The 45,536-nt window shown below is 62.0% G+C and carries 32 protein-coding genes and 1 tRNA gene (1 of these 33 running past the window's edge); 8 read left to right on the forward strand and 25 right to left on the reverse strand.

What is annotated here, in order from left to right; all coding sequences use genetic code 11:
• The 3 genes from BM346_RS04825 to BM346_RS04835 all read left to right on the forward strand — a co-directional run.
• Positions 1–525 carry the 3' portion of an amidase gene (locus BM346_RS04825; protein ID WP_092009365.1) on the forward strand. Its footprint begins 951 nt before the window's first position, so the window shows 525 of its 1,476 coding nt (coding positions 952–1,476); the start codon falls outside the window, past its left edge; the stop codon is at positions 523–525.
• Positions 526–548: 23 nt separating this feature from the next.
• Positions 549–1,283 (forward strand): metallophosphoesterase, encoded by a 735-nt coding sequence (locus BM346_RS04830; RefSeq protein WP_167812640.1) that lies wholly within the window; start codon positions 549–551, stop codon positions 1,281–1,283.
• 130 nt (positions 1,284–1,413) lie between these two features.
• Positions 1,414–2,445, forward strand: a complete 1,032-nt coding sequence (locus BM346_RS04835; protein WP_092009368.1) for a hypothetical protein — start codon at positions 1,414–1,416, stop codon at positions 2,443–2,445.
• A gap of 15 nt (positions 2,446–2,460) precedes the next feature.
• On the opposite strand, the gene BM346_RS04840 is transcribed toward BM346_RS04835, so the two are convergent.
• The 9 genes from BM346_RS04840 to BM346_RS04880 all read right to left on the reverse strand — a co-directional run bounded on the left by BM346_RS04840 (position 2,461) and on the right by BM346_RS04880 (position 23,079).
• Complete coding sequence (locus BM346_RS04840; protein ID WP_092009370.1) at positions 2,461–3,435, reverse strand: ribose-phosphate diphosphokinase; 975 nt, start codon at positions 3,433–3,435, stop codon at positions 2,461–2,463.
• A gap of 95 nt (positions 3,436–3,530) precedes the next feature.
• A complete protein-coding gene (locus BM346_RS04845) occupies positions 3,531–3,974 on the reverse strand; it encodes a PAS domain-containing protein (RefSeq protein WP_092009372.1) in 444 nt (147 codons plus the stop codon).
• 131 nt (positions 3,975–4,105) lie between these two features.
• Positions 4,106–8,305 (reverse strand): HEAT repeat domain-containing protein, encoded by a 4,200-nt coding sequence (locus BM346_RS04850; RefSeq protein ID WP_092009374.1) that lies wholly within the window; start codon positions 8,303–8,305, stop codon positions 4,106–4,108.
• On the reverse strand, positions 8,302–13,539 hold the full coding sequence (locus BM346_RS04855) for a hypothetical protein (protein ID WP_092009376.1): 5,238 nt from the start codon (positions 13,537–13,539) through the stop codon (positions 8,302–8,304). Before BM346_RS04855 ends, BM346_RS04850 begins: the two co-directional genes overlap by 4 nt.
• Positions 13,536–14,432: a hypothetical protein gene (locus tag BM346_RS04860; protein ID WP_139229903.1), complete on the reverse strand. Its 897-nt coding sequence runs from the start codon at positions 14,430–14,432 to the stop codon at positions 13,536–13,538. The genes BM346_RS04855 and BM346_RS04860 overlap by 4 nt, the downstream gene beginning before the upstream one ends.
• A complete protein-coding gene (locus BM346_RS04865; protein ID WP_092009380.1) occupies positions 14,429–16,846 on the reverse strand; it encodes a hypothetical protein in 2,418 nt (805 codons plus the stop codon). The genes BM346_RS04860 and BM346_RS04865 overlap by 4 nt, the downstream gene beginning before the upstream one ends.
• On the reverse strand, positions 16,843–20,055 hold the full coding sequence (locus BM346_RS04870; RefSeq protein ID WP_092009382.1) for a poly-gamma-glutamate biosynthesis protein PgsC/CapC: 3,213 nt from the start codon (positions 20,053–20,055) through the stop codon (positions 16,843–16,845). Before BM346_RS04870 ends, BM346_RS04865 begins: the two co-directional genes overlap by 4 nt.
• Positions 20,055–20,438: a response regulator gene (locus tag BM346_RS04875; protein WP_092009384.1), complete on the reverse strand. Its 384-nt coding sequence runs from the start codon at positions 20,436–20,438 to the stop codon at positions 20,055–20,057. Before BM346_RS04875 ends, BM346_RS04870 begins: the two co-directional genes overlap by 1 nt.
• The gene (locus BM346_RS04880; RefSeq protein ID WP_092009386.1) at positions 20,413–23,079 is read right to left on the reverse strand and encodes a sensor histidine kinase; all 2,667 of its coding nucleotides are present in this window, start codon (positions 23,077–23,079) and stop codon (positions 20,413–20,415) included. The genes BM346_RS04875 and BM346_RS04880 overlap by 26 nt, the downstream gene beginning before the upstream one ends.
• 242 nt (positions 23,080–23,321) lie before the next feature.
• Here BM346_RS04880 and BM346_RS04885 point away from each other — a divergent pair, with 242 nt between their 5' ends.
• A complete protein-coding gene (locus BM346_RS04885; RefSeq protein ID WP_092009388.1) occupies positions 23,322–24,872 on the forward strand; it encodes a GAF domain-containing sensor histidine kinase in 1,551 nt (516 codons plus the stop codon).
• A gap of 147 nt (positions 24,873–25,019) precedes the next feature.
• On the opposite strand, the gene BM346_RS04890 is transcribed toward BM346_RS04885, so the two are convergent.
• The 16 genes from BM346_RS04890 to rpsB all read right to left on the reverse strand — a co-directional run bounded on the left by BM346_RS04890 (position 25,020) and on the right by rpsB (position 40,016).
• Positions 25,020–25,096 (reverse strand) — tRNA-Met (locus BM346_RS04890).
• Positions 25,097–25,208: 112 nt separating this feature from the next.
• A complete protein-coding gene (rnhB, locus tag BM346_RS04895; RefSeq protein WP_092009390.1) occupies positions 25,209–25,910 on the reverse strand; it encodes a ribonuclease HII in 702 nt (233 codons plus the stop codon).
• A 2-nt stretch (positions 25,911–25,912) separates the two neighbouring features.
• Positions 25,913–27,070 carry a lipid-A-disaccharide synthase gene (lpxB, locus tag BM346_RS04900; protein ID WP_265013564.1) on the reverse strand — a complete coding sequence of 386 codons (1,158 nt, stop codon included), beginning with the start codon at positions 27,068–27,070 and terminating at the stop codon, positions 25,913–25,915.
• A gap of 59 nt (positions 27,071–27,129) precedes the next feature.
• Positions 27,130–27,921: an acyl-ACP--UDP-N-acetylglucosamine O-acyltransferase gene (gene lpxA / locus BM346_RS04905; protein WP_092009392.1), complete on the reverse strand. Its 792-nt coding sequence runs from the start codon at positions 27,919–27,921 to the stop codon at positions 27,130–27,132.
• Positions 27,921–28,358, reverse strand: a complete 438-nt coding sequence (fabZ, locus tag BM346_RS04910; protein ID WP_092009394.1) for a 3-hydroxyacyl-ACP dehydratase FabZ — start codon at positions 28,356–28,358, stop codon at positions 27,921–27,923. Before fabZ ends, lpxA begins: the two co-directional genes overlap by 1 nt.
• A gap of 12 nt (positions 28,359–28,370) precedes the next feature.
• Positions 28,371–29,396, reverse strand: a complete 1,026-nt coding sequence (lpxD, locus tag BM346_RS04915; protein ID WP_092009396.1) for a UDP-3-O-(3-hydroxymyristoyl)glucosamine N-acyltransferase — start codon at positions 29,394–29,396, stop codon at positions 28,371–28,373.
• Position 29,397: 1 nt separating this feature from the next.
• The gene (locus BM346_RS04920) at positions 29,398–29,925 is read right to left on the reverse strand and encodes an OmpH/Skp family outer membrane protein (protein WP_092009398.1); all 528 of its coding nucleotides are present in this window, start codon (positions 29,923–29,925) and stop codon (positions 29,398–29,400) included.
• Positions 29,926–30,019: 94 nt separating this feature from the next.
• A complete protein-coding gene (gene bamA / locus BM346_RS04925; protein ID WP_092009400.1) occupies positions 30,020–32,338 on the reverse strand; it encodes an outer membrane protein assembly factor BamA in 2,319 nt (772 codons plus the stop codon).
• A 43-nt stretch (positions 32,339–32,381) separates the two neighbouring features.
• Positions 32,382–33,731 carry an RIP metalloprotease RseP gene (gene rseP, locus BM346_RS04930; RefSeq protein ID WP_092009402.1) on the reverse strand — a complete coding sequence of 450 codons (1,350 nt, stop codon included), beginning with the start codon at positions 33,729–33,731 and terminating at the stop codon, positions 32,382–32,384.
• A gap of 32 nt (positions 33,732–33,763) precedes the next feature.
• Entirely contained in the window at positions 33,764–34,975 is a 1,212-nt protein-coding gene (ispC, locus tag BM346_RS04935; protein ID WP_092009404.1) for a 1-deoxy-D-xylulose-5-phosphate reductoisomerase, read from the reverse strand.
• A complete protein-coding gene (locus BM346_RS04940; protein WP_092009406.1) occupies positions 34,972–35,814 on the reverse strand; it encodes a phosphatidate cytidylyltransferase in 843 nt (280 codons plus the stop codon). Before BM346_RS04940 ends, ispC begins: the two co-directional genes overlap by 4 nt.
• Positions 35,815–35,863: 49 nt before the next feature.
• Positions 35,864–36,637 (reverse strand): polyprenyl diphosphate synthase, encoded by a 774-nt coding sequence (gene uppS / locus BM346_RS04945; protein ID WP_092013323.1) that lies wholly within the window; start codon positions 36,635–36,637, stop codon positions 35,864–35,866.
• A gap of 41 nt (positions 36,638–36,678) precedes the next feature.
• Positions 36,679–37,236: a ribosome recycling factor gene (gene frr, locus BM346_RS04950; RefSeq protein ID WP_092009408.1), complete on the reverse strand. Its 558-nt coding sequence runs from the start codon at positions 37,234–37,236 to the stop codon at positions 36,679–36,681.
• Positions 37,237–37,344: 108 nt separating this feature from the next.
• Entirely contained in the window at positions 37,345–38,073 is a 729-nt protein-coding gene (pyrH, locus tag BM346_RS04955) for a UMP kinase (protein WP_092009410.1), read from the reverse strand.
• A 195-nt stretch (positions 38,074–38,268) separates the two neighbouring features.
• Positions 38,269–39,138, reverse strand: coding sequence for a translation elongation factor Ts (gene tsf / locus BM346_RS04960; protein ID WP_092009412.1), 870 nt, complete (start codon positions 39,136–39,138; stop codon positions 38,269–38,271).
• Between the two features lie 131 nt (positions 39,139–39,269).
• Positions 39,270–40,016: a 30S ribosomal protein S2 gene (gene rpsB / locus BM346_RS04965; RefSeq protein ID WP_092009414.1), complete on the reverse strand. Its 747-nt coding sequence runs from the start codon at positions 40,014–40,016 to the stop codon at positions 39,270–39,272.
• A 284-nt stretch (positions 40,017–40,300) separates the two neighbouring features.
• On the opposite strand from rpsB, the gene map reads away from it, so the two are divergent.
• The 4 genes from map to BM346_RS04985 all read left to right on the forward strand — a co-directional run bounded on the left by map (position 40,301) and on the right by BM346_RS04985 (position 45,507).
• Entirely contained in the window at positions 40,301–41,071 is a 771-nt protein-coding gene (gene map / locus BM346_RS04970; protein ID WP_092009416.1) for a type I methionyl aminopeptidase, read from the forward strand.
• Entirely contained in the window at positions 41,072–43,720 is a 2,649-nt protein-coding gene (locus BM346_RS04975; protein WP_092009418.1) for a [protein-PII] uridylyltransferase, read from the forward strand.
• Positions 43,717–44,913 (forward strand): succinyldiaminopimelate transaminase, encoded by a 1,197-nt coding sequence (gene dapC, locus BM346_RS04980; protein WP_092009420.1) that lies wholly within the window; start codon positions 43,717–43,719, stop codon positions 44,911–44,913. Before BM346_RS04975 ends, dapC begins: the two co-directional genes overlap by 4 nt.
• Positions 44,914–45,162: 249 nt before the next feature.
• Positions 45,163–45,507 carry an ArsC family reductase gene (locus BM346_RS04985; protein ID WP_092009422.1) on the forward strand — a complete coding sequence of 115 codons (345 nt, stop codon included), beginning with the start codon at positions 45,163–45,165 and terminating at the stop codon, positions 45,505–45,507.
• The last annotated feature ends 29 nt before the right edge of the window (positions 45,508–45,536 follow it).

Here is a 45,536-nt window from a genome sequence, read left to right on the forward strand (position 1 = left end):
AACCTGCTGGGCAGCCTGCTGGGGCCGGGGCTTACCGCGCGCCAGAAGCGCAGCCTCAAGCTGTTCGCTCTTGCCGAGAAGCCCCTGCGGCGCATTACCCCCATGACCTTCGGTATGGCGGAATACGCCCGGGGAACGAATCAGAGCGTGGCCCAGTGGATGCGCTGGAACGAAACCAGGGAGAAGATGCGCACCCAGATCGAAGAGTTGTTCGAGGAGTTTGATGTCCTGCTGGCGCCGGTCAACCCGGTCACCGCCATCCGTCACAACCACCACGCCCCCCAGTACCGTCGCCAGATAGACGTCAACGGCGAACCACGGCCCTACCACGACCAGTTCGCCTGGATCGCCCTGGCCTCGCTGCTGGGACTGCCGGCCACCTCCGTGCCCATTGGCGTAACCCGGGAGGGGCTGCCCTATAATATCCAGGTAATCGGAGCCCCGGGTACCGATCTGACCACCCTGGCATTCGCGAGGCTGCTGGAAGAAAAGGGGCTGGCGGGATTCCGTCAGCCGCCTGAGTGATGAAGTCTGAGGAGACAACCTGCATGGCGATTCAGGCACTGGCGGTACTACCGGAAAATTCCAGCGGGAGGGATTTCGTTGTTGGCGACCTTCACGGCTGTTACGACGCCTTCATCCGGCAGCTGGAGCAGAATGATTTCGACCCGGACACGGACCGCGTGATGTGCGTGGGCGACCTGGTAGACCGGGGCCCGGACTCCTACCGCTGCCTGGGGCTGAGCCGTGAGCACTGGTTCCACACCACCTGGGGGAATCACGAGGATCTCATGCTCCGGGGCCTGTCGGCGGGCCAGGCCTCTTCCGCATTCCGTCTGTGGATGTACAATGGCGGCGACTGGGCCCTGCGCCATGACCTGGACGAGCTTCATGAACAGGTAAAGACCCTGGCCGCAAGCACCTCCCTCGCCATAGAGGTGCCCGTCGGCGACCAGAGAATTGGCCTGGTGCACGCCGAAGTGCCGGGTGACCAATGGGCATGCTGGTCATCCAAATTGACCGGGAAGGACCGGGAGGAAGCCATCTGGGGCCGGCATACGGTTAAAAAGGCATTGCAAGGGCGGGACGCGCCGCCGGTCGGTGACATTGACCAGGTGATTTTTGGCCACACCCCCCTCCGCTCGCCCGCCCGTGTCGCAAACCGTCTGTACCTGGATACTGGTGGTGGTTACCCTGGAGGCGAGCCCACGCTGCTGGACGCACAGGACGCCCTTACAATACCTTTCGATTCCTCGCCACACCCGTTCCGTCCCGGAGCCTGAGAGTCACAGCCCACGCTGAAAGTCCCCGAGGGGAGAAGGGACTGTCTGGCAAAGGGAACCTCACTGCTTCATTATCCCGGTATCGACCGCCTTTGCACGACACACGCTCGCAGCAGGAGACCGACGGCCAATGGCTGGAAACAACCCACAACAGGAATCCTCCGGAAACCCTGAAAGGAACAGGGACCCGGACGATCTGGCAGCGGCGACGGAGTTCCTGAGCCGGCCGGAGAGCTATCCGGAAGGCACCGACACGGTGGAGGTCAAGGAAACCCATCTTTCCCGCCTGTTCCTGACCGACAACTACGTCTACAAGCTCAAGAAACCGCTGCGTTATGAATTCCTGGACTTCACCAGCCGGGAGGCACGACTGCGCAACTGCGAAACCGAGGTTCTGATCAACTCCGAGCTCGCCCCTGACGTCTACCAGGGAGTCATCACCCTGGCCGAGGACGATCAGGGCAGGCTCAATCTCGACGGACGCGGTCGCCCCCTGGACTACCTGGTCAAGATGCGCCGACTGCCTGACTGCCAGAATCTGGAAGTCCAGATGGAGGACGGAACCCTGAACCCGGACCACATCGACCGGGCGGCAAGACGGCTGGCGGATTTTTACGCGGATCATCCCATGGACGGGCCTGTCCGGCCCGACCGGTTCGGGGAAAAGGTGCGGGAGCAGGCTGACGAGCTGAGGAACCTGCCCCTGGATACCGGAAGAGCCCTGGATGACCTGGAGGCTGGCCTGCTCGGGCTGCTGAGGGATCACCAGGAGGATCTCAGGCAACGGCGATGCAGGGACGTCCACGGCGACCTGCGCCCCGAGCACGTGTATCCCACCGAGGATCCGGCGTTTCTGGACCGCCTCGAGTTCAATGCCGATCTTCGGCTGATGGACCCCCTTGAGGAGTTGAGTTTTTTCGCCATGGAGTGCAGGCGACTGGACCACGGCTGGGTGGGAGAGCGCTTTATCGAGGTGTACGAACAGGTTACCGGTGACCATGCAGCGGAGCACCTGATAGCCATCTACACCGGCTATCGCGCCCTGCTGTGGGCGGTATTGAAGGCCCGGCACCTGGAGCGGGACGACGATCGCAAGCCCTGGGGGAAGCTGGCAAGGGAATACCTGGATCTGGGATTAAGGGCACTGGACCAGCTGCACTGACCCGGTGCCCGGCTTTCAGTCCCTCAGGGCTGAGGTGTCCTCTCCCGTATTGAGCGCGCGAATGGCCCGTGCGAACAGATCCGCTGCCGACACCACCGTGACATTGCTGTCGCTGGGAGCCTTCTGCTGGGCCTTGACGCTATCGGTGATCAGCAGCTCATCCAGCTCCTCCGCATCGTAGAGCTTCTCCGAACCCGGACCGAACAGGGCGTGAGTGATCACTCCGTAAACCCGGGTGGCACCTCCCTCCTTGCAGGCCTTCGCCGCCCGCAGCAGGGTCGTACCACCGGCCACCAGGTCGTCCACGATAATGGCTGCCTTACCGGACACATCCCCTACCACGGCCTCGCCGGATACCACGCCCTCGCTGCGCCGCTTCTCCATGAAGGCGTTGGCGGGCCGGTTACCGGTGGCATCCTCCCACACATCCCGAAACCGGTCAGCGCGCTTGGCACCGCCGGAGTCCGGGGAGACAATCACCACCTCATCATCGCCGATCCGGTCCTTCAGCTCCTCCACGAACAGGGCATGGGCTTCCAGGTGTTCCGCTCGACAGCGGAAGGCATTGTCGAAGGCGGCCCGGTTGTGCACCTCCAGGGCCGCCACGCAGTCGACGCCCATGGCCTCGAACAGCTGGCCCACGTAACGGGTGGTCACCGGGTCCCGGTCCTTGGTGCGCCGATCCTTGCGGGCATAGGCCAGATAGGGCATCAGGGCCGTTACATTTCTGGCACCGGCGTCCTTGAGGGTCGCCACAAAGAACAACAGACGGATCAGCTTGTCGTTGACGGTAGAGTCCTGATCGCCGTAGAGAGTGTGAAGGACGTAGACATCCCGCTCCCGTACGCCTTCCAAGGGGCGGGCCTTGTGTTCGCCGTCCTCGAAATGACGCTCCTCATGCTCGGCAAGGCGGATACCGAGATGAGAAGCCACCTTCCCGCCAAATTCCTCACTGCCTTCAAGGGCAAACAGAACCGGTTCGGTCTTCATGCTACCTCCGATGGTTGGAAAAGTGCCTCTGTGGTGAGCACACGTGCTAGAGATAGCGTAGTACATGGCGCAAGGACCATGGCCCCAGCAGCCCGTTACGCGTCCCCTGGTGCGGGAGTAACCCGAGTGACCAATGTGATGACCCGCTTTGCAAGACCCCGATCACTCATGACCGGTGAATAGCGGGCCTCCACCATCAGGCTGCGCCCATCGGCATGAGTGCCTGCAAAACGCCCCTGCTGTGGATTGCCGGTGACGAGCCCACGCCAGAACGCAATGTACTCTTCGCTCCTGGCATAGTCCCTGTCACAGAGAATCCGGTGATGCTGGCCCAGAAGCTCTTCACGCCTGTAGCCTAACGAATCCAGCAATATATCGTTGATGCTCTCGATGAGGCCATCGGGCGAGAGGGCGAGGTAGCCGGTCGAGCGTTCTATCGCCTGCAGGTCCGCCTCCAGCTCTCGAACCCTGTCCTCGGCCGCCGCAAGTTTTTCGCGGACCGCCTCCAGCTCCTGCTTTTTCCTGTTCACGAACGCCATCGGGCCTTCTCCTTATCAGGGTTGTTGCTGTTCGCCAGAATAGCCGGTCAGGTAGCATGTACGTCTTATTGACCGGACCCGATGAAAGCGGCCCCGCCCTTCTGCGCTCTTGCAACGGCGAAACCTCACCCTCACCGATTAACCAGCCATCCCCCCTTCTGTCGCTTCGTCAGATACTGCAACTCATCGGCTGCCCGGGCCGTACTGATTCGCCTGGTCACCATGTCACGATAGATGCGATCGGCCTTGCGGCGGCGGCGGACTGCATCGCCCACGTCGAGAAACTGCTCCACCCAGGTCACCAGGGTCAGCCAGAGACCGCCTGATGGTTCACTGGGTGACCTGCCTTCTTCCTCAGGCCTGTTTCTCCCCTCCAGATTGGCTGCGATCAGCCGGAGTTCTGCCTGGAAGCTCTCGCTCTGGGCCACCGGCAGCTCTTTTGCCCGGTGCAGGAGGTCCTGCATGTATTCGGCGGAAAGCAGGCCGTATTCCTGAAAGCTCGCCAGGAATTGAAGGCCCCGGGTGGCCTCACCACGGTTACCGCTCAGGATCATCCCGCCAGCTGCGTGAATCTTGTCCCAGGCCTGCCAGCGATAGACCCAGTCAAGCCCGGGGCCCTTGATGTTCTGCATGCCGAGTATGCGGTTGGTGTAGCCCGGTGGCGTCTGGTCGCAGATCAGGTTGACCAGCTGCTCCCCCGTCACGAAGGGTGAGCGAACGATCTCGATACGGCTTCTGAACCATTTCCAGAGCAGGTCCCGGGCCTGCTCATTGATTGCCTCTGATGGCGCCTGATCCCTGGCTACACGCCGATCGAGTTCGCTGAACTCCTGCCATTCCCGGTAATGGCTCTGATGATGTCCAAGAACGGTCTCCAGGTGATGGGACAGCAGTGCTTTTTTACCCTCGTGCTCATGCTCCTGGCCGTTCGTGTACTCGTGCGTCCTTACAAGGGTTTCGAGATAGTTGGCGGGGGCGGCCAGATTCTCCGCAAGAATCTGTGTGTCGTAGGCTACGCCAAGGCCTTCAAGCATGGCCGAAAGCCTGCCGAGCACCGCTTTTTCAGTGACACAAACCCGCATCTGCCGGGCCAGGCGGTGCCACTCCAGCGACGGGTCGGGGTTGTCCTGGGACTGCGGCCACAGCGTGGTCTCCTCCCGGCGAACCTGCCAGGACTCCTCGATGTAGCCCATCAGGCCCTCGAGATTGGTGCCGATAAGAAAATGGCGATCCGCGCTGATGTCATTGACCAGAATATCAGCGAACACCCGCGAGCGGGCCACCCGGTCGGCCCGGTTGTTGATCACCGTCGACACCCAGACACCGGGCTCGGCTTCCGGGTCCTGCCTGTCAAATCCCAGCCGGTTCCAGTTACCCAGCGCCCCGAGGCGCTCGTTGGCGGACATGCCGTTGGTGAACTGTAGCCAGCGTCCCCGGGCATGGGCCATGGGATAGACCTTGAGCACGCCTAGATCGAGAATTACATGGTCGGCCATGGCCTTGAGGGCAAACAGATGGGGAATGTCGAACTCATCTGCCATACGCAGCACAAGGGCGATGTTGGTGGGGTGCTCCTCGTAGGGGAAACGTGACAGGGTGTCGCCAGGCAGGAGTTCAGACTCGATCCAGCTAACGCTGTGGCACTCGGTACCCAACTGCCGGGAAGCCTGCTGCAGGATCGGCAGCATCTCCGCTTCGCTGGTGATGAGGGTGGAGTTTTTGGGGATGAACTCGGTCATGACAATGGGAATATTGATGCCCGCTGGGCCCTGGATATCCTCGTGGTCGGGATAGGTATTGGTGATGGTGGAAATGTCATCCCGCATCCACTGCTTCTGGAGAATACGCACGTAGGACGGCGTGAGGCCCATGCACTCCCAGAGGAACACATCCGCATCCAGTTTTCGGGACAGCTTCACCAGGTCTGCCTGCTCCCAGATAGTGGCCTTGTCGTAGGGCCTGAACAGGAACATTTCCTGGAGATCCCGGTGGCTGTAGCCATGCAGGAACATGGCCTCGCAACCCGTGGTCTTGGAAATCACATGAAAGCCCAGGCCATTGAAGAGCGCAGCCTTGAGGCGCTCAGTGCCGGACTTTCCCCGGGTTCCCCAGCCGCCGATCACCAGTGGCAACCTGTTGCGGGCGCGGCGGGTGGTCAGGTTGACATAGACATGCCGCCCGACGAACAGGGCCAGCATGCCGGCCAGAAAAAAGCCCAGCTGACGCAGCGTGTTCTGGTAGACGGACACGAAATAGTCCGTGTACTGCTGCCACCAGTCGACAAGCAGCGGTGGAAAGGCCAGCGCGGGGAAGAAGCGCCGCACTGCCGGGTCCGCTGGCAGGGGTCCTGACGCAGGGTCAGTGTAGGTCCTGAATCCCACCTGAAAACCCAGGGCCTGAAGTGCACTCATGTAGCGGTCCGGCGCCCCGCCGCTGTCAGACTCCCAGTTGCGCAGGCGGGCGTAATGGGCGAAACGGAACGTCAGCTTCAGCCGTGCCCGCAGCCGGGCAACCAGCCCGCTGGGCGGAGTGATCTCGGTCACTCCCTCGCTTGAGTAAATTTTCATGGGCCGGGTCGGCCAGGACTGATCGAGACTCGATATCGCCTGGTCCACCAGGGGCAGGTAGGGCCGCCAGCCGTCCTCGTCGCTCATATGCAGGGGTTCGCCCGGCACCTTGGTAGGACTGAGCTCCGACATCCGCGCCGAGGGCACCTGCAAAAGGCCATAGTAGACCCGTCCGATGGTGTGATGGCCGGCCTGGCGCTTGTCTGGCGAGGAATGAGTAAACTCATACCAGGCCCGCCAGAGCCGGAAGCGGAAGCGCTCCCAGCGCCGGAACCTGAGCTTGTGGGCACTGCGGCTGGCGTCCAGACCGAAATCGTCCTGGGTGAGCGCGCTCAGCACGCGACCAAGACGGTCATCGTCCACCTGAGCGGGCACCTCAAGGCTCCGGCGCTTGCCCACGGGCGCCTTGCCGAGCCGGGCACGAAGCTGCTGGTGAAGGCTTCGCGCCTCGGGGTCGGCGATACACCAGAGAGTTTCCCGTGCCTGGGCGGACCACCGCCGGACCCGCAGATCGTCTGCCTCGGAATGCAGCGCCGTAAGTACCGCGAAGCCAGACTGCGACCACTGTTCAAGCAGTTCTTCCTCGCCCTTCTCCAGCAGAATGGCGGCGATGGCCGGAATAATATGGCAATACAGACGGAGGGTGACAGGCTGTCTTTCATGGCGGGCACCACGTTCGGTGAGCTCCTGGGTAAAGCCAACGAAAGAGGCATCGGTTTCAACCAGCCGGATCAGGGCATGAACAGCATAACCGCGGACTTCCCTGGCGCTGTCTTCCAGGGCAAGAACCGGCAGATGGTGCCTGATCGAGGCCGGGCGCAGTCTGACCAGCAGATCGATCAGTGCCTGACGCACCGTGGCGCTCGGATCGTCCAGGGCTGTCTCCAGCAGGGACTCGATCCTGGGGTCATCGGCGTGGTCACCAAGCACCTGCACTGCATGCTGGCGCACGAAAAAATCATCGCCCTCCGTCCTCCGGGTCAGGCGGCGCTCGATAATATCCACCACCGCGGGATAGCTCAGCACACTCAGCAGCGACAGGGCCTCGGTCTGGAGCCAGACCGGCTGACGGTGGTCCATGGCCAGACGATAGCTGTAAGCCAGAGTACTGTCGCCGAGATAGTGTCCTTGACCTTCCGGCGGCAAAGCACGGGCAACACGGGCCAGGGCATGGAAGGCGGCAAGCCGGACGCGCAGATCGCCCTCGTAGGCGAGAAGCTCGCCGATACCGGTCTCGAGATCAAGCTGGCGCCAGCGCTGGATGCCCTCCTCCGGCGTCACCGTATCACCCCCGATATAGCGGGCGCCTAGCTCTCCCAGTCGTTCCAGACTGAAGCTCAGGTGGCGCTCACAATCAGCGAACTGCTTCTGGTAACGTTCACTGACCGCATCCGGGCCGAACCAGCGCCCGAAGGCCCGGCGATCCCCCAGCAGCTGGCGCCGTCCCGCCCCCAGGGTGCGGGCATAGTCAAGTACATGCCCACGAATCTCATCGTCCGATCCGGCATTGGCAAGCCTGGTCGTGAACTCGTGGTGATTGGCATGCAGGCGGGCAATATCCCGGCGCTGAACCTCAATCCAGTCCAACAGTGTCTGCAGAAGAACCCGGCAAAGGGCATCGGTATCATTCTCTGGCAGCAGGCGTCCACTGTTGTGGAGGAAAGCCAGAATGGCAGCAATCTGGCGTCGGCCCACCCGCTGCCAGGGTGCGGAAAGCCCTTCCGTCAGAAGGGTTTCGGACTGAACAGTGGCGTTGCGTTTCATGGATAGATCGGATCCAGACGGTTGGTTTCAACACGCTCTCGCTGCTGGGCGCGTCGCAGGGTCAGAAAATCCAGTTCATCCGGCCGCCGGGCCGGGCTCAGGCGGCCGGAATTGGCCTCGAAGCCGATTCTCAGGCGCCAGCCGACGTCACTGCGGTCTATATCGTAGTTGGCCTCAGCGCGCAGGGTCAGAGCATGGGAACCCGTTCCCCAGCGCAGAAGGTTGCCGCCCACGAAAATCCGCTTGCGATCGAGGCTCGTGCTTCGGTCATCGTCAGCGAAGTAACGGCGCCAACGGAAACCCGCCTCCCCCGCTACGGAACCGAACAGCTGTCGTCCTGCCATGGTGACCTCCATGTGGTCAGGGTCGAAGGGGTTGAGCGACTCGTTACTGACCAGAGCCCCTTCAAGGTAGAGCCGCTGATCCAGGTGAGGCGCCCAGGTAAGGCGATCCGACAGGTTAAGGCTTCGCCGGTGATCGTCCCTGTAGGGCGAGAAAATATCCGGATCCAGCTCCGGCAATGCCGTGGCCGTCGCCGAATCCAGGCTCAGCCAACGCTGGTTCAGGGTGATGCCCGGCTTGTGTCTGAGCCGGGGCGATAGCTGCCAGGTCCGCTCGATGCTTCCCTGCACCCGGGCCGACCAGTGATTGTTGCCTTCCAGGCTCTCCACCTCCCCGGGCTGGATATAGGCTTCGCCGTACAGGCCCAGATGCCAGTTGCTGTGATCGGTGTAGAAATCCAGCCACTGCTTTGCGCCCAGGATGTCCTGGCTGCCATCAAACCGCCTCAGCAGCAGGTCACTACGGCTGAAGAGCCGCCTGTCACGCTGGCGAAAACGGTAGCTGACGCCGGCCTCGATCGAGTGTGCACCCTGGGCAGGGGCCACGTCGTCCTCGCTGCCGTCAATCCGGTCCGAAAGACTGAGATAGCCGCCCCAGCTATCGAGACCGGCGCCGGGGGAATAGCGATCCTCGGCACTCCATGCCACCGGCTCGGCGGCTGCAACCGGTGGCGAGGGCCCCCTGACGGGAGCCGCAAGGTCTGCCTTCACCACCACCGGCTCAGGCAGACTTGCTTCCGGCGCCCGACGCAGGGCGTAGAGACGGTAGTAGCGATCCGCTCTGTTCCCTGCCTTGAGGGCCAGTGTCTGCCAGCCGGGCTCGACATAGCGATACGTGGTCGATCCATTGCGTAGCCGCCACTCATCCACCCGCACCCAGGCAGGCCCCTTGACGTAGAAGCGCGCCGGCTGGCCGGGCGCGGCTATGTGGTAGGTCCGTGTCTCGTCTTCAAGCAGTGGTGCCCTGCTCCCGGCCCTGGTGACCCGTACGGTGACAAACTGCTGCTGGCCCGGCTCTACGAGCCACACTCTCAGGGCATGCTGCCCCTCCCCCAGGCGAACCCGTTCCACCGTTTCCTCCTCCGACAGACGCACCATCCGGGGCTGACGATCGTCCAGCTGAATCATCACCTCGGCGGGAATTCTTGCCTCATGGGGCAGAACCCGCTGCTCGAGCCGTATCTCGATGGCGACGGGCTCGGGCGTGAAGAGCTCCAGCCCCTCGATGCTTCTTCCGCTCAACAGAATGGCGGATGCCGGCGATGGCGGAAGCAGGGCCTGGCGCACGCGCCGGAAGGGTGAATGCATCTGCTCCTGCAGTGGCAGCTGACGGACGCCGGCACTCTCGAAGCTGTTGCTGATATGCTCCCAGTCATGGTTCTCAAGTACTCTGTCCGCAAGCTGGCGGATGGCAGGCACATTGCTATGTGCCTTGGCCAGCTGTGCCAGGCGTGCGCTCACCCGATCCATCAGGCCAGGGCTCTGTTCGAGCTGCCAGAGCAGCGCCACGGCAAGGGCGTGGGCCACCTGCGGTGATTCAGGCACGGCACCATCGGTGCGGACATTCTGTACCTGAACGGCATAGCTACCCACCGGCCAGTCCCCCGGGCCTACCGCCTGATCGGGAAACTGCAGGGATTCAGGAATATTCCCAAAGTCGGAGGCGCCCGGAAGCACAAGGTCAACGGTATGCAACTGCGCGGGAGGCAGTACCGGCAGTGGTTCGAGTTCCGCTTCATGAATCCGGAAATAATCCGGCTCTGTGCCGCGCCGGAAGCCCGTTGCCCGGGAGAATCCCTGGAGCAGATCCTTCAGGGCCAGGGGCGTTACCGGCGGAAGTACCTCCCAGGTATGCTTTGGCCGCCACTGCCAGAGCTGGGCCAGGTAGTCATTATCCCGTGGACGCAGACGAACCTGATGCAGCCCGGAGGGCACTTCCAGAAGGATGTCATCGCCGGTGGAGATACCAGTCTCTTTATTGATGGTCTCGAGATAGGGGTTTTCCGTACGGCTGAGAACTGGTGCCCGAAGTCTTTTTGTCGTGCCGGCGGCATCCACAAGCTCGGCGGTAAGCCAGTCGATATCCCCCGGCTCAGGGCCATCCGGTGCCAGCCTTCGAAGCTGCACACGCAGCACGGCCGGCCCCACTACCTCAAGCTCCAATGGTACGTCAGCGCTGGCATGGGGGAGGGCAAACGGTGTTCCTGAGACCCCGCTCAATAGAGTCGAGAACCCGCTGCTGCTCTCTACACGGTCATCAACAGAGACCCAGTCGTAGTCCTGCTGCGACGACAGCGACCAGGCAAGCCAGCGCTCAATGCCAGCCAGGCGCCGTTCCCGGTCCCGACTTGCAAGGGCGCTCGCGATGGCTTCGGCATCCCGCATTCGGGTGATTCGTGCCAGTCCGGCCTCCCCGGCCTGCTCCCAGCGCTCCGTGGCCTGCGTGGTTTTGCCCTGGCGTGCGGCCAGGTCCCCCTGATGCAGTGCCCGGTCTTCGAACGTGTCCGCGGTCTCGGCCCACCCGGCTTGCTGCGCCGCCTCCGGCAGCCAGTCCGGCATGCGCCCCTCCCCGGCAAGCAACAGGCCGAGCTGGCTTGCCCAAAGGGAGTCGCCCGCACGATGCAGCGCCTCTCCCAGGGGCTCGATCAATCCACCATCGCCCTCACGGAGAAAACGCGCGGCCAGCAGGCGAACCTGGCTTGCCCAGCGCTGGGTCCGGGCGTAGTCCGTTAAAAGCTCATCGGTGGCCAGGCGCCTTGCCTCCGCATCCGTTGCGAATACCGCCGTGGCCTGCCGCTGGCGCCTTGCCAGATAATGTTCGCCCAGGGCTTCCAGGGCCTGTTGCGATATCCGATAGGCCTCCGGGTCCTGGCCGTAGCCGGAACGGCCGATCACCTCTAGCACGCCGATCCAGTCCCCACGGCCTGCTTTCGCCCGGGCTCTTTTCAGGCGTTCGTCCAGATTGTCAGATACGCCGGCCGGTTCCCTGGCACTGAAGCTGTCCAGATAGGCCGCCTGAGCAGCATGAAGATAGCGCAGCATCGGGTACCACTGATTCTCCAGGGCTCGCTGCGGGGTGATCGTCGGCGTCAGGGGCTCTGATTCGGGGTTCGGAATGGCTGCGAAAGCCTGATGCAGGCGCTCAACCAGAGAATCAGGCGGCGTTCTTTCCAGAAGGGTGCGATAGGCGTTCTCACCGGCCTCGTAGGCCTGGCTTGCCCGATACTGGAGTGCCACCGGAAGCCTGGCACCACTCCAGATACGCACCTCGCGGACATTCGGCGGCAAAGGCAGCGTTGTGGTGGCCGTGGGCCAGTAGTGACCGGCTTCACGCTCAGAGGTGAAGTCACCGCTCAGGGTCGGGTGCAGGCCTGACAGGCCTTGCGCCTGACCCTGCGAGAGCAGGGCGTTCTCGGGTATGGACAGCCTGGTCCGCAATGCCGGACCCATCAGTCTGAACCGTTGGGGCGAGGCGTCGTCGTACTGAATCCATAGCCCGGCGTCTGCTCCATAAGCTGCCTGCGGCAAAAGTCGGGCAACGGAAAGGCGCAGGCGAGATGGCCCGGAACGTGGTGGCAGCGGATAGGCCAGGGGCTCTTCCCCCAGCTCGACGAAGAGGCCCCGACTCAACCGATCCCGCACCCCCTCTCCCAGGTAATAGTGCTCGTCGGAGTCGAGTTCCAGCGGACTTGTAGTGCTGAACCAGGCCGTGTTCATGGTCAGGGGCCCGGTGCCTGAGTCCGGGAACAGATTGCGGAAGAAGCGCTGGCTGCGTTCAATATTCCCGGCAAGCGCCTGCGCAACCGTGTGTGATCGTGCGCCGGGCCAGGCCGCCCCCCCCTGTCCAGAATGGTCCTGATCACGATAGCCCTGCTCAAGATAGGCAAGGGCAATGTCGGCTGCCCCCTGGATATGATTGGACTGGCGCAGGGCTTCCAGGTCCTTGAGGGTCCTGCCGCCCGCCGCCAGGGCTTCTTCAAGAAGTGCCCGGGTAAGCTCAGCCGTGGTGGGCTCGGGTTCATTGGAGTCCAGAAAGTAGTTCTCCTCCGCCTGCTCGATTCGTGCGAGCAGAGGCAGGGACGCCCTGATTTGAAGACGGTGCTCACCTCCGGGAATCACCAGGTAGCGCCGGTCCATGCCACCGTGCAGGCTGGAACCGTCCACTATCTGGTAGACAGTGCTGAACTGTGTTCGCGCAATGCTGATCTGCTGCCAGGGAGCCCCATCCAGGCTCCAGCTCAGGGAATACTGCTGCTGATGCTCCGCTGCCTCGGTCGGGCGACTGGCGATGGCGAGAATCACCGGACCTTCGATGTCCACCTCGAGGGTCTCGCCCTCACTCAGTCGATGAGCGCCCAGGCGATCGCCCTCATCATCGACAAGCTCCACCCGCTCAGGTGATCCCGTCAGGGTCACCTCCCGATAGGGGTCCGGTGCATCCACGGGATCCGTTTCAGCGGCAAATAGCCGGCCACGAAAGTGCGTTTCGGCCTCAAGGCGAGCGAACAGGGGCGATGGCTTGTCCCCTGCGTGGAACCATTCATGATCCTTGCTGCCCGGTGTCCAGGAGGCCTGCCACCAGAGCTCTCCCTCCCGGGACAGCCACAGCAGAGGCGGCCCTTCGTCATTATTCGATTGCAGACGAAGGTGGCCCTGTGGGGCGAGCTCGAAAGTGGCGGTCTCACCGGCGTCAAGCACCACCCGCCCCTTTCTTCCCCAGTGATCCGGTCGCTTTGCCGCCGCCCAGAACAGACGCGGCACCTGACTTGCGCGCTCACGCTCGACAAGCGGGTCCGCCGGGTGGAGATAGGGATTCGTATCGGTCAGCTCCTGGCCAACAGCACCCATGGGCAGGAGCGCAGAGGCCAGAATTGCGGCAAGCCGTGGTGTCATAGATGGGTCTCCGCCACGCATTGCATGAGGCTGTTTCTGGCATCAACGTCCCTCACCAGTCGCTTGCGCAGCCCGACATCCAGCTCCAGGTGCACAAAGCCGTCGAAACCCCGGCGCCGCAGATCGGCGGCCAGTGTGTTGGTGGTGGCGCCGAGTTCGCGAACATCCCGGGGATAGAGCAGTGCCCGGATATCGAGCCGTTGTGACAGGCAGTCCGCAAGCCGGGCCAGACTTGCTGGCGGAAAACCGCTGCCGTCACTGAGAATGGCCCGGGCTTCACGCCCGGCCCGGCTCTCACGTTTGGCGCTGCTGAAGCCGTGCAGCTGCAATATCCGCCCACCGGGATGCACGTCGGCGAAGGCCCGGCTCAGGGCATGCAGGTAGCTGTCAGCAATGTGTACAAGATCGGTGTCATCGCCCTGGTAGCGATGGGTGGTATTCCATGCCGCAGCCATGGCGTTGCCCTCCAGGAAAAGCTTGCGCGCGATGGCCCCTGTACGCAGATCGTAATACTGGTGAGGCGCCTGGATCAGAAGCGGCGCCCCACCCTCCCTGCGCGCAGCGAAGAAGCCGCGACCCTGGCGTTCGTTGTCCGTTTCGGTCAGGGCAACGATGTCCGACCGGGGCACGGCAACAGCTTTGAAGCCCAGCCCCACTTGATCAGGCGACCCGAGATATTGCGCTGCCGCGAGACGGTCATCCGCGGCAAGCCAGTGCCGGAAGCTGTCCTCGGCCTTCAGGAGATCGCTCGCATCGGGCATGACGTAGTCATCGGTTCGGGCCTGTTCGAGCAGTTCGCCAAGACCCGGATTTTTCGGGGAGGCCAGCGTCATCACGCCGGGAATCATCAGCAGTGCTGCCATCATCAGATACCCCCTGCTCTTTCTTATCATTGCTCCTCCTCGCGAAAGCCGCGCGTGCGCTCGTGCTGCCCCGGCAGAACCTTATGAAAAACGAGATAGCCCGGGGCCCCGCTGTGAAGCGAAAATTCCACCCTGACACTGCCATTGGCCAGGTCGCTGCCCAGATCAACCAGAATCGGCTGGCCCCGGGAAAGCCGTTCACGCTGCTGGTCGAGCACATAGCCGACCTTTGCCTCCCCGGCTGAGGGCGTTATCCGGTACAGGCGCTCGAGATGGGTCCACTCCTGTGACGGTCCTGATTCCAGGGCGCCGGGTATGACGCGCACACGAACCGTGCTTTCGGCCCCGGCCTCGCCGAGAGAATAGAAGCGCGCCCCCACAAGCTGGCCGTCTTCACGCTTGTCGACGTCATAGCGCAGCGGCGCCGCCTCCAGGCGGAAGGCCATACGGCGGAGATAGCCTGACTCCTCGGGATAACGGTAGTTCATCAGCCAGATGCCACGGGCACTGGCATCAAGCTCCATCTCGTGTCGGCCCGGGGAGATTGAAGGCAGCCGGATCTCACCCCGCCGGCCGATCAGCTCGTGGCGTACCGTTCTGCCATCAATGCGTAGGCGCAGATTGAATGGGTCCGGGTTATCGCGCAGATAGATCAGTTGCGGCTCCAGCTGTCGAACGACACCGGGCGCAGCGATTTCCACCGTCTGGGCCCCCTGCCTGAGGGGCTTGAAGTAGCCAGGAAGCCCGCTCGGGCGCAGCCGTTCCTCGCCACTCAAAGGAACCAGGATGCGTGCGCCCCGTGCCGCTAACTGGGGGTCCAGGGCCTGCCACTGGTAGCGCCCGGCCAGCAGTTCGGAATCGCGCTCCGGGGGCCGTGACTGAAGGTGCAGCACCAGGCTGGTATCGGGCTCTTTTTGTGCTGCTGGCTGCAGGATGAACCAGCCTGGCTGGGCAGGATCGTCGCCACGCCAGGCATAGTAGTCCACCGGCACACGGGTACGGTGAGGCAGGTCATCGGGCCGGGTATAGGCATTGGCCAGAAGTCGCTGGTGGCTGGTCAATTCGATCCGGGTCACCTCTGGTGGCAGGCGCAGGTAGAAGCTCGCCGGCTCGGAAAGATCCGCCACCGGCTGGGTGTCGGCTACCCGGTCGATCATCGATGGCCTGACCCGGGCTTCGAGACTGCCCTGGTCCACCGCCCTGCCCCGGGCGTCAAACAGCCGATAAGTGGCGCGAATGTTCGCCTCCGCCGGCAGGGGCTCACCATCACCATGGGCGCGCAGGTCAAGGCGCAGGGAGGTGCCAACATCATCACCGGGCAGAATCCGGAAATGCGCCGGAAGCCCGGGCTGCACAGCCGGGGAACGAAGATAGCGTGGTTCAGGTAGTGCGCTCTTGCCAGCCCCGACCGGCCAGATGTCGAGCATGCCGGGCTGGTTCGGGATAACAACCAGAAGCCCAGGCGAGAGAGTCTGCTCCAATGCCAGGGGCTCGCCGGTAGGCGTCACCACCTCCTGTCGCGGTTCCTCCAACCGCTCGGTGATGTGCCGAAGCTCAAGCTCGGGCTCAAGGTCCTCATCGACCAGAAGCGGTCTGAACTTGATGCGGTAGCGTCCCGCCGTTTCGATGGGCAGCACGCCCATGCGATTCGGTCCGGCATAGAGGCCAGGGGATCGGGGCATAAGGTTCGGGTCAAGGAAAGACTCGGCCCCCTGGATGCTGAACAGGGTACCCTGTGCGGGGTTGGTTCCGAGCGGCCCCACCGGCTGCCACTGGCGCTCCAGCAGATTGAGTCGCTCCTCACGGGTCAGCAGTTCCGGCGGGTAGATGACGCCACGGGCGAGTCGCGTCTTCTTTTCCTGACTCAGCCGCTCCCAGGCCACGGAGGCCTGTCGCTCGCTCATCCGCTCCTCGTAATAGAGGCGTACGGCGACATTTTCAAGGGGTGGCGCAAGAGGTTCCAGGCGCAGACGCACAAAGGCCGTCCGGGGCAACCCCTCCAGCTGCATGTTGATGGACTGCCCGGCGGCAATCGCCAGGGACCGATCGGTATAGAGATTGCGTGAAACCGGCAGGCCATCCTTGAACAGCGGCTGGGGTATCTGCGTCTCGTGGACATAGCGCCCCTCGTTCAGGACCCTCCCCTTGCCATCCACAAGCTCGTATTCAAGGGCATAACGCATGGGAGCGTCCAACCCGGTGTCGGGCGCGGCGCCGGCATGGGTCAGTATGCGCAGTCGCGCAGCCTGGCTGATGACAGGAAAGGTCAGCCATTCGTGTTCGGCCAGGAAGTAGACCGTCGAGGGGCGAGCGGTCAGATCAAGCTGCTGGGTAACCGCCGGGGCCGGCGGCGGAACCTCAAACAGGCTACGCAGGGGCTTATAGAGAAACGTTGCCGCAACAACGAGCAGCAGCAAAAGCAGCAGACGTCCCAGGACCCTCATTCCCCGCCTCCCGAAAGCAGCAGAAAGGCCCGGCGACGGATGAAGTCCTCAAGCACCGTAGCCAGGCGTTCCGGCGCCGGATGGATGATGTCATCACTGAGCGGGTTCAGGTTGGCGATGGCCAGGATGGACCGGTCGCCATCCGCATCTGATACCAGCAGAAAAGCCTGACGGGTGTCGCTCTCGAGCACCCGGACAAGCTCATACCCCTGGTGCTGCAGCTGGCGCAGGGCGACGATATCGTCGGTTTCCCTGTAATGCTCAAGCAGAGACACCACACGATCCGGCAGCCGTGCAGGGGACAGACCCTCTTGCACCACCTGGCTGGCAAGGGAGGCGTCCAGGGTATCGATCCCGAGAGCCTGGAGCTGTAGCCGCTGCTGGCGGTCGTCCGACGGCAACCCGAAGGCACGCCTGGCAGAGGGCGCGATCCAGGCGATTGCGAAATCGGTGTTACGGGCGGCCGCCAGGTAGCCTGTCTGGGCGCTGCTTCCCACCTCATAGCCGGCGGTTTCTGCATCGCCGAGCACTTCCTCGGGGGCAAGCCCCATGGTGTTCAGGGTCCGGCGCAACCTTTCACGCAGTGGGAGGGGCGTGGCCTCGGGGCGCAGGCCGTCCTCGAAGGCCAGAAGGCTCGGTGACCGAGTGGCCGTCTTATGGCCCATACCGCGCACCTGGGTGACCAGCAGAGGCGCCCCCCGGGCTTCCCGCACGAACACCTGATGCACCAGGTTGAAGAGGCTGCGCTGATTGCGCGGGTTCAGCACATCCGACCCCCCCTCCGGATCACGGAAGGGGTGACTGCCGGCAATCACAAGTCCACCGGCATCAAGAGTCTGGAACAGCATGGTGCCGGCCTCCAGGGTATTGTTCTCGTAGCGTGGTCGAGGCACTTCGACAAGCTGGGAGGAAGCTCCCCCGATGTTGATCACGAATATGCCCCAGGGCTGGGTGGGCGTGGCGTCCAGCGTGTTTTCAAGTATCAGGTAGTGCTGATCCCGGGACCGGTCATGGAAACGGATAATGCGATAGCCAAGCCCCCGGGCCAGCTCATCGAGATAACGCAGCTCATCCAGCCGGCCCTCTGACCACGTTGTCCGTGGCCCGTGCGCAGCGAGTTCGAGAAGCGGAGTCAGTACCTCGAGGTCGAGAAACAGCAGCTCGTCAAGTCGCGGCTGGCGGAAGGCGGGGCCTTCTGCCTCACGGAGCATGGCGGTTTTTTCCAGCAGGTAGTCGCTCAGGGCGCCCGCGAAGCTCACCAGAGGCGTCGGCGAGACCTCCTGGCTGTGGCTGCGGGCCACCAGCGGTCGCAGCGAGTCCGGGTTCAGGTAAAGCTCCGCAAAGCCGCTGCGTGTTCGCTCGCGCTGCACATTGGGAATGTCGGGCGTGTCCCAGCGCAGGGTCAGCTCCCCAAGAAGCCGCTCAAGAGACTGCAACTGCAGACCCTCCGGCAGTTGCTGCTTCACCAGCAGCTGGCTGGACGTGGCGAGAAGATCTGATACCTCGGGCGCCTGGCCGCCGAGCAGGCTGCGCGCGGCCGATCGGGTAATCAGCCGTACCTGGAGCGCATTGCGCGGGCCGAAGGTCTGGTGGAACTGATGAAAGAAGCTTCCCGGATTGCGGGTCACGTCGATGGTTCCGGCTGTGCTCTCCCGCACACGTACACTGCTCACGGCAAGAGCCGCGGCCTGCTGGTCACGGAACAGTGCAAGTCCCGCCTCGGTGGTGCCCCGCTCATCGATGGCCGAAGGTATCTCGACCACCAGCCCGCTTTCGGGCCGGATGTCGATAACGTAGGTGCCCCAGCCCCGGGGAGCCCCCACCTCACTCAGCACCAGGTAGCGGTCCTCGGCCCGGACGATGGTGTAGTCGAGCTCACTGAGCCTGAGCCGGGCCTGCTCGAGCAACTCCGGGACACCTTCATGCTGATAGCGCCTGAGGGCCTGAAGCGCCTCCTGAAAGCGGGCGAGCTGGGCGCCGCTGGGTTGCGGCAGGTTTTCCCGGGCCACCACGCCGTAATCAATCACCCGTTGTCGCAGGAGCATGTCCCCGAGTGTTTCCGCAGTTTCCGGTGGCGCCACGAAAACCTCGGTGTCGGAAGTGCCCTCTACCAGCCGAGCCGGGATGAAGCTCAGGGCAAAGCCGAGGAAGCTGGCCACCACCACGGCCGTGGCTGAGGTCTGCAGGGTGGCGCGGGTGACCCGGATGCCGATGTCCTTGTCGTGGATCTTGAGCGCCAGCAGGGTCGAAATGAGATAACCGAAAGCGAAGAAGTCGGTGACCTTGATCCAGGGCGCGAACAACTCGAAGCCATAGCCAAGCAGCAGTTTGTAGACAAAGCCCACACTGAAAAAGAAGAACAGCTTGCGGGCCCCGGACAGGTTGATGTTGCCGAAAAAGGGCAGCCTCAGCAGCAGGTGCACCGCGACCAGAATCACGCCCACTTCGGCGAAGGTCACCAGCAGCTTGGCGGGCTGGTACCACTGCAGAGCCAGCAGCGAGGGAATCAGGATGCCGTTGAATTCCCAGGCGTAGTGCAGGTTCATGCGCGAAGCGATAAAGGCTGTCGTCAAAAGGATGATATAGGCCTTGGGGCTTGCCAGAATCGAGCTCGCCACGTCCTCGTAGAGGTAGTTCAGGTTGCTGACCGAGAAGTTGGTCAGTTCCATCAGTCCGAAGCGCACCAGCACGAAAGTGACAGCGAGGATGATCAGCAGCCAGAAGGAGCCCCGTGCAAGGCCCGGCTTCCAGAAATTGTTGGCGATCAGGGCCACGATGATCAGGCCGAAACTGTGCAGGTTGTTGGCGTAGTCGAACTCCAGGCCGAAATTCGCGTCCACCCAGGCGCCAACGCCCGGCAGCCAGTAGGCGTCGAAAACAACCCGGACAACGACGCTTGTCAGCACCAGGGCAAAGAATCGGTCACGGCCGAAAAAGTCGGCGAGACCCAGATAGCGCCCACCGAGGCTTGAGACGGTCAGGACCACCAGATAGGTAACCATGCCTTCGCCGATGATGACCGCCACGCTCCAGGGCTTGATCAGCAGAAGCGGCACCAGATAACCGGGCACCACAAGGCCCGCCAGGCTCCAGCCAAAGCGCAGGTTGAAGAAGGCAACGACGGCCACCCCCACCCAGACAGTGGTGATGACGGAACTGGCAAGGCTGCCCTCGGGAAAGATGCTTAAAGGCAGCAGGTCCCAATTCATCAGGCGAGAAGCCCCCTGACCAGGGAGTCGAGCGCCTGGATATCGAGGGGCTTGTGGGCCACGGCATCAGCGCCGGCAGCTTTCAACTGCTCGTCGAGACCCGGGCGCACGGTGCCGGTAAGCATCAGGATGGGCTGCTCAAGCTTCTGCTCCTCCCTGAGCCAGCGCAGCAGGTACTCACCATCGAGCTCCGGCATCCACAGATCCAGGATGAAAAGGTCGGGTGGTCCCTCACGGGTCACCTCTTCCATGGCTTGCCTGGCACCTGGCGCGTGCCTTACTTCGAAGCCGGCACGGCGCAACACGAAGCCGAGAAGCTGTGCTACATCGGCATCGTCGTCGACGAGAAAAATACGCTTACTTTGGGTCTGCGAGTTCGTCATCTAGAGAAAATCCCGGTAGTCGTAGTTCGAAACGTATTCCCTGGCCGATGGCAGTGGTCGCCTCAAGCCTTCCCCCCCAGAGAGTCACCTGGTCTCCGGCCTGGCGCAGGCGATGCATGGCAGGTGTGGTGGCCCTCGCCGGGTCCTTCATGGCGGCCTGCAGGCGTTCTTCCGGCATACCGTAGCCGGTGTTCTCGAAAATGAAGGTGGTCCAGAGGGTGGCACCCTCATGCCGCTCCTCCAGGCTCAGGCGTATCTGGCCGCCGGGGCTGGCATCATCGGCGAGCACTGCAACAACGGCATCCAGGGTATTCTCGATCTGGGTAACGTCGACCCGGACGAAGGCATTGAACGGCGGCCGTTCAAGCTCAATGGCAAGCTCCCGCGAGGCCAGGGGAGGTTGCCAGCGCCTGGCCAGATCTTCGGCAAGAACCGTAATACTGACCGGAAAGTCCGCCAGCCGGCTGATATCCTGGACCGCATTGAGAATGCCCTGGGAGCGCGTCAGGATTCGCGACATCTGCAGCAGCTTGCGCTCGACGAGCTCAGCGAATGCCGCCTTGTCCGACGCCGACACATCCTCCTGCCGGCCAAGTTCCGCGGCCAGCAGAGCCGCCTCCAGCTGATTGCGCAGCTCCGCGCTGATCTTGTTGCCCAGTTCGTCCTTCAGTCGCTCGAGGCGCACCAGGTGGGTGACATCCACCAGCTCGAGCAGAAAGCCCTGAATGCGAAAAGGCGTCGAAACCCCGGCTGATGCGTTACCCTCGGCGCCCTGGATTGGGCGCACGTTGAGCGAAAAGGCGCCTTCCACCCCCGGCAGGCTCGCGGCAAAGGTCAGACTCTCGTTGGTCAACATCATGTGCTGGAGATGTTCCCGCGCCACCGCAAGCGGCATGCCACCAAGGGTCGCGATGGCATCCGCGGCGGTCATCGTGAAGACGGAAAGCCCGGAGCGACGGACCTGTTCCTCCATTTTGCGATTGACCTGCATTACCTGGCCGAACAGGTCATAAAGGATAGTGCTGGTGTGAAGAGAGTTGAACACGTTCTCCAGAAGCGCGAGACGTCGCTCGAACAACTGCGACACCTCACTCAGGGACTCATACTCGGACTCGACCGAGTCGAGCCGCATCAGGCGGCGCCAATGGCTGCTCTCGCTACGCTGGCGAGCCTGCCACAGCTGCCGCTGGTGGAGAAGCTCGCCGATCTGGTCACTGAAGTCCTCCAGCAGGGAAAGAAACAGCGGATTATTATCGAGGGTCTCCTCTGTCACTTCACCGCTCAGAAAGCCCAGCAGCTGGCCGTTGAATTCAAGTGGTGCCAGAAACTGGCGCCTGCCCGGCTCGGGATTCTTCAGGAACGTTTTGGTAAGCAAGATGGGGCCGCCCTCTTCCAGGGCCGTGGCGTAGGGGGTGCGCTCGAAGTCACGGCGACGTTCGTCGATGTCTTCGAGGGAGCAGCGGTAGGCCTTCACCTCCCGCAGGTGTTTGGCGGAACCCTGGCGCTCAAGCAGGATGGCACGGTCTAGATTCAGAATCTGGGTGGTAAGCAGGAGGATCTGCCCCCATGGATCCTGACTGGCATTGAAGTCCGAAGGCAGCAGGCGGTCATGGATACGGCTGCTGGTGGCACGGAGAAGCCGGTTGACCATCGCCGACTCAAGCCGCTGCTCGCGCCGGGAAAGCAGGTACCAGAGCAGCATGTGCAGGGCCATCAGTTCCGCCACCGGCAGCACCAGACCCACAAAGTACAGGGACAGCCAGCCGGCCATAAACAGAGTGATCACGCCCCCAAGAGTGATGCTCAGGGAACGGCGCACACCCAGGCGGAAGTATAGCAGTGCCGCCACCCCCACTACCGCCAGGGACAGCAGCAGATTCTGCCACCAGTTCGTCGTGCGCAGCGGCTGGCCCCGCAGCAGGGTGTCCACCGTGTAGCCGGCATACACGAGCCGGGAGACATTCGCTTCCTCCGGCAGAGGGGTGAGTAACGGCGGATTGGTCGGATCGATACTTCTGCCCACCAGCACCACGCGTCCGGACACCAGATCACGGGTGAGGTCACCGCGAAGCACCCGTTCGGCCTGGATCACCGGCAGGTAGTTCATGCCCGGGCGGAAATCGATCAGAAAGGGATCCTCGGCAAGCGCCGTATCCGCTGCCTGACTGGCCACCGCCGACTCGGTACTGATGAAGCTTTCGCCACCGTCCCTGGCTCGTGGCCGGTGCACGCCCAGGCTATCCAGCGTCTGCGATGGCGGCAGCGTCAGGACCGGATTCTCGCCGTTTGCCTGGGCGGCGGTCTGGCCAATGACCACGCCCGTCTCACGAAGCCGCTCAAGCTGTGTTTCGGAAAGCCCGGCGGGCTGGCGCAGAAAGCCGATGCCCGCTGGTCCGAACTGATCAAGCCGGTCGATAAGATCAAGCCACTCGGTCTGCTGTCGCTGCTCAAAATCAGCTTCTACCAGAAGCACCTGGGGGGTGGGCCTTTCCATCGGGCTGAGGCGATGGAACTGCCAGTGCAGCCATGCATCGGGAAGTAGAAAAACGCCCAGGGCGCTTGCAAGCCAGATGGTCGCAAGGCCGATCAGGGCAATCCAGGGGCCGGCAAGACGCCAGCGGTTCAAAGGAGCCAGAAGCATAGAAGAAACCAGGTTGAAAAGCTTATGGCTCTCCATTGCCACCGCATACCGCTGAACTACGTAAAACAGGCACTAACAGATTATCAAGCCTAGCATCGTAGAGCACGTTCTTGTACCCGACCGGCCCATCCGATGTCTTTTGCCTGTTGGGTTAATGCCAATGCCTGCGTTAGAGTCTCAGCAATACCGTGGCCTCCAACACTCGGTCATAACTGAAGATCCGCCAATAATGGAATTCTGTGATGCAAAAGCCTCCCCTGCCCGCCAATGAAGCCGCGCGCCTTTCCAGCCTCGCGGATCATTACATTCTTGATACCCCGAGCGAGCCGATATTCGACAACATCACAACCCTGGCGGCGAAGATCTGCAAAACGCCCTACGCGTTCATCGGCCTGATCGATTCCCGTCGCCAGTGGTTCAAGTCCACCTACGGCGCGGATCTGGAGGAAGCTGACCGCGATGAGAGCTTCTGCAGTCATGCCATTCTCGGAGAGGGTCTCATGGAAGTGCCCGATCTCAGCCGTGACCCACGCTTTCATGACAATCCCTTTGTGGAGGGCGACTTCCAGGCCCGTTTCTATGCCGGCAAGCCTATTCAGAGCGACGACGGTCGGGCTCTGGGCACACTGTGTGTAATGGACCGAAGTCCCCGCCGCCTGACCTCAGAGCAGGCAGAAGCCATCAATGCCCTGACCCAGCTGGTGGAGACTCTGCTCAGCACGCGACGCAAGGAGGCAAGGTTCGCGTGGCTCGGATCGGTACTCGACGACATGTCGGAAGAAGTCGCGCTTTTCGATATGGACAGCCTGCGCTATGTCTATGCCAACGCCACTGCCCTGGAAGAGCTCGACATTGATCTCGATACCCTCACGGAATCGACGCCTGTGGACGTCATGCCGGACCTCGACAGGGAATCACTGGAAGCTCTGCTTCTCCCCTTACGCCGGGGCGAAAAGGAGGTGGTTATCAGCGAGCAGATGCGTCGCCACAAGGGAGGAACGCTGTTCCCCGCGGAAATCCGACTACAGATCATCAGGACGGGAGTGCCGGTATTTGCGATCGTGGTGCGTGACATCAGCGAACGTAAGGCGATCGAGCGTGCTCAGCGGGATCTTATTTCCACGGTGAGCCATGAGTTGCGCACACCACTTGGTTCCATTGACGGCGCACTTTCGGTGATCACCTCGGGCATGGCAGGACCAGTTCCTGAGCCCATTGCCGAGATGACCTCACTTGCCCAGCGTAACAGCCAGCGTCTGGTAAGGCTGGTCACAGAGTTTCTCGATCTCGAGAAGGCGGAGCTTGGCAAGGTAGACTTCCGGCTGAAGCCGCTTGACCTGGCCGACGTGCTCAACGAGGCTGTATCCAGCAACCAGGGGTTCGCCCACAAGCACAGGGTGGGGCTGAAGTTGGGCGAGGTACCGCGGGCGGTGTTAATCGCAGACCCCGACCGACTGCAGCAGGTGCTCACCAATCTTCTGTCCAACGCGATCAAATTCTCCGCTGCCGAGGATGTCGTGACAATTGAGGCCCATCGTCTCGATCAGGACTACAACGATAATGGCCAGGTACGGATCAGCGTTATCGACCACGGCCCCGGCATTCCAGAGGCATTCCGGCCCTACATATTCGAGAAGTTCAGTCAGGCCGGCGGACAGGAAGAGAGGCCGGGCACAGGACTGGGCCTGGCCCTGGCGAAGGCCTATGTGGAAGGCATGCATGGGCAGGTGCATTTCGATTCCTGGCCCCAGGCAGGAACGGCTTTTCATGTGGATCTGCCGCTGAGTGAGTAGCCCTGGGTAAAAATCGCACCGCTTCGGCTTCCCCTCCCTTCGTGACTGCGGTTCGGAGGTGGGGGGATTGGAAGTTCGTATGCTTTCTTCCGCCCCTAAACGCAAAAAAGGCAGACCAGTAATAAACTGATCTGCCTTTCTTTTATATGGTAGCGGGGGCAGGATTCGAACCTACGACCTTCGGGTTATGAGCCCGACGAGCTACCAGACTGCTCCACCCCGCAACAAACTGTTTGTCTTCCACAAAAGCCTCTGGTCAAGCTCTTGTTTTTGCAGCGTTTTGCTTTTCTTCGCTGCTCAACGTGGGGCGTATATTAAGGATTCCACGGGGTACTGTCAACGGCTATTTTCAAAAAGATCCTGTGGCCAGGCGGATTCGTCGTAGGTAGTTTCACGAACCGGGCCACCTTCCGCGCGCCAAAGGCCCGTGGCGGAAAGGACCTCCTGGACAGGTCGGAAGGAACGGCGGTGGATCGGCGTTATGCCCAGGCGGTTCAGGGCTTCGAGGTGCCGGGGCGTGCCATAACCCTTGTGCTCCGCCAGGCCAAAGCCAGGATAGGTTTCTTCCAGAGCCACCATTTCCCGGTCACGGGTGACCTTCGCCAGTATGGATGCCGCGCTTATAGCTTCGACCCGGCCATCCCCCTGAACCACGGCCTCCGAGCGCCAGTGCCACTTGGGGCAACGGTTGCCGTCCACCAGAACATACTCCGGTGGTACATGCAGCGCCTGCACGGCCCGCTCCATGGCCACCATGGTGGCCTGGTAGATGTTGAGGCGGTCAATCTCTTCCACTTCACACCGCCCGATACTCCAGGTCACCGAGTTCTCAAGAATCTGCTCATACAGCTCTTCCCGGTGCTGCGCCGTGAGCAGTTTGGAGTCCGTCAGGCCCTCGATGGCATGGTCACGCCTCAGGATGACCGCTGCCGTGACTACCGGTCCCGCCAGCGGACCACGGCCAACCTCGTCAACGCCCGCGAGTTTTGCACCCTGGTAGGCGCACACAAAAGGCGGCAGGGGGGTTCCGTTTGCCATTGCTACATTTCTCCACGAATCAGCGCGGCCACCGCTTCCGCGGCCCGTTCGTCGGCGTTGCGTCGTAATGTCTCATGCAGTCCAGTAAATGCCTCTCTGAGGCGCTCCCGTTCCGTCGGATTATCCAGCCGCTCCAGCACTGCAGCGGCAAGTTTTTCAGGTGTGGCATCGTCCTGCAACAGCTCCGGCACCAGGGCCTCGCCCGCCAGCAGATTGGGCAGGGCCACATGGGGCACCTTCACCAGCCGTGACAGAAGGGCGAAACTGATATTGCTCAGGCGATACCCCACCACCATGGGTTTCTTGAGAAGCATTGCCTCCAGGGTAGCGGTGCCGGAGGCCAGCAACACCACATCCGACGCCGCCATCACTTCCCGGGAGCGGCCACGGACCACGGTCAGGGGCAATTTCACCTCCAGCGCATCGGCCAGTGCCAGCACCTGTTTTTCCCGTTCCCGGTTCACGCAGGGAACGACCAGCTGCAGGTCGGGATGGCGGGACTGCAACTGGCGGGCAGTCTCCAGGAAAAGGGCTCCGAGGCGTTCCACCTCCCCTGCCCGACTGCCCGGCAGGATAGCAAGGACCGGCCGGTCGGTATCCAGGCCCAGGCTGCGCCGTGCGGCCTCCGTATCCGGTTCCAGGGGAATCCGATCGGCCAGGGGATGGCCGACAAAGGTCACCGGCACGCCATGCTCCTCGTAGAAGCGGGCTTCAAACGGCAGCAGTGTCAGCATCAGGTCCACGGAGCGGGCAATGCGGAAAATCCGCTTCTGGCGCCATGCCCACACCGATGGACTGACATAGTGGGCCGTGGGGATGCCCGCCCGTTTGCAGCGCTCCTCGACACCCAGTGTGAAGTCCGGGGAGTCGATGCCGATCACCACGTCGGGCCGATTGGCAAGAAGGTAATCCATCAGCCGTGCGCGGATGGCAAACAGCTCCCTCAGCCGGCCCAGGACCTCCACCAGCCCCATCACCGACAGCCGCTCCATGGGAACCAGAGAGTGGAAACCCTCCGCCACCATTTCGTCGCCGCCAATGCCAACGAAACGGGCATTGGGAAACCGCCGCCGCAGAGACCGGATCAGCCCCGCCCCAAGGATGTCGCCGGAGGCTTCGCCAGCGACCATGGCAATGGTCACCGCCGGGGAGCTGGCGATGGCAGGCAGGGAGAATTCCTCGCCGGAGGATGGCGAAGCTTCGGGAGTCACATCCGGACCTAACGTATGATGCCCCGTTCCGTCACACGGAGGGACTCGATCAGGGGGCGCATTTCAGCGACGTCGACGTAGGTTTTCTCAAGCTCGTCAATCGCCTGTTCTACCGTCAGACCCTGACGATAGATGACCTTGTAGGCTCGCCGGAGAGCCAGCAGTACGTCGCTGGAGAAGCCGCGGCGCCGTAGACCTTCCACATTGATGCCGTGTGGACCGGCGGACTGACCGCTGGCCATGACATAAGCGGGAATGTCCCTGAGCACAATACTGCCGCCGGCACTCATGCTGTGGGGACCGACATGGCAGAACTGGTGCACCATGCTGCCGCCGCCGAGAATGGCCCAGTCACCCACGGTGACATGCCCTGCCAGCGTGGCGCAGTTGGCAAGAATGGTGTTGTTACCGATAACGCAGTCGTGAGCCACGTGGACGTAGGCCATCAGCAGATTGTCACTGCCGATGCGTGTTTCGCCCCGGTCCTGCACCGTTCCACGGTGTATGGTGCAGTTCTCGCGAATGACATTATTGTCGCCGATGATCAGAGTGGTTGGCTCGCCGGCGTACTTCTTGTCCTGGCATTCCTCGCCCACACTGGCGAACTGGAAGATCCGGTTGTTGCGACCGATCACCGTGGGGCCCTTTATCACCACGTGGGAAAGCACCTCGGTACCTTCGCCGATGACGACCCCCGGCCCGATGTAGCTCCACGGCCCTACGCTGACGCCTTCCCCCAGGCTGGCGGAAGGATCAACGATGGCTTGCGGATGAACACCGGCCCAGTTCTTTTCAGTCATCAGGCACTTCTCTCAGCAGACATGATTTCGGCAAGACACACCACTTCGCCATCCACCAGCGCCCTGCAGTCGAACTTCCAGATGCCATGCTTGTTGGATACCAGGGTCGACTCCATGCGCAGCTGGTCCCCTGGAATGACCGGGCGCTTGAAGCGGGCCTTGTTGGAACCTGCCAGGAGATGGATGGAGCCATCGGCGGCTGACCGGCCGGCGGTCACGTAGCCGAGAATACCAGACACCTGCGCCATGGCTTCAATAATCAGCACGCCCGGCATGATGGGCTTGCCAGGGAAATGGCCGTTAAAATGCGGTTCATTGATGGTCACGTTCTTGTAACCCACGATGGACTTCCCTTTCTCAACCTCCACAATACGATCCACCAGCAAAAAGGGGTATCGGTGTGGCAGGAACTCCATAATCTCATCAATTTTCATCATTGGGATTCGGCCTCAGCCCTCAATTTTCTTTTCCAGTTCTTTCAACCGGCGCGCCATGGCGTCCAGCTGTCTGAAGCGAGCAGCACTCTTTCGCCAGTCGCGGTTATTCATTGCACCGGTGCCGGAGGAGTAGACTCCGGGCTCATTGATATCGCCGGTGACCATGGTCATTCCCGTAACCTGTACCCCATCCGTGATGTTCAGATGGCCGCTCACGCCCGCCGCGCCGCCGATCATACAGTGGCGGCCAATGCGGGTGCTGCCGGCGACACCCACCTTGCCGGCAATGGCGGTGTGATCGCCTACCTGCACGTTGTGAGCGATCTGGACAAGATTGTCGATCTTGACACCGTCGCCGAGAACCGTGTCGTCCAGGGCCCCACGGTCGATGGCGGTATTGGCGCCAACCTCCACGTCGTCCCCCAGAACCACTCCGCCGAGCTGGGCAATCCGGTTCCACTGGCCCTTGTGGATGGCAAAGCCGAATCCGTCCGAGCCGATCACCGCACCGCTCAGGATATGACAGCGTTTGCCCATGACCACCCGGTGGGCCAGGGTCACCCTGGGCCGGAGCAGGGAGTCGTCACCGATCCGGCAGTGAGCGCCAATGACACAGTGGGCACCGATAACCACCCGCTCGCCAATAACCGAGCCAGCCTCAATGATGGCATAAGGACCTATGCTGACGCTGTCAGGAAGTGTAACGGAGGAATCCACAACCGCGGTGCTGTGAACGCCGGGAACAGCGGTCTGAGACTCATCGAACCAATGGCTGACGCGCGCATAGCCGAGGTAGGGGTCGTCCAGTACCAGGACATTGGTCGGGGCCTTGTCCGCCATGGCGGGCGTAACCAGAACCGCCCCGGCTCCGGTATTCTCGAGGTACCTGGCATAGCCCGGGTTGGCCAGGAAGCTCAGCTGGTCGGCGGTCGCCGCCTGCAGTGTGGCAAGCCCTGTAACCACCTGGTCAGGATCGCCCCTGAGTTCCGCCCCCAGTTCCGTGGCAATCTCTCCCAGTGTAAAGGTTCTGGCCGTCATGTCAGTTGTTCAGCTTTTCCAGCAGTTGTTGGGTCAGGTTGAGTTCGGGCTTGACGCGAACCACCGCTTCGGCCGGAAGAATCATATCAAGGTCATGCTCCTCCATCAGCTCTTTCACCGCGGCGTCCACCTCGGGGCGGGCCTCATCGATAAACGCCTGCTTGCGGCTCGACAGAGTCTGGTCAAGCTGCTGCTTCATGGCGGAAAAGGCCTGGGCCTTCTGCTGGAACTCGCTGGCAAGACGCTCGCGTTCCTGCTCGTTCATCATGGCGCCGTCTTTCTGCAGTCGCTCCTGGAGGGCGCGGGCTTCCTGCTGGGCCTCGCGTACCTGCTGTTCAGGTTCGGTGAACTCGCGTTTAAGCTGTTCACTGAAGGCTTGCGCCTCGTCCGAGGCGAACAGGGCCTGGCGCAGGTCCACCACCCCGACGCGGGTCTGGGCGGACACCTGTCCGGCCAGCAACAGGGCGAGTACCAGGGTTACCAGGCGAACCCCCTGGGTGTTCAGTAACCAGTCCTTTACATCAACCATTGTCTCGTCTCCTTATTCGTGACTCCAGGAAGCCCATTGTCCCCGAAATGCCGCCGCTCTGCAGCGGCCGGTTCAAACCAGGTCGTAAAACCGGTTAAAAACTCTGTCCCAGGGAGAACTGGAACAGCTGGGTTTCGTCGTCGTCCTGGTCGTTGAGCGGCTGGGCCAGGCTGAAGGCCAGCGGTCCCACAACCGTGATCCACTGGAAGCCGATACCAACGGACGCGCGCACCTCGCTCAGTTCAGGATCAAACCCGCGGGCAGTGTCGAACACCTGGCCGGCATCCAGGAACAGCGATGTCCGCATACTGCGGGTATCGCCGGCAAAGGGGGTCGGCACAATCAGCTCCAGACTGGCCTCGGTAAGAAGATTGCCGCCGAAAGGTTCCCGGTCATTGGTCCAGGTCTTGTTGGTTTCCACGGTGTTGCCCAGGGAGTTGGCCCGATACCCCCGGACCGAACCGTAGCCGCCGGAGTAGAAATGCTCGTAGAACGGCATCTGGTCGCGGTCACCGTAGCCGTCGCCGTAACCGACCTCGCCCCTGGCCCGCAGGACCCAGGACTCATCGTTATCGAGCGGCCAGTAGTTGTTGCCCCGGTAACGCAACTTGTAGAACGTCAGGTCGCTGCCGGGTACCGCCAGGTCCGCCGACAGGCTATGGCTATAGCCGTCCGTGGGCAGAATCCCCCGGTTGAGGGTGCTGCGACGCCAGGAACCGTTGAGGAAAAAGTTATTGAACTCATCCCCCTCCTGATCAATGAAATCCAACACCGCATCGGAGGTATAACTGCCGGTGCGCAGCTGGGACAGGGTATAGCCAACCCCGAAGTTGAGGCGGGTGAAGCTGTCGATGGGATAACCAAAGGTCACCCGGCCACCGTATTCGTCCAGCAGATAGGAGGAGATGTCCTGCTCCTCGAAATCTGTCTCCCGCGCAAACAGGCTGAAGCCACGGCTGACCCCGTCCACCGTGTAGAAGGGATCCTCGTAGGAGAAATTGGCACTCTTGATGGAGTCGCTGACGTTAACCCCGATGGAAACCTGCTTGCCGGTGCCAAAGAAGTTCTTCTCGGAAATGCTGGCCCCGAGGATGACCCCCGATACCTGGGAGAAGCCAATGGAGGCGGACAGACTGCCGGTCGGCTGCTCTTCTACCGAAAAATTGACGTCCACCAGGTCGTCGGCGCCGGGCACCGGCGTGGTGTCCACCTCAACGCTGCGGAAGTAGCCCAGCCGTTCCAGCTGGTCCTTGGAGAACTCGATGCGATCGGTGGAGGCGACACCCCCTTCCATCTGGGTCATTTCCTGCCGCAGCACCTCGTCCTTGGTGGTGACGTTACCGGCAAAATTGATGCGACGGATGTAAGCGCGTTTGCCGGGCTCCACGAAGAAGGTGACGACAGCGGTGTCATCGCCCTCCGCCTCGGGCACGGCATTGACATTGGCGAAGGTATAACCCTCACGTCCCAGGCGTCGTGACAGACGGTCCGAGGTTTCCGTCAGGCGGGCACGGGACAGGGTGTCCCCGGCTTTCAGATCGATCAGCTCCCGCAGTTCCTCTTCCGGGAGGATCAGGTTCCCCCGCAAGCGGATATCGGCAACAGTGTATTTTTCACCCTCGGTTATCGAAATGGCGACGAAGACATCCTCCTTGTCCGGGGATATCGACACCTGGCTGGACTCAATGGCGAAATCCAGGTAGCCCTCGTTGAGATAGTGGGAGCGCAGGTTTTCCAGGTCGCCGCTGAGGCGCTCCCGGGCGTACTGATCTTTGTTGGTGAGAGAGTTCCACCAACTGCTGGTGCGCAACTCGAACAGATCAAGCAGCTCATCGTCGGAGAAGTCTTCATTGCCGACAATGTTGATATGGCGGATGGCCGCGACGTCGCCCTCGCTGATGTCGAGACGGATGGCCACCCGGTTCCGGGGCAGCTCTTCAGCGGTGGCGCGAACGCGGGCGTTATAACGGCCCTGGCCCACGTAGGAACGCAGAATCTCCAGCTCCAGCCGTTCCAGGGTTGCCCGGCGGAACACCTGCCCCTCCTGCAGACCGGCCCCGGCCAGCGCGCTCATCAGCCGGTCGGTTTCGATGTTCTTGTTGCCTTCGATTTCGATCGAGGCGATGGCGGGACGCTCTTTCACCGTCAGAATCAGTGTGCTGTTATCCCGGTAGGCTTCGATATCCGTAAACAGGCCGGTATCGAACAGGCCCCGAATGGCTTCGGCAAGCTCCCGGTCACCCACGGTCTCGCCGATTTCCAGGGGAAAAGCCGAAAATACGTTACCGGCCGAGACCCGCTGCAGGCCCTCGACTTCGATATCCGACACCGTAAACTCCTGCGCCACCGCTGACTGACTGGCGATACCAGACAGCACGAGGCCGATAGCTGCACCCAGTAAAGAACGTCTCATTCAGTTAGTTCGCCTGTATATGCGCGTAAAGAGCTCGCAATTCTCACAACCGCATCAGGTCGTTGTAAAGAGCAAACACCATTAATGTAAGAATCATTGCCAAACCAATACGTAATCCGATCGCCTGGGTCTGCTCCGAGAGCGGCCGTCGGCGAATCGCCTCGATGGTGTAATAGACGATGTGGCCACCGTCGAGAACCGGTATCGGCAGCAGGTTGAGGATGCCAAGACTCACACTCAGGTACGCCAGGAAATGAATGAAATCCTGGAACCCGGAGCTGACACTCTGCTCTGCCACCCTGGCAATGGTAATGGGTCCACTGAGGTTGGTGGGCGACAGCAGTCCCGTCACCATCTTCTGGATGGCCACCAGGGTCAGGCGGGTATCGGACCAGGTTTCCGAAACCGCGTGTGGAATCGCGGCCAGAGGCCCGTACCTCACGTCCCGCATCATTTCTTCCGGCCAGCTCACCTCGGCGACGCCGGCGCCCACATAGCCCTGTTCCGTGCCACCCACTTCCCGCACCCCGGGCGTCACGGACAGGGTCACCCGGTTACCGTCCCGCTCGACCAGCAACTCCAGAGTCTGCTCCGGCGACCGCTGGATGTACTCCACCAGTTCGAACCAGTCTCCCACGGGCTTGCCGTCGACCCGCAGTATACGATCCCCTGCCTGCAGGCCCGCCTGCTCGGCCCGACTCCCCTGCACGACTTCGCCCAGCACCGGCGGCACGTCAGGACGCTTCGGCTGCAGGCCAAACTGGCCCAATGGATCGGGATTGTCGTCGGGCAGCTGCCAGCCACCCAGGCTGGTACTGAGTGTGCGCTTGCCCTGCCCGTCACTGACGGTGAAGGTGACTGAACTTTCCTCGCCGGCCCGTTCCAGCAGCCCCATGTTGATGTCCCGCCACGAGGTCACCTGGCGGCCGTCAATCTCGAGGATTTCCATTCCCGATTCCAGACCCAGGCGGTCGGCGATGGAGTTTTCCTCCACCTCGCCGGCAATCGGCGCCAGGGTGGTGAAGCCCACCACACTGAGCAGCCAGTAGGCGGCGATGGCGAAGATAAAGTTCGCAGCGGGACCGGCGGCGGCAATGGCAATTCGCTTGCCGGGCGGCTTGGAGGTGAAAGCCTCGTGGCGCTGGTCCTCGGGGACCGGACCCTCCCGCTCATCCAGCATCTTCACGTAGCCGCCCAGGGGGATGGCGGCAATGGCAAACTCCGTACCGTGGCGGTCATACCAGGAATACAGGGGGTTACCAAAACCCACGGAAAAGCGGATCACCCTGACGCCACAGCGCCGGGCCACCCAGAAGTGCCCGAACTCGTGGACGGTCACCAGGATGCCCAGGGTAACGATCAGGGCCAGTATTGTCTGCAGAATCTCTAGCATAAGTTCCCGTAGTTCATTCAGCCGGTCGTGGCTCAGGTCGCCATGGGGCCCGGGGCAAGGCGCTGGATTTCACCCCGGGCGTGATCCCGGGCCTGGCGATCCGCCGCCATGATCCGCTCGATATCAGTCGCCGGTCCGACCTCGATCGCCGAAAGGGTTCGCTCTATGATAACCGGGATATCGGCAAAACAAAGCACACCATCCAGGAAAGCTGCGACCGCCTGCTCATTGGCGGCGTTCAGTATGGCCGGAGCGGTGCCGCCACGCTGGAACGCTTCGGCGGCAAGCCGAAGACAGGGAAAGCGTTCGGTATCGGGGCGTTCGAAATGAAACCGGCCCAGGGCAAACAGATCCAGAGAATCCGCCCCGGACTCCACCCGCTCGGGCCAGGCCATGCCATTGGCGATGGGGGTGCGCATGTCAGGGCTGCCGAGCTGCGCCAACACCGAGCCGTCCACGTACTCCACCATCGAGTGAATAATGCTCTCGGGATGGACGTGGACCTCAATGTGGTCGGGCGTGGTGTTGAACAGCCAGCAGGCCTCGATCAGCTCCAGACCCTTGTTCATCAGCGTGGCGGAATCCACCGAGATTTTCTGACCCATGGACCAGTTGGGGTGCTTGCAGGCCTGGGCCGGAGTCACCTGACGCAGCTGCTCCGGGCTGTGGCTGCGAAAAGGCCCGCCTGAGGCCGTCAGAAGGATACGACGGACTCCGGCACCGGGAAGGTCCCGCACCCGGTCCGGTGGCAGGCACTGGAAGATGGCGTTATGTTCGGAGTCAATGGGCAGCAGTTGCGCGCCGGACCTGGTGACGGCATCCATGAACAGTTGCCCGGACATCACCAGGGCCTCCTTGTTCGCCAGCAGCACCCGCTTGCCGGCGTTGACCGCCGCCAGGGTGGGGGCGAGTCCGGCAGCGCCGACTATTGCCGCCATCACCGTATCCACCGCGTCGGTCGCGGCGACGTCGATCAGACCGGCCTCACCGGAAAGGACGGACACTTCCGCCAGGTCGGTGATAGCGGAAGCCAGCTGTTGCGCAGCCTGATCATCCGCCATGACCGCAATCCGGGGGCGGAACTCACGACACAGCCGCTCCATTTCGACAACGTTGGTGGACGCGGTCAGGGCGTGCACACGGAACCGCTCCGGGTGCCTGCGGACCACGTCGAGGGTATTCAGACCAATGGATCCCGTAGCCCCGAGAACCGTCAGGATCCTTGCGTGGCCGGTCGCGGTCACAGCAGGGCCCCGGTCGAGAGCCAGCCGATGAGGGTAATGAGAAGGGCAAATACCGGAATCGCCGCTGTCAGGCTGTCAATGCGATCCATGATGCCGCCATGGCCAGGCAGCAGCTGGCTGCTGTCTTTTATGCCTCGAAAACGCTTGAGCATGCTCTCCATGAGGTCACCCACCACGGACACCGCCGCCACGACCACGCTCACAACCACCAGCAGCGCGGTGTCGGACAGGCCGGCACCGGCCATCGCGCTGGCCGCGAGGGCAAACAGGGCAACCGCCCCCAGACCACCCCAGACTCCGGCCCAGGACTTACCGGGACTTACCCGGGGAGCCAGCTTGGCCTTGCCGAACTGGCGGCCGACAAAATAGGCACCGATATCGGCGACCCAGACCAGAAGGAACACATACAGAATGGCTATCAGAGGGTTTTCGAAGGCGCCAAACTGAAGGCCGCCATTTCTCAGGTGGTTGAGACCGACCCATGCCGGCACCAGGACCAGCAGCCCCATGGCCGCCCGGGCGGGGTTACCGCCCCAGACCGAAGTGCCCCGGGGGTAGCCGCGGACCAGCAACGGTGCCGCTATCCACCACACCACCCCCAGCCAGAGCAGGTTCAGGGTGGGCAGCTGGAAGACGACTGCCAGTATCGCCGCAACCAGTGCGGCATAGGCAAACCGTGAGCGGGTGGAGGAAAACCCCGCCATATTGGCCCATTCCCAGGCTCCCAGGGTAATGGCCACGCCGGTAAAGATGGCGAAGCCGAGGGGCGGCAGGAAAAAAATACCGATTATGGCGATCGGGGCCAGAACCAGCGCGGTCAGAATTCGGGTTTTGAGCACGTCGCTATCCGCTCTGTTGATAGGCTCGGAATACTATTGTTGTTCGTTATTATTGGGTGGCCTTGCGCCGGCTGTCCACCTGGTCGTCCGTCTGCCCGAACCGGCGCTTGCGCCGGCCATAGGCCGCCAGCGCCTTGCGCATCTCGTCGGCACGGAAGTCCGGCCAGAACACCTCGGAGAAATAGAATTCGGTGTAGGCCAGGTGCCACAGCAGGAAATTGCTGATCCGCTGCTCGCCGGCCGTACGGATCATAAGATCCGGCATCGGCAGGTCGCCGATGGAGAGGTGTGACTGTATCAGGTCGCTGGTGATGTCTGACGGCGTCAATTCACCCTTCGCCACCCGGGCCGCCACCTGCCGGGTCGCTTCCGTGATGTCCCAGTGACCGCCATAGTTCGCGGCGATCACCAGAGTCATCAGGGTATTGTTCCGGGTCAGCTCTTCGGCACGGGCCATGTGCTCCTGCAGCAGCGGGCTGAAGGCACTGCGATCGCCAATGATCCTCAGCCGGATGTTGTTCTTGTGGAGCTTTTTCACTTCCCGCTCCAGGGCGAACACGAACAGCCGCATAAGGGCCGATACCTCATCCTCCGGCCGCCGCCAGTTTTCACTGGAAAAGGCGAACAGCGTCAGCACCTCCACACCGTCACGGGCGCAGGTCTCAACCACCGACCTGACCGAATTGACGCCGGCCTTGTGGCCGGCCACGCCCGTCATCCGCCGGGCCTTGGCCCAACGGTTGTTGCCGTCCATGATAATGGCGACGTGACGCGGAATCTTGCCGGCCTCGACCGGAATATCCGCTGTTACTGAATCCGTCATGCAGTCCCCTGCTACCCGAAGGTTTTCCATGTGGCGGTCGGTCAGACCGCCATCAGGTCCTCTTCCTTGGACTTGAGTGTCTTGTCCACTTCCGCAATGTAGCGGTCAGTCAGTTTCTGGATGTCTTCCTCACCGCGACGCAGGTCGTCCTGGTTGATTTCCTTTTCCTTCTCCAGTTCCTTGAGCATGCTGTTGGCGTCACGACGGGCGTTACGGATGGACACACGGGCGTGCTCAGCATCCGCCTTGGCCTGCTTGACCATTTCCCGGCGGGTTTCCTCGGTCAGCATGGGCATGGGTACGCGGATAATGTCGCCGCTGGTCGCCGGGTTGAGGCCCAGATCCGATGACATGATGGCTTTCTCGATAGTGGGAATGAGGTTCTTTTCCCAGGGCGAGACGGTCAGGGTCCGGTTGTCTTCGACGTTAACGCTTGCCACCTGCTTCAGGGGCGTCTCCTGACCGTAATAGTTGACCGTCACGCTATCCAGAATGGCGGGGTGGGCCCGGCCGGTACGAATCTTGTTGAAGGCAGCCGACAGGGCCTCCAGGCTCTTCTTCATGTGCTTTTCTGCATCGGCTTTGATGTCGTTAATCACTTCAGCGTCCTCGCTTGTCTGATTGGATCTGCCCGGGCCATAAAACGCCCGGACATGAATTCAACACTCTGGGCCCGTCAGCCGCTATTCAACCGGCGCCCCCGGCTTCTATTCAACGAGAGTACCCGCAGGCTCTCCGGTCACAATCCGGGTCAGCACGCCCGGCTCGTTCATGCTGAACACCCGCAGTGGCATGCCGTGGTCCCGGGCCAGGCAGATGGCGGTAAGGTCCATCACTCCGAGCTTCTTGTCCAGCACCTCGTCGTAGGTGAGGCTGTCGTATTTCACGGCGGAGGCGTCCGTCATCGGATCCGCCGAGTATACCCCATCCACCTTGGTGGCCTTGAGAACCGCGTCCGCCTCGATTTCGATGCCCCTGAGGCAGGCGGCGGAGTCCGTGGTGAAGAAGGGGTTACCGGTGCCGGCGCAGAAGATCACCACATCGCCATCCTTAAGGTCACGGACCGCACGACGACGGTCGTAATGCTCGACGATACCACTCATGGGAATAGCGGACATCACCCGGGTACGGATATTGGAGCGTTCAAGGGCATCGCGCATGGCCAGGCCATTCATGACGGTCGCCAGCATGCCCATATGGTCGCCGGTGACCCGGTCCATACCGGCGGCGTTGAGGGCGGCGCCGCGGAACAGGTTGCCGCCGCCGATCACCAGCCCCACCTGAACGCCAATGCCCACCAGGGCGCCGATTTCCAGCGCCATGCGGTCAAGAACCTTGGGATCGATGCCGAATTCGTGCTCTCCCATCAGGGCCTCGCCGCTGAGCTTGAGCAGGACACGTTTGTATCTGGGCTGGGTTTTGGAAGTTGTCGGCATGCTATTCCCCTCGTCAATTAACCGCCGGACAGACGAAAAGCAACGCCTGTCGGTTATGGTGGACCTGTATCTGACATGCTCCTCGGCAAAAAAGGGGCATCTCAGATACAAGCCCGCCACGGCAGCGCAAGCGGACCCGCACTGGCGTGGCAGACTTGGATGGAGCGGCGGGCGCCGCCCCGGGAATCAGAAGAATCAGGCCTTGCCGGTACCGGCTGCGGCAGCAACCTCGGCGGCGAAGTCCACTTCTTCCCTTTCGATGCCCTCGCCCACTTCCAGGCGAACGAAACCGACCAGTTCGGCGCCGTTGGCTTTCAGCAGCTCACCTACGGTCTGGTCCGGGTTCTTGACGAAAGGCTGTTCCACAAGGCTGTTTTCCTTCAGGAACTTCTTGATGCGGCCACCCATCATCTTCTCGACGATTTCAGCGGGCTTGCCTTCCATGTCCGGCTGCGCCTTAATGATGTCCTTTTCCTTCTCGACCTCTTCAGCCGGCATGTCTTCCGGCTTGCCTACCCGCGGGTTTACTGCGGCGGCGTGCATGGCGATATCGCGGGCCACTTCGGGGTCACCTGCGGTGATCGCAACAACGGAAGCGATCTTGTTGTTGCTGTGAACGTAGCCGCCCACAACCGGGCCTTCCACGCGAACAATGCGACGCACGGTGATGTTCTCACCGATTTTCTGGACCAGCGCCTCACGCTTGGCTTCCAAGTCGCCATCCATCAGCTTGGCGATATCGGTTTCGCCGCGCTCGAAAGCCACGTTCAGAACGTCGTTGGCGAAATTGAGGAAGTTGTCGTCACGAGCGACGAAGTCGGTCTCGGAGTTCACTTCCAGAATGTAAGCCACAGTGTTGTCATCGGAAATACGCACCAGGGACACGCCCTCGGCGGCGGTACGACCGGCCTTCTTGGCGGCCTTCAGGCCGGAAGACTTGCGCAGCTCTTCAATTGCGGCATCGACGCTGCCTTCAGCCTCGACCAGCGCCTTCTTGCACTCCATCATACCGAGACCGGTACGCTCGCGGAGCTCTTTGACCATTGCGGCGGTAATAGCAGCCATGTTCAGTCCTCTTAACAGTTAGAACCAGCCGGGCACCTGACCATGGCCCGGCGGTTGAATTCGGTGAAAGGGGGGAAGCAGCTTCGCCCCCATTCAGGCAGATCCACGTGAACGGGATATGACCGGCGGCCTTACTCGGCCGCGGGCGCCTCACCGGCCGCTTCACTGACTTCAACAAACTCGTCAGCGCCACCGCCGGACTGGGCTGCCTCAAGGCAGGTGTCGGCAACGGCCTGGACGTAGATCTGGATGGCGCGGATGGCGTCATCGTTGCCCGGAATCACGTAATCGACGCCGTCGGGATCGCTGTTGGTATCAACCACGCCGATCACGGGAATGCCAAGCTTGTTGGCTTCCTTGATGGCGATACGCTCGTGATCCACGTCGATCACGAACATGGCGTCCGGCAGACCACCCATATCCTTGATACCGCCGATAGAACGCTCCAGGCGCTCCATTTCACGGGTGCGGTCCAGGGCTTCTTTCTTGGTCAGCTTGTCGAAGGTGCCGTCCTTGCTCTGGGCTTCCAGATCACGGTAGCGACGGATGGACTGACGGATGGTCTTGTAGTTGGTCAGCATGCCGCCCAACCAGCGATGGTTGACGAAGGGCTGGCCGGAACGCTCGGCTTCTTCTTTGATGATCTTGGCGGCGGCGCGCTTGGTGCCGACGAACAGGATCTTGTTCTTGCTCTCTGCCAGCTTCTGAACGAAATCCAGGGCTTCGTTCATGGCAGGAACGGTCTGTTCCAGGTTGATGATGTGAATCTTGTTACGGGCGCCGAAGATGAACTTCGACATTTTCGGGTTCCAGTAACGGGTCTGGTGACCGAAGTGAGCACCTGCCTTGAGCAGGTCACGCATATTTACCTGAGCCATGATAATTACCTTGTAGCTTCGGGTTAGTCCTCCACACGTCCGATTGCTCCAACCTGAGCGGCCTCCCGGCCATGAAACAGGCACCCTGGAACAACGTGCTGACGCGTGTGTGAATTTGCCGGCGACACCGGTAGTCCGGATGTTCGCATTTCGGCGGCGCGTTTATACCATAAATGCCACCCCCGGAGCCAGCTTTTTCCCCTTTCCTTGTACCATGGGGGGCTGCCCCTTAAAATGGGGTGTCTGGCGAGCCATGCCGCTCCATTTATCCACCAGGAATCCCAATGACTGTATCCATAAAGACACCGGAAGAAATCGAGAAGATGCGCGTGGCCGGTCGCCTGGCGGCGGACGTGCTGGAGATGATCGACGCCCACATCAAGCCGGGCGTGACCACCGAGGAACTCGACCGGATCTGCCACGACTATATTGTGAACGAGCAGAAGGCTGTGCCGGCACCGCTGAATTACAAGGGCTTTCCCAAGTCCATCTGCACCTCGGTGAACCACGTGGTCTGCCATGGTATTCCCTCCGACAAAAAGGTGCTGAAGGATGGCGACATCCTCAACATCGACGTGACCGTGATCAAGGACCAGTACCATGGCGACACCAGCAAGATGTGGATCGTCGGCAAGCCCAAGCCGGGCACCGAACGCCTGATCCGCATCACCCAGGAATGCATGTACAAGGGTATCGAGCTGGTGAAGCCCGGCACGCGCCTGGGGGATATAGGCCACGTCATCCAGGACCACGCGGAGAAGCACCGCTATTCGGTGGTGCGGGACTTCTGTGGCCACGGCATCGGCAAGGTATTCCACGAAGAGCCCCAGGTAATGCACTACGGTCAGCCCGGTACCGGCATGGAGCTCAAGGAAGGCATGACATTCACCATCGAGCCCATGATCAACCAGGGCAAATACCACACCAAGGTGCTCGGCGACGGCTGGACCGCGGTTACCAAGGACCACAAGCTTTCGGCCCAGTGGGAACACACCATCCTGGTCACCGCGGACGGGTATGAGGTACTCACCCGCCGCAACGAAGAGTCCATCTGAGTGGACGCCCCGGCACTCGTTCATCGAATCGCCACTGACCCGTCTCCCGTCAAGGCTGCCCGGGAATTTCTCAGGGAGTCCTACAGGGCGGATGCCGATGCCTTCCGGCAGGGGGCCGATGTCCGGGATCTGGTTCGCTCCAGGGCGGACACCGTTGACCGGGTGCTGAGGGAAATCTGGGGGCGTTACGACTTTTCCCGGTCGCCGGACATCGCCCTGCTCGCCGTTGGCGGCTACGGCCGGGGTGAGCTGCACCCCCACTCGGATATCGACCTGCTGATACTGACCCGGGATGGCATTGAACCGGCCTGGCAGGACGGCCTCGGGGCCTTCATTACCCTGCTCTGGGACCTGAAACTCGACATCGGCCACAGCGTGCGCAGCCTGGAAGAATCCAAGCAGGCCGCCCGGGACGACGTCACCATCCTGACCAACCTGCTTGAAACCCGTACCATAACCGGCCCCGAAGAGCTGCGCACCGAGCTGAGCCGGGCCGTCTACTCCGACGACGTCAGCAGTGACCAGAGCTACTTCATCGCCAAGCGGGAGGAACAGCTCAGGCGTCACAGGAAGTACGGCGATACCGAATACAACCTGGAGCCCAATATCAAGGGCTCCCCCGGCGGCCTGCGGGACATCCAGAACATCGGCTGGATCACCAAGCGTCATTTCGGCCTCGACAGCATCGCCGACCTGACCCGCTTCAGCATCCTCACGGAGGAGGAGCATGACATCCTGCTCTCCGGCGAAACCTTTCTCTGGCGTCTGCGCTTCGGCCTGCAACTGATCGCTGACCGCAACGAGAACCGCCTCCTGTTCGACCATCAGCGGGCCCTGGCGGAGATGCTCGGATACCGTGACGAAGGCCGTCGTCTGGGTGTGGAGCTGATGATGCAGGCCTACTACCGGACCGTGCTGGCCCTGGCCGAGCTGACCGACGTGATCCTGCAGTACTACGACGAGGCCATCCTGCAGCGGGACCAGGAAACGAAGATCCAGCCCCTGAACCGGCGCTTCCAGATCCGCGACCAGTACATCGAGGCCATCAACAGCCAGGTGTTTGCCTACGCCCCCTACGCCATCATGGAGATCTTCCTGCTGATGGCCCAGCATCCGGCCATCAAGGGTATCCGCGCCTCCACCATCCGGGCCCTGAGGGCCCACCGGCACCTGATCGACGACCAGTTCCGCAACGACCTGGCGGTCACTTCCCTGTTCATGGAGCTGGTCAAGACACCCCATTCCCTGGACGAGACCCTGTCCAGAATGAAGAAATACAACGTTCTGGGCCGTTACCTGCCGGAGTTCGGACAGATCATTGGCCAGATGCAGCACGACCTGTTCCACATTTTCACCGTGGACGCCCACACCCTGCGGGTGATCCGCAATATGGTCCGCCTGAACCAGCCGGAGAGCCGCACCGAGTATCCGCTCGCCTCCCGCCTGGTGCACCGGCTGCCAAAGCCGGAACTGCTCTATGTGGCCGGCCTCTATCACGACGTGGCCAAGGGCCGGGGCGGGGATCATTCCGAGCTGGGAGCGGTGGACGCCGAGGCCTTCTGCCATCGCCACCACCTCAGCGATCGCGACACCCAGCTGGTCGCCTGGCTGGTGGAGAATCACCTGCTGATGTCCATGACCGCCCAGCGCAAGGACATCTCGGACCCGGACATCATCAATGAGTTTGCCCGGGCCGTGCCCAGTCACGTGCACCTGGACTACCTCTATGTGCTGACCGCCTGCGACATCAGCGCCACCAACCCCAAGCTCTGGAACACCTGGCGGGCCTCCCTGCTGCGCCAGCTGTACGTGGAAACCAAGCGGGCCCTGCGCCGCGGCACCGAAACCCCCTTCAACCGGGAGGAATGGGTGCGGGCGACCCAGGCGGAGGCCAGGGGCATCCTCAACGCCCAGGGCATGACGGACGCACAGATCGACGCCATCTGGGACACCCTGGACGAAGAGTACTTCCTGCAGGACTCCACGGTGGACATCGCCTGGCAGACCGCTGCCATCATCCGCCACGGCGACCGACCGGACCCACTGGTGCTCATCCGCGACACCCGCGGCGGTCCCACCGACGGCTACTCCCACATCGTGATCTATGTGAAGGACCGGGTTGCCCTGTTCGCCGCTACCACCGCCATCCTGGAGCAACTGAATCTGAACATTGTGGATGCGCGTATCAGTGTCGCCAGCAGGGGCCCCTGGTCCATCAGCTCCTACGTGGTGCTGGACGAACAGGACCAGCCCCTTGGCAAGGACCCGGAACGCAAGGAGCGGGTTCGCCAGCGCCTGGTGGAGGAACTGGCCGACCCGGAGGACTACCCGGACATCATCCAGCGCCGCACGCCGCGACAACTGAAACATTTTTCGTTCCCGACGGAAGTCACCCTGTCCAACGACACCTTCAACCAGCGCACGGTCATCGAAGTGGTGACCCCGGACCGCCCGGGACTTCTGGCCCGTGTGGGACAGGTACTGCTGGAGCACCGGGTACGGCTGACCAACGCCAAGATTGCCACCCTCGGCGAGCGGGTGGAGGATGCCTTCTTTGTCACCGATGAACACGGCTGGCCGATCCGCGACCCGGAGGTCTGCCTGGCCCTGCAGGAAGACCTGCGCACCACCCTGGATAATCTTCAATGAACCCGAACCTGTCCCGACTGCACCCGTACCCTTTCGAGAAACTGGCCAGGCTGAAAGCCGGCGTGGTGCCACCCGAGCACCTCAGGGCCATCTCCCTTGGTATCGGCGAGCCCAAGCACCCGTCGCCGGAATTCGTCAAGCGGGTGATTGCAGACAACCTGCACCGCCTGGCCAACTACCCGACAACCGGGGGCCTGCCGGAACTGAGACAGGCCATCGCCGACTGGGCAACGCGGCGCTTCCGGCTGGCACCCGGTAGCCTGGATGCGGATGCCAATGTGGTGCCGGTCAATGGCACCCGGGAAGGGATTTTCTCCTTCGTCCAGGCGGCCATCGACAACACCCGCCCGGCCACCGTGGTCAGCCCCAATCCGTTCTATCAGATCTATGAGGGCGCCGCCCTGCTGGCCGGCGCCACACCCCATTACCTGGCCTGCGACGCGAGCAACGGGTTTATCCCGGACTTCGACGCTGTACCGGCAAGCGTCTGGAACGACTGCCAGATCCTGTTCCTGTGCTCCCCGGGCAATCCCAGCGGCGCGGTGATTCCACGGGAGGTACTGACCCGGGTAATCGAACTGGCGGACCGCCATGATTTCATCATCGCCTCCGACGAATGCTACTCCGAGCTCTACCCCGACGAAAACCAGCCCCCGGAAGGCCTGCTGCAGACCTGCGCCGCCCTGGGCCGGAACGACTACGCCCGCTGCGTGGTCTTCCACAGCCTCTCCAAGCGCAGCAATCTCCCAGGGCTTCGTTCCGGTTTCGTGGCCGGCGACGCCCGTCTGCTGGGTGAATACCTGCGCTACCGAACCTACCACGGCAGCGCCATGGCCGTTCACAACCAGCTCGCCAGCATCGCCGCCTGGCAGGACGAGGACCACGTCCGGGAAAACCGGGCCGCCTACCGGGCCAAGTTCGAGGCAGTCGTCCCTCTCCTTCGGCAGGTCATGGACGTGGATTTCCCCGGCGCCGGCTTTTACCTGTGGCCGGCAACGCCCATGAGCGACGAAACCTTCGCCCGCGAACTCTCCGCCCGACAGAACGTCCACGTCCTCCCAGGCCGCTACCTCTCCCGCACCATCAATGGCGACAACCCGGGTGAAAACCGCGTCCGCATGGCGTTGGTGGCACCCCTGGAGGAGTGTGTGGAAGCGGCTGAGCGGATCGTGCGGTTTCTGCAGGAATACTGATTTTTTGCCGCGGAATCCGCGGAAAGAAAAAAGAAATTTAGCCACGGAATCCACGGAAGGACACGGAAAAAAGACTAAAAAGAGATGGGTTGCGGGTAACTTCAGCGCAGGAGGGTACCCGCCACAAAATTCTTTATTTTTTGTCTCTGTCTTTTTATTTTTCCGTGTTCTTCCGTGGATTCCGTGGCAAACCAGTCTTTATTTCCGCGTACTTCCGCGGATTCCGCGGCTAAACAAGAGAGCCTTTACATGAAACTCTACGGCATCAAAAGCTGCGATACCGTGAAGAAAGCCCGCAAGTGGCTCGACGACAACGGCATCGCCCACGACTTCCATGACTTCAAGAAGGACGGCCTCGATGAAGCGCTGCTGTCCCGCTGGGAGCGGGCTATCGGCTGGGAGGCGCTGATCAACAGGCGCGGCACCACCTGGCGGAAGCTGCCGGAGGAGCTTCGTGATACCATTAGCGCCCAAACCGCCCACGAAATCATGCTGGCCAACCCATCCATTATCAAACGGCCTGTGGTGGAGTCCGGTGACAGCGTGAGCGTAGGTTTCAACGCCGATATATGGGCAACAGAATTTTCACAATGACTGTAGGAGCTGGCCCGCCAGCGAAGAAG

The organism is Marinobacter daqiaonensis (assembly GCF_900115285.1).
Classification (GTDB): Bacteria; Pseudomonadota; Gammaproteobacteria; order Pseudomonadales; family Oleiphilaceae; genus Marinobacter; species Marinobacter daqiaonensis.

Bases quoted from the DNA above. Each gene is read 5' to 3' on its own strand.
- BM346_RS04865 (WP_092009380.1), bottom strand. From the start codon at position 16,846: ATGAGGGTCCTGGGACGTCTGCTGCTTTTGCTGCTGCTCGTTGTTGCG.
- BM346_RS04845 (WP_092009372.1), bottom strand. From the start codon at position 3,974: ATGGCGTTCGTGAACAGGAAAAAGCAGGAGCTGGAGGCGGTCCGCGAA.
- BM346_RS04920 (WP_092009398.1), bottom strand. From the start codon at position 29,925: ATGGTTGATGTAAAGGACTGGTTACTGAACACCCAGGGGGTTCGCCTG.
- lpxD (WP_092009396.1), bottom strand. From the start codon at position 29,396: ATGACGGCCAGAACCTTTACACTGGGAGAGATTGCCACGGAACTGGGG.
- uppS (WP_092013323.1), bottom strand. From the start codon at position 36,637: ATGACGGATTCAGTAACAGCGGATATTCCGGTCGAGGCCGGCAAGATT.
- BM346_RS04885 (WP_092009388.1), top strand. From the start codon at position 23,322: ATGCAAAAGCCTCCCCTGCCCGCCAATGAAGCCGCGCGCCTTTCCAGC.
- fabZ (WP_092009394.1), bottom strand. From the start codon at position 28,358: ATGATGAAAATTGATGAGATTATGGAGTTCCTGCCACACCGATACCCC.
- lpxA (WP_092009392.1), bottom strand. From the start codon at position 27,921: ATGACTGAAAAGAACTGGGCCGGTGTTCATCCGCAAGCCATCGTTGAT.
- rseP (WP_092009402.1), bottom strand. From the start codon at position 33,731: ATGCTAGAGATTCTGCAGACAATACTGGCCCTGATCGTTACCCTGGGC.
- bamA (WP_092009400.1), bottom strand. From the start codon at position 32,338: ATGAGACGTTCTTTACTGGGTGCAGCTATCGGCCTCGTGCTGTCTGGT.
- BM346_RS04835 (WP_092009368.1), top strand. From the start codon at position 1,414: ATGGCTGGAAACAACCCACAACAGGAATCCTCCGGAAACCCTGAAAGG.
- map (WP_092009416.1), top strand. From the start codon at position 40,301: ATGACTGTATCCATAAAGACACCGGAAGAAATCGAGAAGATGCGCGTG.
- pyrH (WP_092009410.1), bottom strand. From the start codon at position 38,073: ATGCCGACAACTTCCAAAACCCAGCCCAGATACAAACGTGTCCTGCTC.
- BM346_RS04830 (WP_167812640.1), top strand. From the start codon at position 549: ATGGCGATTCAGGCACTGGCGGTACTACCGGAAAATTCCAGCGGGAGG.
- BM346_RS04840 (WP_092009370.1), bottom strand. From the start codon at position 3,435: ATGAAGACCGAACCGGTTCTGTTTGCCCTTGAAGGCAGTGAGGAATTT.
- tsf (WP_092009412.1), bottom strand. From the start codon at position 39,138: ATGGCTGCTATTACCGCCGCAATGGTCAAAGAGCTCCGCGAGCGTACC.
- BM346_RS04880 (WP_092009386.1), bottom strand. From the start codon at position 23,079: ATGCTTCTGGCTCCTTTGAACCGCTGGCGTCTTGCCGGCCCCTGGATT.
- BM346_RS04855 (WP_092009376.1), bottom strand. From the start codon at position 13,539: ATGACACCACGGCTTGCCGCAATTCTGGCCTCTGCGCTCCTGCCCATG.
- BM346_RS04850 (WP_092009374.1), bottom strand. From the start codon at position 8,305: ATGAAACGCAACGCCACTGTTCAGTCCGAAACCCTTCTGACGGAAGGG.
- BM346_RS04985 (WP_092009422.1), top strand. From the start codon at position 45,163: ATGAAACTCTACGGCATCAAAAGCTGCGATACCGTGAAGAAAGCCCGC.
- BM346_RS04860 (WP_139229903.1), bottom strand. From the start codon at position 14,432: ATGATAAGAAAGAGCAGGGGGTATCTGATGATGGCAGCACTGCTGATG.
- rnhB (WP_092009390.1), bottom strand. From the start codon at position 25,910: ATGGCAAACGGAACCCCCCTGCCGCCTTTTGTGTGCGCCTACCAGGGT.
- BM346_RS04875 (WP_092009384.1), bottom strand. From the start codon at position 20,438: ATGACGAACTCGCAGACCCAAAGTAAGCGTATTTTTCTCGTCGACGAC.
- rpsB (WP_092009414.1), bottom strand. From the start codon at position 40,016: ATGGCTCAGGTAAATATGCGTGACCTGCTCAAGGCAGGTGCTCACTTC.
- dapC (WP_092009420.1), top strand. From the start codon at position 43,717: ATGAACCCGAACCTGTCCCGACTGCACCCGTACCCTTTCGAGAAACTG.
- BM346_RS04870 (WP_092009382.1), bottom strand. From the start codon at position 20,055: ATGAATTGGGACCTGCTGCCTTTAAGCATCTTTCCCGAGGGCAGCCTT.